Source organism: Flavobacterium sp. GSB-24 (assembly GCF_027924665.1).
Lineage (GTDB): Bacteria > Bacteroidota > Bacteroidia > Flavobacteriales > Flavobacteriaceae > Flavobacterium.
This window is the reverse complement of sequence record NZ_AP027043.1, coordinates 1,960,211-2,017,881: the sequence shown is the minus strand read 5'-3', so window position 1 is coordinate 2,017,881 and position 57,671 is coordinate 1,960,211. Positions and strand designations below refer to the sequence as shown.

General features: G+C 32.7%; 46 protein-coding genes and 3 tRNA genes (2 of these 49 running past the window's edge). 14 read left to right on the top strand and 35 right to left on the bottom strand.

The window, feature by feature from the left end; all coding sequences use genetic code 11:
* From tuf to QMG60_RS08970, 9 genes are all read right to left on the bottom strand, one after another.
* On the bottom strand, positions 1–274 hold the 5' portion of the coding sequence (tuf, locus tag QMG60_RS09010; RefSeq protein WP_057117058.1) for an elongation factor Tu. 914 nt of this gene lie to the left of the window's left edge; 274 of the gene's 1,188 nt are visible here — the first part of the coding sequence; its start codon is at positions 272–274; the stop codon falls past the left edge of the window.
* A gap of 55 nt (positions 275–329) precedes the next feature.
* Positions 330–401, bottom strand: a tRNA-Thr gene (locus QMG60_RS09005).
* Positions 402–482: 81 nt separating this feature from the next.
* Positions 483–563, bottom strand: a tRNA-Tyr gene (locus QMG60_RS09000).
* A gap of 60 nt (positions 564–623) precedes the next feature.
* Positions 624–697 (bottom strand) — tRNA-Thr (locus QMG60_RS08995).
* A 90-nt stretch (positions 698–787) separates the two neighbouring features.
* Entirely contained in the window at positions 788–1,090 is a 303-nt protein-coding gene (gene raiA / locus QMG60_RS08990; RefSeq protein WP_057117059.1) for a ribosome-associated translation inhibitor RaiA, read from the bottom strand.
* A 33-nt stretch (positions 1,091–1,123) separates the two neighbouring features.
* Positions 1,124–2,017: a tyrosine-type recombinase/integrase gene (locus tag QMG60_RS08985; protein WP_281867550.1), complete on the bottom strand. Its 894-nt coding sequence runs from the start codon at positions 2,015–2,017 to the stop codon at positions 1,124–1,126.
* Between the two features lie 96 nt (positions 2,018–2,113).
* Entirely contained in the window at positions 2,114–2,308 is a 195-nt protein-coding gene (gene rpsU, locus QMG60_RS08980; protein WP_026730435.1) for a 30S ribosomal protein S21, read from the bottom strand.
* A gap of 213 nt (positions 2,309–2,521) precedes the next feature.
* A complete protein-coding gene (locus tag QMG60_RS08975) occupies positions 2,522–3,664 on the bottom strand; it encodes an acyl-CoA dehydrogenase family protein (RefSeq protein ID WP_281867548.1) in 1,143 nt (380 codons plus the stop codon).
* 13 nt (positions 3,665–3,677) lie between these two features.
* Positions 3,678–4,568, bottom strand: a complete 891-nt coding sequence (locus tag QMG60_RS08970) for a helix-hairpin-helix domain-containing protein (protein ID WP_281867547.1) — start codon at positions 4,566–4,568, stop codon at positions 3,678–3,680.
* Positions 4,569–4,841: 273 nt separating this feature from the next.
* On the opposite strand from QMG60_RS08970, the gene QMG60_RS08965 reads away from it, so the two are divergent.
* A complete protein-coding gene (locus QMG60_RS08965; protein WP_281867545.1) occupies positions 4,842–6,308 on the top strand; it encodes an amino acid permease in 1,467 nt (488 codons plus the stop codon).
* 49 nt (positions 6,309–6,357) lie between these two features.
* Here the strand turns inward: QMG60_RS08965 and QMG60_RS08960 are convergent, their stop codons facing one another.
* From QMG60_RS08960 to QMG60_RS08930, 7 genes are all read right to left on the bottom strand, one after another.
* Positions 6,358–6,585 carry a PspC family transcriptional regulator gene (locus QMG60_RS08960; protein ID WP_008466940.1) on the bottom strand — a complete coding sequence of 76 codons (228 nt, stop codon included), beginning with the start codon at positions 6,583–6,585 and terminating at the stop codon, positions 6,358–6,360.
* A gap of 84 nt (positions 6,586–6,669) precedes the next feature.
* A complete protein-coding gene (locus QMG60_RS08955) occupies positions 6,670–7,941 on the bottom strand; it encodes a DUF2851 family protein (protein ID WP_281867543.1) in 1,272 nt (423 codons plus the stop codon).
* Positions 7,942–8,017: 76 nt separating this feature from the next.
* Complete coding sequence (locus QMG60_RS08950) at positions 8,018–8,500, bottom strand: 3'-5' exonuclease (RefSeq protein ID WP_281867541.1); 483 nt, start codon at positions 8,498–8,500, stop codon at positions 8,018–8,020.
* A gap of 80 nt (positions 8,501–8,580) precedes the next feature.
* Positions 8,581–9,942: a pyridoxal-phosphate dependent enzyme gene (locus tag QMG60_RS08945; RefSeq protein ID WP_057117065.1), complete on the bottom strand. Its 1,362-nt coding sequence runs from the start codon at positions 9,940–9,942 to the stop codon at positions 8,581–8,583.
* Between the two features lie 47 nt (positions 9,943–9,989).
* The gene (locus tag QMG60_RS08940; RefSeq protein WP_281867539.1) at positions 9,990–11,975 is read right to left on the bottom strand and encodes a putative porin; all 1,986 of its coding nucleotides are present in this window, start codon (positions 11,973–11,975) and stop codon (positions 9,990–9,992) included.
* Between the two features lie 250 nt (positions 11,976–12,225).
* The gene (locus tag QMG60_RS08935; protein ID WP_243839310.1) at positions 12,226–13,740 is read right to left on the bottom strand and encodes a SusD/RagB family nutrient-binding outer membrane lipoprotein; all 1,515 of its coding nucleotides are present in this window, start codon (positions 13,738–13,740) and stop codon (positions 12,226–12,228) included.
* Positions 13,741–13,743: 3 nt separating this feature from the next.
* Entirely contained in the window at positions 13,744–17,031 is a 3,288-nt protein-coding gene (locus tag QMG60_RS08930) for a SusC/RagA family TonB-linked outer membrane protein (RefSeq protein ID WP_134139585.1), read from the bottom strand.
* A 441-nt stretch (positions 17,032–17,472) separates the two neighbouring features.
* Between QMG60_RS08930 and QMG60_RS08925 the strand changes: the two genes are divergently transcribed.
* Positions 17,473–18,138 carry a ribonuclease HII gene (locus QMG60_RS08925; RefSeq protein WP_281867538.1) on the top strand — a complete coding sequence of 222 codons (666 nt, stop codon included), beginning with the start codon at positions 17,473–17,475 and terminating at the stop codon, positions 18,136–18,138.
* 43 nt (positions 18,139–18,181) lie between these two features.
* Here the strand turns inward: QMG60_RS08925 and QMG60_RS08920 are convergent, their stop codons facing one another.
* From QMG60_RS08920 to QMG60_RS08905, 4 genes are all read right to left on the bottom strand, one after another.
* The gene (locus QMG60_RS08920) at positions 18,182–18,772 is read right to left on the bottom strand and encodes an NAD(P)H-dependent oxidoreductase (protein ID WP_134139582.1); all 591 of its coding nucleotides are present in this window, start codon (positions 18,770–18,772) and stop codon (positions 18,182–18,184) included.
* A gap of 77 nt (positions 18,773–18,849) precedes the next feature.
* Positions 18,850–19,668 (bottom strand): AraC family transcriptional regulator, encoded by an 819-nt coding sequence (locus QMG60_RS08915; RefSeq protein WP_281867535.1) that lies wholly within the window; start codon positions 19,666–19,668, stop codon positions 18,850–18,852.
* A gap of 18 nt (positions 19,669–19,686) precedes the next feature.
* Positions 19,687–20,388 (bottom strand): lipoyl(octanoyl) transferase LipB, encoded by a 702-nt coding sequence (gene lipB, locus QMG60_RS08910; protein ID WP_281867534.1) that lies wholly within the window; start codon positions 20,386–20,388, stop codon positions 19,687–19,689.
* Between the two features lie 5 nt (positions 20,389–20,393).
* Entirely contained in the window at positions 20,394–21,146 is a 753-nt protein-coding gene (locus QMG60_RS08905) for a hypothetical protein (RefSeq protein WP_281867533.1), read from the bottom strand.
* A gap of 333 nt (positions 21,147–21,479) precedes the next feature.
* On the opposite strand from QMG60_RS08905, the gene lysS reads away from it, so the two are divergent.
* Complete coding sequence (lysS, locus tag QMG60_RS08900; protein WP_281867531.1) at positions 21,480–23,183, top strand: lysine--tRNA ligase; 1,704 nt, start codon at positions 21,480–21,482, stop codon at positions 23,181–23,183.
* Positions 23,184–23,292: 109 nt separating this feature from the next.
* Here lysS and QMG60_RS08895 read toward each other — a convergent pair whose 3' ends face one another.
* The 3 genes from QMG60_RS08895 to QMG60_RS08885 all read right to left on the bottom strand — a co-directional run bounded on the left by QMG60_RS08895 (position 23,293) and on the right by QMG60_RS08885 (position 25,949).
* Positions 23,293–23,895 (bottom strand): hypothetical protein, encoded by a 603-nt coding sequence (locus QMG60_RS08895; protein WP_281867530.1) that lies wholly within the window; start codon positions 23,893–23,895, stop codon positions 23,293–23,295.
* 35 nt (positions 23,896–23,930) lie between these two features.
* Positions 23,931–24,953 (bottom strand): 2-hydroxyacid dehydrogenase, encoded by a 1,023-nt coding sequence (locus tag QMG60_RS08890; RefSeq protein WP_281867529.1) that lies wholly within the window; start codon positions 24,951–24,953, stop codon positions 23,931–23,933.
* 72 nt (positions 24,954–25,025) lie between these two features.
* Positions 25,026–25,949 carry a DUF4274 domain-containing protein gene (locus QMG60_RS08885; RefSeq protein ID WP_281867527.1) on the bottom strand — a complete coding sequence of 308 codons (924 nt, stop codon included), beginning with the start codon at positions 25,947–25,949 and terminating at the stop codon, positions 25,026–25,028.
* Between the two features lie 217 nt (positions 25,950–26,166).
* Between QMG60_RS08885 and QMG60_RS08880 the strand changes: the two genes are divergently transcribed.
* Complete coding sequence (locus QMG60_RS08880) at positions 26,167–26,598, top strand: hypothetical protein (RefSeq protein ID WP_134139574.1); 432 nt, start codon at positions 26,167–26,169, stop codon at positions 26,596–26,598.
* 160 nt (positions 26,599–26,758) lie between these two features.
* Complete coding sequence (locus QMG60_RS08875) at positions 26,759–27,496, top strand: hypothetical protein (protein ID WP_281867525.1); 738 nt, start codon at positions 26,759–26,761, stop codon at positions 27,494–27,496.
* A 44-nt stretch (positions 27,497–27,540) separates the two neighbouring features.
* Here QMG60_RS08875 and QMG60_RS08870 read toward each other — a convergent pair whose 3' ends face one another.
* From QMG60_RS08870 to QMG60_RS08850, 5 genes are all read right to left on the bottom strand, one after another.
* Positions 27,541–30,015 carry a zinc-dependent metalloprotease gene (locus QMG60_RS08870; RefSeq protein WP_281867524.1) on the bottom strand — a complete coding sequence of 825 codons (2,475 nt, stop codon included), beginning with the start codon at positions 30,013–30,015 and terminating at the stop codon, positions 27,541–27,543.
* A 164-nt stretch (positions 30,016–30,179) separates the two neighbouring features.
* Positions 30,180–31,466: a glutamate-1-semialdehyde 2,1-aminomutase gene (gene hemL, locus QMG60_RS08865; RefSeq protein ID WP_281867523.1), complete on the bottom strand. Its 1,287-nt coding sequence runs from the start codon at positions 31,464–31,466 to the stop codon at positions 30,180–30,182.
* A gap of 149 nt (positions 31,467–31,615) precedes the next feature.
* Positions 31,616–32,515: a glucosaminidase domain-containing protein gene (locus QMG60_RS08860; RefSeq protein ID WP_281867522.1), complete on the bottom strand. Its 900-nt coding sequence runs from the start codon at positions 32,513–32,515 to the stop codon at positions 31,616–31,618.
* Positions 32,508–33,416: a pyridoxal-phosphate dependent enzyme gene (locus tag QMG60_RS08855; protein WP_281867520.1), complete on the bottom strand. Its 909-nt coding sequence runs from the start codon at positions 33,414–33,416 to the stop codon at positions 32,508–32,510. Before QMG60_RS08855 ends, QMG60_RS08860 begins: the two co-directional genes overlap by 8 nt.
* The gene (locus tag QMG60_RS08850; RefSeq protein WP_134139569.1) at positions 33,413–33,748 is read right to left on the bottom strand and encodes a hypothetical protein; all 336 of its coding nucleotides are present in this window, start codon (positions 33,746–33,748) and stop codon (positions 33,413–33,415) included. Before QMG60_RS08850 ends, QMG60_RS08855 begins: the two co-directional genes overlap by 4 nt.
* A gap of 113 nt (positions 33,749–33,861) precedes the next feature.
* Here QMG60_RS08850 and QMG60_RS08845 point away from each other — a divergent pair, with 113 nt between their 5' ends.
* The 8 genes from QMG60_RS08845 to QMG60_RS08810 all read left to right on the top strand — a co-directional run bounded on the left by QMG60_RS08845 (position 33,862) and on the right by QMG60_RS08810 (position 42,824).
* Complete coding sequence (locus tag QMG60_RS08845) at positions 33,862–34,038, top strand: DUF5522 domain-containing protein (RefSeq protein ID WP_157848510.1); 177 nt, start codon at positions 33,862–33,864, stop codon at positions 34,036–34,038.
* 150 nt (positions 34,039–34,188) lie between these two features.
* Complete coding sequence (locus tag QMG60_RS08840) at positions 34,189–35,163, top strand: D-glycerate dehydrogenase (RefSeq protein WP_281867519.1); 975 nt, start codon at positions 34,189–34,191, stop codon at positions 35,161–35,163.
* 469 nt (positions 35,164–35,632) lie between these two features.
* The gene (locus QMG60_RS08835; protein ID WP_281867518.1) at positions 35,633–37,609 is read left to right on the top strand and encodes a urocanate hydratase; all 1,977 of its coding nucleotides are present in this window, start codon (positions 35,633–35,635) and stop codon (positions 37,607–37,609) included.
* A gap of 152 nt (positions 37,610–37,761) precedes the next feature.
* The gene (locus QMG60_RS08830; protein ID WP_057117086.1) at positions 37,762–38,301 is read left to right on the top strand and encodes a DUF4136 domain-containing protein; all 540 of its coding nucleotides are present in this window, start codon (positions 37,762–37,764) and stop codon (positions 38,299–38,301) included.
* Positions 38,302–38,652: 351 nt separating this feature from the next.
* Positions 38,653–39,897, top strand: coding sequence for a threonine ammonia-lyase IlvA (gene ilvA, locus QMG60_RS08825; protein ID WP_134139670.1), 1,245 nt, complete (start codon positions 38,653–38,655; stop codon positions 39,895–39,897).
* 76 nt (positions 39,898–39,973) lie between these two features.
* On the top strand, positions 39,974–40,384 hold the full coding sequence (locus QMG60_RS08820; protein ID WP_281867517.1) for a group III truncated hemoglobin: 411 nt from the start codon (positions 39,974–39,976) through the stop codon (positions 40,382–40,384).
* Positions 40,385–40,464: 80 nt separating this feature from the next.
* Positions 40,465–40,911 (top strand): hypothetical protein, encoded by a 447-nt coding sequence (locus QMG60_RS08815; protein WP_281867515.1) that lies wholly within the window; start codon positions 40,465–40,467, stop codon positions 40,909–40,911.
* Positions 40,912–41,048: 137 nt separating this feature from the next.
* On the top strand, positions 41,049–42,824 hold the full coding sequence (locus tag QMG60_RS08810; RefSeq protein WP_281867514.1) for an aromatic amino acid hydroxylase: 1,776 nt from the start codon (positions 41,049–41,051) through the stop codon (positions 42,822–42,824).
* Positions 42,825–43,059: 235 nt separating this feature from the next.
* On the opposite strand, the gene QMG60_RS08805 is transcribed toward QMG60_RS08810, so the two are convergent.
* The 6 genes from QMG60_RS08805 to QMG60_RS08780 form a co-directional block, all read right to left on the bottom strand.
* The gene (locus QMG60_RS08805) at positions 43,060–43,689 is read right to left on the bottom strand and encodes a DUF4230 domain-containing protein (protein ID WP_134139557.1); all 630 of its coding nucleotides are present in this window, start codon (positions 43,687–43,689) and stop codon (positions 43,060–43,062) included.
* Between the two features lie 177 nt (positions 43,690–43,866).
* Positions 43,867–46,185 (bottom strand): BamA/TamA family outer membrane protein, encoded by a 2,319-nt coding sequence (locus QMG60_RS08800; RefSeq protein ID WP_057117092.1) that lies wholly within the window; start codon positions 46,183–46,185, stop codon positions 43,867–43,869.
* The gene (locus tag QMG60_RS08795) at positions 46,169–51,277 is read right to left on the bottom strand and encodes a translocation/assembly module TamB (RefSeq protein WP_281867513.1); all 5,109 of its coding nucleotides are present in this window, start codon (positions 51,275–51,277) and stop codon (positions 46,169–46,171) included. The genes QMG60_RS08800 and QMG60_RS08795 overlap by 17 nt, the downstream gene beginning before the upstream one ends.
* Positions 51,278–51,435: 158 nt before the next feature.
* Positions 51,436–52,401 carry a GSCFA domain-containing protein gene (locus QMG60_RS08790; RefSeq protein WP_281867512.1) on the bottom strand — a complete coding sequence of 322 codons (966 nt, stop codon included), beginning with the start codon at positions 52,399–52,401 and terminating at the stop codon, positions 51,436–51,438.
* Between the two features lie 94 nt (positions 52,402–52,495).
* Entirely contained in the window at positions 52,496–53,296 is an 801-nt protein-coding gene (locus tag QMG60_RS08785; protein ID WP_281867511.1) for a hypothetical protein, read from the bottom strand.
* 206 nt (positions 53,297–53,502) lie between these two features.
* The gene (locus QMG60_RS08780; protein ID WP_281867510.1) at positions 53,503–54,228 is read right to left on the bottom strand and encodes a hypothetical protein; all 726 of its coding nucleotides are present in this window, start codon (positions 54,226–54,228) and stop codon (positions 53,503–53,505) included.
* Between the two features lie 323 nt (positions 54,229–54,551).
* Between QMG60_RS08780 and QMG60_RS08775 the strand changes: the two genes are divergently transcribed.
* The gene (locus QMG60_RS08775; protein WP_057117097.1) at positions 54,552–56,297 is read left to right on the top strand and encodes an ABC transporter ATP-binding protein; all 1,746 of its coding nucleotides are present in this window, start codon (positions 54,552–54,554) and stop codon (positions 56,295–56,297) included.
* Positions 56,298–56,729: 432 nt separating this feature from the next.
* Here the strand turns inward: QMG60_RS08775 and alaS are convergent, their stop codons facing one another.
* A protein-coding gene (alaS, locus tag QMG60_RS08770; protein WP_281867508.1) for an alanine--tRNA ligase crosses the window boundary here: on the bottom strand, positions 56,730–57,671 show its 3' end. 1,695 nt of this gene lie beyond the right edge of the window; the window shows 942 of its 2,637 coding nt (coding positions 1,696–2,637); the start codon falls outside the window, past its right edge; it ends in the stop codon at positions 56,730–56,732.

The following is a 57,671-nucleotide window of genomic DNA, read 5'->3' as shown; positions in this document are numbered from 1 at the left end:
TGTTCTTTACGTAATCCGCGTGACCTGGACAGTCAACGTGAGCGTAGTGACGGTTAGCTGTTTCATACTCTACGTGTGATGTATTAATAGTAATACCTCTTTCTTTCTCCTCTGGAGCGTTATCGATTTGATCAAACGATTTTGCTTGACAGTAACCAGCATCTGACAATACTTTAGTAATTGCAGCAGTTAATGTAGTTTTTCCGTGATCCACGTGTCCAATTGTACCTATGTTTAAGTGCGGTTTGGAACGATTAAAATTCTCCTTTGCCATTTTACTTAATTTTTAATCTTAGTTATATATTAATTTTCAATTTCCTACTTACTTGAGCCAATGTCGGGATTTGAACCCGAGACCTCTTCCTTACCAAGGAAGCACTCTACCCCTGAGCTACACCGGCAGAGAGTTCTGATTTTAGATTTCCGAATTTAGATTTCAGATTTTCAAAATCTAAAACCCAAAATCTCACCTTCTTTTTTTGTGGGGAGAGCAGGATTCGAACCTGCGAAGTTCACACAGCAGATTTACAGTCTGCCCTCGTTGGCCGCTTGAGTATCTCCCCTAATTTTTTAATTCCATTATTTTAAGAACGAATTTCAAATCGCATTTGAAACTTTTTTTGAGCCGATAGAGGGACTCGAACCCACGACCTGCTGATTACAAATCAGCTGCTCTAGCCAGCTGAGCTACATCGGCGAATGCATTAAAAAAGTCCGCTATTTCTAACGGACTGCAAATGTAGGTATTTTATCTTTTAATCAAAACATTTTTTAAAAAAAATTTCAATTAAATATGTGCTCTTATTTTTTCTTTCCTTTTTACAAGCAAACGTTCTAAAGATTCTGCAGAAAGCTCAACCGCCTCCTCAAATGTCTTACACTGTTTTTTTACCAAAAAATCATCACCAGGAACATTAATCTTTATCTCTACCACCTTATTTTCTTTATCACTTGTTCTTTCAACTTTTAAAAAAACATCTGAAGAAACCACTCGATCGTAGTATTTTTCTAACTTATCCATTCTTTCCTGAATAAAATCGACCAATTTTCTGTCGACAGTAAAATTAACTGCATGAACATCTACCTTCATAATACAAATTTTAGGATTTAACATTTAGAATTATCACTTATTTCTAGGATGCGCACCTTTATATACTTTTTTAAGCTCCGCCAAACTATTATGAGTATAAACTTGCGTAGACGCCAAACTAGAATGCCCTAATAATTCTTTAACTGAATTCAAATCTGCCCCATTATTCAATAAGTGAGTTGCAAAAGTATGACGAAGCACATGCGGACTTTTCTTCACCTTTTCTGAGACCCTACTAAAGTATGAATTTATTAATCGATAAACAAAAGATTCACTCAATTTTAACCCTTTTTTCGAAATAAAAAAATAGTCTGAATCTACAATATTATCCAAACCATCTCTCTCCTTTATATAAGAATCAATTTGATCTACTATAATTGGTAAAATAGGAATAATACGTTCTTTATTTCTTTTTCCTAAAACTTTTATAACACCAGCCGAACGATCAACATTTTTAATCATTAAATGAATTAATTCAGCACGACGCATTCCTGTAACATAAAACATTTCAACAACAAGCTTATCACGAACTTCTTCAAAACCTACCGGGACTTCAATTTGACTTAATAAATCCTTCAATTCTTTTTCAGAAAAAGGAACCTGAACAACTTTTGGCGTTTTTAAAGCCTTATGTTTCAACATCGGATTAATCTCAATCTGTTTTGTTTTTAAAAGGAATTTATAAAATGCTTTTAAAGAAGCCATCTTTCTATTAACAGAAACATTAGAAATATTTTGATCAACCAAAAAAACAATCCAGCTCCTAACCTGACTATAATTTACAGCATCAATATTATCCTGATCAAAAGATTCAACAACAAAAGACTCAAAAGAAACAATATCATTTAGATACGCCCCAACCGTATGAGGAGAATATTTTTTCTCTAACAAAAGATAATCCCTAAAAGCTTCTTTATTTGTTTTCATCAAAATTGAATCTAAAAATTAAGCACAAAAAAAACCGTTAGCATCAAAATTAAAACATTTTGACCACTAACGGTAATTATTTTTGAAAAGCTAATACTAACTCTCTAAACTATCTTTCAAGCCTTGGATGTAAGCAGCTTTTTGAATTTGAGCTCTTTTGATAACAGAAGGCTTAATAAAAGCAGTACGTGCTCTTAATTGACGAACAGTTCCTGTTTTATCAAATTTTCTTTTATAGCGCTTTAATGCTCTATCGATATTTTCTCCGTCTTTAATTGGTATAATTAACATAATATAGACACCTCCTCTCGTTAAGGCTGCAAATGTAAATATTAATTATGAATTATGAGTTATAAATTACGAATTATTTTTAAAAAGAGAGAAAAGATGATAGAACAAAGAAAATAGACATAATATTCTTTATTCTTTATTCTTTATTCTTTATTCTTTATTCTTTATTCTTTATTCTTTATTCTTTATTCTTTATTCTTTATTCTTTATTCTTTATTCTTTCAATAAATTTCTTGAAATAACTAATTTTTGAATTTCAGTTGTTCCTTCTCCTATAGTACATAATTTTGAATCTCTATAAAATTTTTCTACAGGAAAATCTTTTGTATAGCCATATCCTCCATGAATCTGAACTGCATCATTCGCTATTTTAACACAAGCTTCTGAAGCATACATCTTTGCCATAGCTCCGGATGTAGTTACTGGTTTATGCTGTTGTTTTAAGAAAGCTGCTTTGTGCAGTAATAACTCCGAAGCTTCAATCTCAGTTGCCATGTCTGCCAATTTAAAAGAAATACCTTGAAAGTTACTTATCGGCTGACCAAACTGATGTCTTTCTTTTGAATATTTTAATGCTGCTTCATAAGCTCCTTTTGCTATTCCTAAAGATAAAGCTCCGATGGAAATTCTTCCACCATCCAAGATTTTCATAGCCTGAACAAAACCTTGTCCCACTTCACCTAATCTATTTTCATCCGGTACTCGGCAATTATCAAAAACTAACTCTGCAGTTTCGCTTGCTCGCATCCCTAATTTATTTTCTTTTTTTCCTGACGAAAAACCAGCCATCCCTTTTTCAAAAACAAAAGCGGTCATTCCTTTAGAATCACCTTTTTCTCCAGTACGTACTATAACAACTGCTATGTCGCCAGAAATTGCATGAGTTATGAAATTTTTTGCTCCATTTACAATCCAATGATCTCCGTCTCTAACGGCTGTTGTATTCATTCCTCCTGCATCAGAACCTGTATTATGTTCTGTTAACCCCCATGCTCCTATATATTCTGCCGTAGCTAATTTTGGAAGCCATTTTTTCTTGTGTTGTTCATTTCCGAAGGTTAAAATGTGGTTAGTACATAAGGAATTATGTGCCGCAACTGATAATCCTATTGAAGGATCTACTTTTGAAATTTCTTCAATTACAGTAACATATTCGTGATACCCCAAACCTGAACCACCATATTCTTCGGGTACTAGAACTCCCATAAAGCCCATTTCGCCAAGTTGTTTGAACAATGGGATTGGAAAAATCTGCGATTCATCCCATTCCATTATATAAGGTTTTATATTTTTTTCAGCAAAGTCTTTTATCGACTGCGCTATCATCTGCTGTGTTTCGTTGTAATCAAAATTCATTAGTTACTTTCTTTTAGAACTCCAAATATAAACTAATTATTTTTGCTTTTTCAACAGGAAAATCTTTAATTTTTGCTAAATCCTCAATATTATTAAAATTTCCATTCATGCTTCTGTACGTGACAATCTGTTTTGCCAGTGTATATCTGAAATATGGAAACTGGGATAATTCTTTTAAAGAAGCATTATTTACATCTATTTTTTTTATAGTTGAGGGAATAACAACTTTAAAATGGCTCTTTAGCTCAGTTATAACCTCTGGCGAAAGCCCCCAAACTTCTTGCATTTGGTCCATTGACACAAAACATCCTAGAATTTCTTTCTGCTTTAGTATTCTAGACGATAAGCCTTCTCCAATTCCATAAATTTTTATTAGATCTTCTTGTGTTGCTTTATTGATATCTAATACTTCAAACTTCTCAACTTTTTTTGAAAAGCTCTTCGCAGTATATTCTGTTTTTTCTGTTTGGAAACGTGTTTTATTCTGAACCCAATCTGGGAATTTAAATAAAGGAGAAATCTTATTTAATAATGAATCTGAAACTCCCGTAACCTTTTGAAATTCTTCTGCTGAATTTACATATTTATTTTCTTTACGAAATGCTATCAGGCGATCAATTTGTTCAACTGACATTCCAAGTTTATATCCTTTATAATCCGAAATAAAATTTGGATTAAATAGATAATTTACTGGCTTACTATTTTGTTTAATAGATTTTTGTTCATCAATATCTGATTGATAAGCCATCCATTCTTCTTTATTAGGGCTTTTGGTTTCTGAAGTACTAAAATCTGAAAACAAGTAGAATAATTGCAATGATATTATAATTATAAACAGGATTAAGATTCCTGTTCGTTGATGCTTTGTAAAATGCAAATACTTATTTAAATGTGTGAAATTCATAAACAAAAAAGAGTTTCAAATTTATTCAAAATTAAAAATCAGAAAAATCTTTCAAATTTATTAAGAAAATTAGTAAGAAAATAGTTTTTAAAAAAATTATCAAATCTGCTACAAAAGAGCAATTAATTTAATGAATATCAATACTTAAAGAAGCATCCTTGAGAGTCCTTTAAAAAAAATCAATAATTTATAACTTAAAACATGATATTTGTTTTTATTTTTTACAAAAAACAATACATTTGGAGCTTAATAACAATAAACCAATATAATAGTATGTCAATTTGGAGAGTTAAACCAATATCTGCCTTTGAGGCCGATATAAAAAAAAGTAATTTAAAGAGAGTCCTTGGAAAATGGAGTCTTACTGCGATTGGAGTTGGTGCCATTATCGGTGGAGGAATTTTTGTACTTACCGGTACTGGAGCTTATTATCATGCAGGTCCAGCATTAGCTGTTTCGTTTATTATTGCAGGTATTGCCTGCGTTTTTGCAGCTCTTTGCTATTCTGAATTTGCGTCAATTTTACCTGTAGAGGGATCTGCTTATGCATATGCTTATGGTACAATTGGTGAAATTTTTGCCTGGATAATTGGCTGGGGGCTTATTCTCGAATATGCAATGGGATCCATGACGGTCGCCGTTTCCTGGTCGGGATATTTTAATAAATTGCTCAAAATGTTTCACATCAAACTTCCTGACTGGCTTACAACAGATCCAGCAAGCTACACTGGAGAAGGTTTCTCTATGAATCTTCCAGCTTTTTTGATCGTTATTTTAGTTATTTCATTACTTATTAAAGGTACAAAAAGTGCTGCTAAAGCCAATAATGCAATTGTTATTCTTAAAGTTTCTGCTGTAATCTTTGTAATTATTGCGGGTCTTTTCTTTATTAATACTGCAAATTGGCACCCATTTATTCCTGAAGCTACTCAAATTGTTGAAAAAGAAACTACTCATAATGCTTACGGAATTGGAGGTATTGTTTCCGGAGCTGCGGCGATTTTCTTTGCTTATGTTGGTTTTGATGCTGTTTCTACGCAGGCTGGAGAAGCTATTAATCCTAAAAAAGATGTTCCGTTTGCGATCATTGCTTCTTTATTAATCTGTACAACTTTATATATTCTTGTTTCTTTAGTTTTAACAGGAATGATGAATTACCAAGATTTTAATCCGCTAGGAAAATATCCAGAAGCTATTAAAGCACCAGTTGCTTATGCTTTTGATATCGCCGGACAAGGATGGGCAGGCTTTATTATTACTGTTGCTGCTACTATCGGTTTAGTTTCTGTATTGATGGTAATGATTATGGGACAATCTAGAATTTTCCTTGGAATGTCTAAAGACGGCTTAATTCCTTCTGTTTTTTCTAAAGTAAATCCGATTTCTGGAACACCAAAAACCAATTTAATGATCTTAGGAGGTATTATTGCAACAGTTGCTGCTTTTACACCAATCAATAAATTAGCAGATATGACTAGTTTTGGTACTTTATTTGCCTTTACAATGGTTTGTATCGCTGTTTGGATTTTAAGAGTTAAACAACCTGAATTAAACAGAACTTTTAAAGTTCCTGCTTTACCTGTTATCGCAGTATTAGGAATCTCAATTAATACTTACCTAATTATCAATTTGAGTTTAGACGCTCAATTATTATCATTAGGATGGCTTGTTATTGGTATTCTAGTTTACTTTGGATACAGTAAGAAAAGATCGAAACTTAACAACGGAATCGAAGAATAAAAAATACTATTTCAATAAAAAAGCTCCAAATGAAAATTTGGAGCTTTTTTTATAAATCAAATACTGATGTTCTTTTTGAGCGAATTAAATCTTTTAATCTAATCCAAAAAGCGAGAGTCAGGTAAACTCCAAATCCTAAACCTGCTGTCACAAAAGATATATAAATAAAAAATAGTCTTACGCTTGTTACACGCATTCCTAGTTTATCTGCCAATCTTGAAGAAACATGAAAACCATATTTTTCAAAAAAGAATTTAAGTTTTAAAATAGCTGACATTTTTTATTTCAGATTTTAGAATCATTTACCTCTAAGAGGAATTACAAATGTACAAATTATCTCATTATCCTATTATCTTATTTTCTAATTGCTTTTAAGTAATTCTAAACCTAGTCCGCATTTTAAACATGCTTTCTTATTACAATATTCATTTTTAAGCTCTAATAAGATCTGGCTTTCAAACGCATTTTTCGACTTTATTCCAAAAGAATCAAACTTATCTATTATTGCATTTTTTTCGGAACCTACTTCATTCATAAAATCAATCAAATCTTCTGCTATAGATTCTCCCATTATATTAGAATAAGCAAATTGAATTGGTATTATTGTATTTATAACTATCAAATCTAAAAATGATTTTGATACTATTTTTGCTTTCTTCGGACTTTCTTTATCAAATTGATAATGGTCTTGCCAATAAGGACTTACTGAAACATTCAATAATTCGTACACGTTCTTCAACGATTTTAATTCAATTATTTTAGAAAACAAATTTTGATGTTTATGATATAAACCTCCCAATTGTGAAAGTCGAATCGTAGGGAAATTATCAGGGCGAAGTTTAAAAAATTGAACAGGATCAATGAATGTTTTCTCTAATTGATATTTATGGAGTAAATAAAAATACCTAAATTTTAGATCCTTATAATAAACATCTTCTTTTTCTGAATCTAATAATCCTGCAGTTCCAAAAAGCAATGCTTCTAAATTTTCTATTTCAAAACTCTCCTTTCGGATAATTGAAAATGGAATTGCTTTTGATATTTGTAAAAATGAAGTTCCGTTTGTATTCAAACCAAAATTCTTTGCTAAAAGGCAAAATAAAACTGCTTCCCAATCTTGATTTGTCTGCTCTAATAGATCATAAACAAACTTTGATTTTCGTTCTAAACGTTCAAAAAATAATCTTTCCTGCCAGCTTTTAAAAACAAAATCATCGATATTTTTTATTTGTTTCTCGCATGAAATCCAAGTTTTTGGAGAAAGCAATTCCCTATAATTGTTTACTACATCTTTTGAAACATAATCTTTTAAAACCAAAACAGGAATCTCGGTATTATTTTCTCTAAAAATTGGAGTATCATTTTCCCAAACTACATGAAGAATTACATTTTTATAAGCTGGATCTTTTTCGTGATTGTGCAGATACCAATCAGAAGATTTTAAATGTATTTCTACATTGCCTGCCCATTTTTGATTTCCAATTTTAATTTGGGCATTAAAAAAGTCAGGTCCAGAAAGTTCTAAATAATCTCCCGTTTTAATAATGGTAATTAACTCACCTTGAGCAGTTTTTAAATCCAAGAGATCAAATTTCTTGAATTTCCAGAGATAATGAAGGAAGTCTTCTTTCATTTTAGATTTTAAAGTATAATTATAAAATCTAAAAATAATAAAATTTTAATATTATTCTTACAAAATGTATTTTATTTTAGCGAAGCAAATATAATTTAGCACATGCCCTTGCATCAGATAAAGCTTCGTGATGATTTAGCTGAATATTCATTTCACGACAGCAATCACTTAATTTTGTTGGCTTTAAACCTTTAGCTTTATAAATTTTAACTGTACATTCCCACTTTGGCGCAATGCTTAAATCTTCGTAGTTTAAACCGTGAAGCAGCATTGATTTCATTAAAACATTTCGGTCAAAACTTTCATTGTGAGCTACTACAACTCTATTTTTTAATCTTCTTTCAATTTCAGGATAGACTTGATAAAAAGATTTTGAATTAACTGTATCTTTCGGATAAATTCCGTGAACGCGAATTGTAAAAGGATTATACTCGTTATTCGGCGGTTTTATCAATGTCACAAATTCGTCCACAATAATTCCGTTTTGGACTGTAACAATACCCACTGAGCAGGGATGATATCCCGTTGCAGTTTCAAAATCAATAGCTGTAAAATTCATTTTATATTTTTAAAAAGACAAATCCACAAATCTAATTGCCAAAACAATAAGATTTATGGATCAGTTTTATTAGTAACGGCTTATTTTATAGAGCCGATAATATCATATTTTGTAATAATGTGATGGTGACCGTTTCCTAAATCAATTAAAACAGCATCGTTTTCTTTGGTGAAAAGTTTAGAAACTTCTTCGATTGGCGTTCCTAATTTTACAATTGGAAAAGGTTTCCCCATTACATCTTTAATTGGTTTTTCGGCCACATTTTTATCTGCAACATAACTTCTAAACAAGTCAGTTTCATCAACAGAACCTACAAAACCATTTATGTCTACAACTGGAATTTGAGAGATTTTATATTTACGCATACGCTCAATAGCATGCGAAACCAATTCTTCTGTACGAACAACAATTAATTCCTTGTCAATATGATCTTTAATCACATCTTCTGCCTTCGTGATATTTTCTTCTAAGAATCCACGCTCGCGCATCCAGTCGTCGTTAAACATTTTACCTACATAACGGCTCCCTGAATCGTGAAATAGAACTACTACAACATCATCCGGCTTAAATTGATCTTTTAACTGTAATAGTCCTTTAATACAAGCTCCCGCTGAGTTTCCAACAAAGATTGCTTCTTCTAGGGCAATTTTTCTTGTATAAACTGCAGCATCTTTGTCTGTTACTTTTGTAAAGCCATCGATTAAAGAAAAGTCAACATTTTTAGGTAAAATATCTTCTCCAATTCCCTCTGTTATATAAGAATAGATTTCGTTTTCATCAAAAATACCTGTTTCATGGTATTTTTTAAAAACAGAACCGTAAGTATCAATTCCCCAAATTTTAATGTTTGGATTTTTCTCTTTTAAGTACTTTCCAACACCTGAAATTGTTCCTCCTGTTCCTACACCTACAACAAAATGCGTAATTTTTCCGTCTGTCTGTTTCCAGATTTCTGGTCCCGTCTGCTCATAATGTGCCAATGAATTTGATAAATTATCATATTGGTTTACATACCAAGAATTTGGTGTTTCTTCTGCCAAACGCTTTGAAACTGAATAATAAGAACGAGGATCTGTAGGCTCAACATCGGTAGGACAAACAACTACTTTTGCTCCAACAGCACGAAGAATATCCATTTTCTCTTTTGACTGTTTATCTGAAATAACACAAATTAATTTATATCCTTTGATAATTGCTACAAGAGCAAGTCCCATTCCTGTATTTCCAGAAGTTCCTTCGATAATAGTCCCTCCAGGTTTTAGTCTGCCGTCAGCCTCTGCATCTTCAATCATTTTTACCGCCATTCTGTCTTTTACAGAATTACCAGGATTAAAGGTTTCGACTTTTGCTAATACTAGCGCATCAATTTCAGCAACAATTTTATTGAGCTTTACCAATGGTGTGTTACCAATTGTTTCTAAAATATTCTTTGAAAAGTCCATTTTTATTTGAGTTTAATATGTGGTTTTAAAATGAAAGTAAGTTTTTCTTATTGGAAGAAATTCCAAACTAAACCAAAACGCAATACAAAATCACGATAAGGATTATTTGGAGTAGCATAATAATTGCTTTGCGAAAAAGCAGCATTAAAATGCTCTGCTTTTAAATAAAATCTTGTCTGGCGTATTCTAGCATTTACGAAAAAATCGAATGTAGCAAAACCGCCAATCTTTTTATCTTGCTGTACAAAAAATTCTGCAATAACAGGATTATAATCATCTCCATAATACTTAGTCTGATAATTAAATACAAGACCTGTTTGCATGTATAAAGCTTTCTTAAAAAAGTAACCTGAATAATAAAATGTATTTCTAGTTACGAAATCTGGAACATTTAAGATTAAATCTGACTGATCTACTTTTTGGTACAAAAATGTATTATCTAATGCAAAAGGTCCAAATTTAAATTCTCTACTCGCTTTTATCTCTAAATAATTAATAGCGTTTCCATATTGAAATGGTTTTACAATTTGAACATTTCCTGCTTTCTGTTCATCGGTTGCGGCATTTGTAAAATACAAGTGATCTTTTAATACTGTATATTGAACTTGTCCTGTTAACCAAGGCGTCTGAATCTCAGCGCTAAGAGAATTTATTTTTTCGTTTTTAAAATTATTAGACCAATTGTATTCTATCCAGCTGCTTTGGTATAAATTATAATTGTTGTTTGGCAGTTTATTGATGTTACGATATCTAAAATCAAATTTAATTTTATCATTTAGATCATATCTTAACTTCGCATCTAAATCAGAAAGAGATTGATTGGTAATTGATCTAGAATATAGAAATCTACCATTCCATTTGTTTTTCTGATATTCATATTGTCCTCCTACATTATTGATCTGCAAAAACAAATTATCTGGAATTGCTTTTCCTGTGCTGTCAATAATAATTCTAGTATACTTATAATTTGATCTATAATCATCAATAAAAAAATTGAACTTTCCTAGAAGGGAATTTTCATAAGCAAGACCTGCTTTATTATAAAGCCGCTCATATTTGGTCTGATCATTTATACTACTTGCCACATACGAATCTCCAAAACGCTGCACTTGAGTACTATTATTATTGCTATCTGTAACTGTAGAAATTACTGTAGGCTGTTTATATTCATACCCTTTATTCTCATAATTAAATTGATGTGTTACATACAAATTATTATTACCGTTTGTTGGATTTACTCTAAAAGCATGATCAAAAAATAATCTTCTTCCTTTCAATAAAGATTCTGCATCGGTTAAATAAACCTGCAATCTTTGGCGGTTTTTATAATCTTTATTATCGCTTTCAAAGTTTTCATCGTTTGTAATTCCGCCATTTTCTTCATTTAATACATCTTGAAAAGTATAGTGAGCATTTATCGCATAACGTCTGCTGGTAGTTGCATAACTAGTTGTAAATCTAAAATTTCCAGCACTAACCAATTGATTAATATAATCTCCTTCAGATCTCAATCCTCGATAAGCAATTGAGAAATTAAGATTTTTAGAAACGTTTAATGTGATAAAAGAATCTACATTTTGTCCTTTATTAATTGTTGTATTAAAAAACAATTCTGTAAAAGGTGTTGCCGCAGAATAATATCGAATCTGATCTGCTTGGATATAATTAAAATGTTTACCGCTAAAACCTATTTCTGGATACGGAGAAAAATTGGTTAAACTATATTGTAAAGTGTTTAAAGGCTGTCCGATGTTTGAAAATTCCTGATATCCGAAAAGATCTTTTCTAAGGTGATTTTGTCTGTAAGCACTTTTAATTGTCAGCGATGTATCTGCATAAATAGTATCGTGCTCCAGCGTAATAATTTTATATTGGTCTATTGTGGCGATTTTAGCTTTTTTCTTTTTTACGGTATCTGTAATACTTGAATATTCCGTATTCATATCTAAATTATTTTTAGAAGCTGGCTTTTTTACTTGAGAAAACAATAACGTAGGTACAACTAATAGATATAGAAAAATGAATATTCTCATTTGATGGCTTTGTATAAATTTAATTCGACAAAATTTGCTAAGCAAAGGTAAGATAAAAACGTATAAACGAAAAAAACATAATATATAATATGAAACCAGAATCGCTTAGGTCTTTTTGGAAACGAAAACCCCGTATACAAAAGTATACGGGGCTCTCAAAAAAAATCAAAATATTTATTATTCTTATTCCCAAAATGGGTATAATTTACTTTGAATATTAACTTAATTGATATAGATTATATTCTAAAGATTAGAATTTATCCCAGAACAATTTAGTATTTAATAAATCTCCACCAATGTCAGAAGCTGCTTTAGTATAATTTGTTTTATTTATACTTGCTTCTACACCCGGATAAGTATATCTAACAGGCACAGTAAAAATAAGTTTGTTTATAGCTGCTTGAGGTGCTTTTAAAACTGGGAAATCCAATCTTCTGTAAGATGTCCATGCTTCGTATCCTCTGTTATAAAGAGCAAACCATGCTTGATTACCAATTTTTTCTTTCCATGTTGCTCCACTTAACGGATTATTATAATCTACTTTTGGACTTGCAATATAAGCATCAATAGCTGCAGTGCTAGTTACTCCCCAATCTGCCATAGAAGCTTTAATACCTGCTTCGTAATATACTTTTGCCTGAGCAGACCCCCCTGGAATTAAATTTTTCTCAGCAGCTTCTGCTAATAAGAAATTCAACTCAGCGAAATCAAAGATAGTTCCTGGGAAAACTGGATTGTTTAATGTCGATGTTATTTGTGAATAAGCTGTATAAACATTTCCTGCACCATAAGTTCCACCTACAAAAGTTCTTCCTGCAGGAATAACTGGAGCTGGAGAAGTTAGATTAGTAAAATATTTAGGCATCCTTGGGTCACCACCAGGAACAACAGCATCCATAGCAGAAACAAAAGGCTCAGCAGGAATAAAATCAAATCGCTGACTAGTTACTAAATCAGCATATAATGGATTTTGATTTCCTGATGTTGTTAAATAAGTCAATTTTGTATTATCAGCATTACCTGCTAAAGCACCAGAAGCAAGAGCTGCCTGAACTTGAGTAGTTGCATAAGCTGGATCAACATCAGACATATTAACTGCCATTCTAATGATCAATGAGTTCGCAAATTTTGCCCATTTTGCATTACTTGCAGCATTTCCTGAATAGATAATATCTGCTGCACCAAAGTTAGCTACTGTACTGTTCGCTTTTAAAACCGCAACATCTGCACTTAATCTTTTAATAAGATCTTGGTAGATAGTTTTTGCATCATCATAAGCTGGTAAAGGATATTTTTGAATATCAATTGCCTGTGAGTAAGGAACATTTCCAAAAGTATCTACTAATACACTATAAGCATAAGCTTCTAAAATATCTATAAGAGCTAATTTATTTTGCTTAACTGCTTCCTCTGCAGGAGTTGCAGGAGTTGTTGCTGAAATCATAACTCTTGAATCGTGAAAATCAGCTAGAACATCTCTGTACAAAACCAAAAAGTGTGTATCAGGAATTTTTCTGTTTGTAATGTTGTACTGACTTTCATCAGGATAAGTTGTCTCTGTCCATTGTTGTGCAAATAATCTAAAAACATTATTATTCACACTAGTACTAACCATTTGATCGACTAATTTTTTCTCAGCATTTGTAAATAAATATTCCGATTTGGTAGTTGTTGGTCTTTTCGGATCAACATTCATATCTGTAATGTCCTGGCTGCACGAAACCATCATACCTACCACAGACATTAATAAAAGTACTTTTTTCATGATTTAAAATTTTAATGTTAGGTTACAACCGATATTTCTTGTTGTAGGAAGTGAACCTCCTGAATAACCTGATGATAAGTTACCTGAACTTAGACCACTTTCTGGATCTGCATCTGGAAGATTTTTGCTGATGATCCATAAGTTAGAACCTACTAAAGAAAGACGTAAATCATTCAAACCTGCTTTAGTTATAAATTGTTTAGGAAAACTATAAGTAATACTTACCTCTCTTAATTTTACATAACTTGCATCGTAAACAAATGCTTTTTGTGGATTATTATTGTACCCATAGATACTTCCAGCAACTTCAGGACTTGGTGTTCTTGTAGTATTAGGAGTTCCATCTTCATTTACTCCAGGTAAAATAACACCACCACCATTAGCAAGTGTATTTCTTACAGGATTTCCAAGCTCATTGTTTCCTGCTGTAGAAGTATATAAACCAGAACTTTGACCGTAATATTGATCAAGAGAGAAGATATCTCCTCCTTTTTGAACATCAATTAAGAAACCTAAAGAAACTTGTTTGTAAGTAAATTTGTTACGGATACCACCAATCCAATCTGGTGTAACATTACCAATTACATTATTAGTAGTTGCAGTTTGTAAATACACTCCATTTTTAGTTACTTTTTGTCCGTCAGCATTGTAGATATAATCTTTACCAAGGATATCTCCATAAGGATGTCCTTTTGTACCAACGATACTAACACCACCTTGGAATGTACCAATTGTTAAAACATCAACACCTGGTGTTAAAGCTACAACTGTATTTTCATTTTTAGACCAGTTTAGGTTAATATCCCACTGAAAATTATTTGTTTTTAAAGGAGTTAGATTGAATATTACCTCAACACCTTTATTTTCTACAGATCCCGCGTTTACATATCTAGAAGAGTTACCAGTTGCAGTAGAATAATCTACTGGGAAAATTTGATCTTCACTTAAACTTTTGTAAACACTTACATCAAAACCTACTCTTCTGTCAAGGAATTGCATCTCTAAACCAAGTTCTTGCGATGTAGTTTTTACAGGGTGCAAATCTGGGTTATTAGCAGTGTTTGGTCTTGAATAAAGTTGGTTTGAACCAAATGGATTAAATTTGGTATATACATCTTGTAATGCATAAAGATCAATACTTCCTTGTGGATTCTCAGCATAACTTGCTCTTAATTTACCGAAAGTTAACCATGGTCTATTAATGTGGTTTGTAAAAACATAACTTCCAGATACTGAGTATGTATTAACATCGTTATCATCTTGTGGCAACATAGAGAATGCATCATTACGCACTGTTCCTTCTACAAAAAAGAAATCTCTGAATCCTACTGAAGCAGATGCATAAACACTGTTTACCGCTGAATTATCTTCAACCTCAACTGGAAATGGAGAAGCATTTACTGAATTTGATAATGCATAGATTTCCGGAATAATAAGTCCTCCATCTGTAGAAGCTAAGGTAGATGTACGTCTGGTTCTTAAAGCATTATATCCAATCAAACCTGTTAGTGAGAAATCCTCAGTAATTTTTTTATTGAAGTTTAAGGTAACCTGATAGTTTTGCTCAGAAAACATACCTGTATATTTTTGGTATCCTGAACCAACAGCTAAACGGTTAATACCAAATGTTCCTGCCAAGGATCCTACTGCTTTTCTCTCTTCACGTAATTCTGAATAACTATCTGTACTTATTTTTCCTGTAGCGTTTAACCAATCTGTAAATTTATAATCTAATTGACCATAACCAATGAAACGATTTCTTTCGTCAGTTTGGTAATTTCTATATCTTGTAAAATATGGGTTATCCCAATATTTAGGATTTGTATTCCCATTAGCAGGATCTGCCATGTTCCATGAAATATTTTGTCCGCCTGAATTTTGGAAAGCTTCTTTTTGAGATTGAATATCTACGTTAGTTCCCCACCATTGACGGAATAAACCTGCAACGTTATCACCACCATAACCAGTAGTATTTCTACCCATTGTAGTTTGGGCTAAATAATTTGCAAAAACACTTGCAGATAATTTATCTGTTAATTTGTGGTTGAATTTAATACTTGCATTATTTTTCTTCAATTCACTATTTGGTAAAATACCAGTCTCTTTATAATTGTTGTAATTGATAACAAAGTTGCTTTTATCTGAACCACCTTCAAAAGAGATTGAGTTATTGAATGTTTGAGCTGTTTGAAAAAATGTAATTGGACCATTTTTAGCAGCTACCCATGGAGATTTTTGTCCAAATTTTGAAGAATATGGAGAATATGATTCCCAAGTATAAACAGAAAGATTTGGATCAAACGCAACACCGTAAGAAGCATCATCTGTAGTACTTACCACTTGGTTACCATTTTTATCGATAACAAAAAAAGCACCTGTTGGCCCAACTGGAGTACCTTTTGGATTTCCAGCTGCATCATAAGTAGGTCCATAACCTTGTCCGTATTTATTTTGGTAAACAGGGAAAGTCTTTTTATCAACTGAGCCAACTCCAAACTCACTAGATACAGTCACTCCCATACCTTTTTGAGCTTTTCCTTTTTTTGTAGTAATCATAATTACACCATTTCCAGCTTGAAACCCATATAAAGCAGATGCGGCAGCACCTTTCAGTATGTTTAATGATTCGATATCATCAGGATTAATATCCATACCAGCATTACCGTAATCATAAGTATTACGTGCTCCAGCAGTTTGTGCTCCATTACTAGAATTCACATTGGAATTGTTAATAGGCATACCATCAATAACAATAAGCATTTGGTTATTTCCAGTAAGGTTTTTAACACCTCTCGAAACTACGTTTGTAGATCCTCCAAAGTTTGTGTTCTTTCTAATTTGTACCCCAGCAGATTTACCAGAAAGATCATTAAGGAAGTTTGCACCTGTTGTTCCACCCACTAAATCTTGTCCTTTTATTTCCTGAGTAGTATATCCAAGAGCTTTTTTCTCTCTTTTAATACCTAAGGCCGTAACAACAACACCTTCTAACTCAGTAGTATTGCTAGCTAATTTTACATTTAATGTTGTAGAACTAGCTGCAACTTCTTGCGTTTTCATTCCAATGTAAGTAAAAGTCAAGACTTCGCTTGACGTAGCTTTGATAGAGAATTTTCCATCAAAATCTGTTTGTGTTCCAGTTTTAGTTCCTTTAACTAATACACTCACACCTGGTAGAGGCAATCCTGCATTATCGGAAACCACACCCGAAACAGTTCTTTCTTGCGCAAAGGTTAGTTGCGTAATCAGCGCCACCAAGAGCACTAAGAATCCATTTAACTTTAGTTTCATTTTTAAAAATTTTGAATTAGTATCTGGCAAACATCTTAATATTTTCTTAAAATAACAACAAGACAAAATAACACTATATCGTTTTCGTTTTAAACTTACTTCAAAACAATTGTCAAAAACTTACTTTTTTATAAACAAACCTCAAGATTATCAGACATATACGTAAAATTAGAATGGTTCTATTTAATTTATTTTTAACAATAATTTAACATTATTTTAGCAAATTTAATTTTTTATTTAACTCATAAATCCATATATCAGATGTATAAACTGACAAAATTTCATTTTTTTTTAATGTATTTCAAACTCTATTTGTTAAAAAATGTTAATTACATCCATTATTAAGAACTTATTTAACATTTTGTTAATGATTTATTATTTACTCAAACATTTGCAAATCAGAAGAAAAAAATACAATCTTTGTGATTCAAAAAAAATTAAATGCTTCAATTAAATTATTCAGGATTTATTTTAGAAACTGGCACTGATGAAGCTGGCCGGGGATGTTTAGCCGGTCCTGTGACAGCGGCTGCAGTAATTTTACCTCATGATTTTAACAATGAGTTTTTGAATGACAGTAAGCAATTGTCTGAAAAAATTAGAAAAGAACTAAAACCTATAATTGAGGATCAGGCTGTTTGCTTTTCAGTAACACATTTACATGCGGCTGAAATAGATGAAATCAACATCTTAAACGCTTCGATGAAAGGAATGCAGGAATGCATCTTAAAATTGAAACATGTTCCTGAATTTATTATTGTTGATGGAAACCGATCTTTAAATGCCAAACTTGGACTTAAAAATGCTTTTGGAAGACAGTTTTCTGAAGATGAAATAACACTTTTAAAATCGATCCCAAATCAAAGTATTATAAAAGGAGATGCGAAATATTTAAGCATCGCCGCTGCTTCAGTTTTAGCTAAAACCTATCGTGACGAATTTATGGATAAGATTCACGAAGAATTCCCCATGTACAACTGGAAACAAAATAAAGGATATCCAACAAAAGAGCATCGCGAAGCCATTAAAGAATTTGGAACAACAAAATACCACAGAATGAGTTTTAGACTTCTTCCTGAACAACTAGAATTGATTTTTTTAGAATAAAAAAAAGACTTAATTGGATAAGTCTTTTTTTATTGCACTAAAATTAATTAGACAATGTCTTTTCTAAAAACAACATTTTGAGCTGATTCTCCCATTCTAATACATTTTCAACAGAAGGTCTATCTGCTTTATCAAAATAAAAATGGTGTTTAATTTCTAAACCACTATAATTAAAAATACCAGTGTCTGAAGTTAATGTCAAGGCTTTATCCATTCCCATTGTTTTATATTCAGCATTCGATTTTCCATGAGAGTTAATAATAATGGTTTGTTTTCCGGTCAATAGTCCTTTTTGAATTCCTTGATCATATCGATATGCAAATCCATAACTAAAAACTCTGTCAATATATCCTTTCATAATAGCTGGCATTCCAGTCCACCAAATTGGATAAATAAAAATAATCTGATCTGCCCACGAAATAAAATCTTGTTCTATTTTAACATCATCAGCAACCTGTCCAATCCTTTGTCCCTGCATATCTTGCAAAGAAAGAACTGGATTGAAATTGATTTCATTTAAATCACGAACAACTATTTGTTGTCCAGATTTTTCTAAAGATTCTATAATGGTATTTTTGAAAAAATGGTTTAAACTTCCTGAATTTGGATGTGCATAAATAATTAAATTTTTCATGTTTCTATTTTTAAAGATTAACATGACAAATGTAAAACGCACATTTGGGTGACAATTGTAAGAAAACGAAATTAGCTTTAATCCATTTTTGAACTGCAAATGTCTGATTGAAATTTCAAATATTTGGTAGGCGAAATATTCATGTAGTATTTAAAATCATGAATAAGCTGGCTTTGATCGTAATATCCACATTTATCTACAATAGTTAACCAATCTGTTTTGCATTCTTCTAGTATATCTTTCTCTATTTGATTAACGGCTTTTAAAAACCTTTCGTAACGATTTGCTTCTTTAATTGTGTAACCAAAAATTTTCTTTTGGTTAAGTTGAATATTTCTTTCTGTTTGGTTGATCTGCGAAGCTATTGCCTTTATAGGATTTATATTCTCGTTTTGAAAATCGTTTAAAAGTGTTGTGATTGCTGTTTGCTCTCTTAAATATGGCTTGCAGAATTCTAAAATATAATCAACACGATCTTTTGTATCTGGAAGTTTAATGAGCTCATCCCATAAAAGTGTGAAACAATTTTCATTAATTAAATCATCTGGATGAATGGGCAGAGAATCAAAAAGAACATTTCCAAAGAACCGATAAAAAGCATCTTCTTTAAAATTGGCAACTAGAATCTCTGAATTAGGTTCTAAAGTATAATCAAAAGCTTGTTTTATCGGACCAAGAAGAACACATTTTTCAACTTCCAAAAAATGATTCTGCTGAGATTTCAAGTATGATTTTGTGCCGAAGTTAAAAACTAAAATAGTCTGAAAACTAGGCAATAAAGTTTTTGTAATAGGAAATGTCGTTTTGTTTTCGGCAAAATAAAAATGAGAGAAAACAGTTTCAAATGCTGAAGGAACTGCAATTCTATAATTGTTATTTTCTTCAGCATTTTTCATACTATAATTATTAGAAATTTATTCAACAAATTCAACCTCAAACAAATGAGCTAAATGCTTAATAATTCTCGATTTTACTTCTTCTTCATCTACTCTTTCCACACCAAGTTCAACTTGTAAAGAAGTAACGCCTTTTCCGCGAATTCCACATGGAATAATATTATCAAAATAACCCAAATCTACATTGACGTTTAATGCAAATCCGTGCATGGTTACCCACCGTGAAGCTCTTACGCCCATTGCGCATATTTTGCGGGCAAACGGAGTTCCAGCTCCTAGCCAGACACCGGTTTCTCCTTCACTTCTACCCGATTCTAAGCCATATTCTGCTAAAGTCAAAATAATTGATTCTTCAAGTAAACGTAAATATTTATGAATATCTGTAAAGAAATTTTCTAAATCCAGAATCGGATAACCCACAATTTGTCCTGGTCCGTGATACGTAATATCGCCGCCGCGGTTAATTTTATAAAAAGTTGCTCCTTTTGCTTCGAGCTGTTTTTCGTTTAATAGTAAGTTTTCTAAATCACCACTTTTTCCTAAAGTATAAACATGCGGATGCTCTACAAACAATAAATAATTTGGTGTTGGCAGATCAAGTTCTTCTCGTCTGTTTTTGATCTTTAAATCGACTATATCTTTAAAAATTTCTTCTTGATATTCCCAAGTCGATTTATAATCTTTGTTTCCCAGATCCTGAAGTTGGATTTTTTTATTCATTTTAATTATTTTTCAAACTCAACATCAAAGTTAAGTTTGTCTGGATTCTCCATATAATCCGTGAAAGAGTATTGAATTGTAATTGATTTTCGATCGTCGCTAAATAATGCATTCGGATTAGAGACTTTCTTAATCTTTTTTGGAAAGTGATATTTTACAATATAGTTAGAAGATGCAAACATCATTTTAGACATATCAGGAGCAGAGTCCTTCGCTTTTGCTGCCAGTTTTTGCTGGTCTATTACTGCTTTTCTTGTAAATTTCTTACCGTCGTATGTATAGCTTAATTTACTATTATTATCTCCAAAACCATTTCCAAGCGGATTTGCATTTGCTCCTCCTTCCAACTTTTGAAATGTACTCAGTGTTTGCAAAATGTCTTGCAGCTCGTTTACATTTTTAAAGTCAGTAGCCATTGTCATTAGAAATTGTTTTTTCTCCGAGCTCATTTTTGTGGTAACTACAAAGTTTTCGAGTTTTTTGAGTTCTTTTTGAGTTTCTGGAGACAACTTAGCAATACTGTCTTTTTTCTCTTCGAATAATTGTTTGAAGGTAAAAGTGGAGTCAATATCTTTTTTAGCATCGCTGCCCATTTGACCTGCTAATTGATCTCCCGCCATTTCCATCAAAGCAGAACCATCCATGTCAACAGCAAATTTTCCAGTTCCGTTATCATTGATGTAAATATTTTCAGTAAAAGTACAGCTTGTTAATGTTGCTATTAAAAAAGAAAAACTAAGTAGTTTGTATAATTTCATCGTAGTACAATTTTTTATCAAATATACGAAGACTATTTTATTTTTTAAGATTCTGAGATATTCAGATATTAAGGTACCAAGATAATAGCTTTTAAATTCAGTAAAATACTTCTCAAAGCATATTTTGAAAATAAAAATATCTAACATATTTCCGATAGAAGCGGTATCGTTTTCTGCTTTTTCTGCAAAAAAGATACAATTGCCCCCAAGCTTCGGAAGCAAGACAAAAGGTAATTGAAACCCAATAAATTGCTGCTACAAAAAATCTAAAATCTGCATTCTAAAATCTACATTCTTTTCTTTATCTTTGCACACTTAAAAAAAGAGCACAAAATGGCATTATCAGAACAAGAAATCATCAGAAGAGAAAAACTTCAAAACTTACGCAGTCTGGGAATCAATCCTTATCCAGCTAATCTTTTTCCTGTAAATCATACTTCTAAGCAAATTAAGGAGTCTTTTGAAGAAGGTAAGAAGGTTATCGTTGCGGGTCGTTTGATGAGCGTGAGAGATCAAGGAAAAGCTTGTTTTGCTGAATTGCAGGATAGCGAAGGACGTATTCAATTGTACGTGAATCGCGATGTTTTGTGTGAAGGTGACGATAAAACTTTATATAACCAAGTATTTAAAAAATTAACCGATTTAGGTGACTTTATTGGTATTGAGGGTGAATTGTTCACTACAAAAGTGGGTGCACAATGCGTTCGCGTTGACGGTTTTACTTTCTTGAGCAAAACGTTACGTCCGCTTCCTTTACCAAAAGTTGATGAAGAAGGAAACGTTCACGATGCATTTAATGATGCTGAATTGCGTTACAGAATGCGTTATGTAGATTTAACTGTAAATCCGCATGTTAAAGAAACTTTCATCAAACGTACAAAGTTATTCAGCGCAATGCGTGGTTATTTTAACGATGCTGGATATCTTGAGGTTGATACTCCGGTTTTGCAGTCAATTCCTGGTGGTGCTGCGGCAAGACCTTTTATTACACACCATAATTCGCTTGATATTCCGCTTTATATGCGTATCGCAAACGAATTGTATTTAAAAAGATTAATTGTTGGTGGATTTGAAGGTGTTTATGAGTTCTCAAGAAACTTTCGTAATGAAGGAATGGACAGAACACATAATCCTGAATTTACTGCAATGGAAATATATGTAGCCTACAAAGACTACAACTGGATGATGGAATTTGCTGAAGGTTTATTGGAACATTGCGCAATTGCTGTAAATGGTACAAGCGAAGTGACTTTTGGTGAACATACAATCAACTTTAAAGCTCCTTATGCACGTGTTACAATGACAGATTCTATCAAACATTTTACTGGTTTTGATATCTCTGGAAAAACAGAGCAAGAATTGTTTGAAGCTGCAAGAGGAATGGGAATCGAAGTTGATGAAACAATGGGTAAAGGAAAATTAATTGATGAAATTTTTGGAGCGAAATGTGAAGGAAATTATATTCAGCCAACTTTCATTACAGATTATCCAAAAGAAATGTCTCCGCTTTGTAAAGAGCATAGAGATAATCCAGATCTTACAGAGCGTTTTGAATTAATGGTTTGTGGTAAAGAAATCGCAAATGCATATTCTGAATTAAATGACCCAATTGACCAGCGTGAGCGTTTTGAAGATCAAATGCGTTTGGCAGCAAAAGGTGATGATGAAGCTAACGGAATTATCGACGAGGATTTCTTAAGAGCGCTTGAATATGGTATGCCTCCAACTTCTGGAATGGGAATTGGAATGGATCGTTTGATTATGTATTTGACAAATAATGCTTCGATTCAAGAGGTTTTATTGTTCCCACAAATGCGTCCGGAGAAAAAACAAGCTCAAGTTGAATTATCTGATGAAGAAAAATTTATCGTAGATTTATTGAAAGGAAACGAAAGTAAAATGGATCTTCAACAATTAAAAATCACTGCGAATTTAAGTGGTAAAAAATGGGATGCTTCTATGAAAAATTTATCTAAACATGGTTTGACTAAAGTTGTCGTTGACGGCGAGTTTAAAATGGTGGAATTGGTGGGATAAATTTTTTAAAATTCCAATTTTAGAAAATTTCAAATTCCAATTTGGGATTATAATATTCAAACCCGACAGGTTTTAAAAAACTGTCGGGTTTTGTATTTAAAAGATCTGATTAAAACGAATATTTCTCTAAGTTCTTTCCTTGAATATCTAAAACCTTTGTACTTTCTTTTGGAATATCGCCTTTTAATTTTTCCTGAACCGAAGGATTTGACGGATATTTTCCGTTTTTCATTTTTACAAGATGAGAAATTCCGCCGCTTTTCACGATCAGATCATAAAATTTATCGGTTGAGGAAGTCGCTACATAAATTGGAAAATCGGTCACTGTGAAACGATTAATTACGCTTCCGTCATTATTTAAAATATACCCCGAACATCCTCCACTTCCGCAGAAATATGAATTGGAGAAACCAACAAAATATTCATTTTTTTGATCGTTATTCAAATCAAAAGCTTCATAATAAAAATAACGGTCGTCTTTTGTCATTGCAGGAAGATCTGCTTTTAACAACACATTCAATTGTTTTCGAATCAAGTCAACTGTTTTATCTTCTTTTGCTGGAGCGTCACTTACGTCGGCAGTTCCCGCAGCAGTTTTTGACAAAGTGTCTTCAGCAATTGTTTTGATTATACTTTTGTTGTCGGTTTTATCTTTATTTTGACATGAAATCATTCCCAGAATCATAACTGCCGCTAAAATTGTATTTCTCATAATTTCTTTATTTTAAATTCTCAACATTACGTTTGTTAAACCAACAAAGCGGCTTTGTTTTCAATATCATTTTGACTTACCAGTGATTTTATATTATTGAACGTTACCAAAGCAATCTGCGTTAAAGCTTCATTGGTAAAAAATGCTTGATGCGCTGTTACCAAAACATTCGGAAAACTCATTAAACGCTGAATAGCATCATCTTGAATAATATCTGCTGAAAGATCTCTAAAGAACAGTTTTTCTTCCTGTTCGTAAACATCAATTCCTAAATAACCAATTTTACCTTCTTTTAAACCTTCGATAACGCAGGCCGTTTCTATTAATCCGCCACGGCTTGTATTGATAATCATAACGCTGTCTTTCATCAAAGCAATTGAGTCTTTATTAATGACATGCTTCGTTTGATCGTTTAGCGGACAATGAAGCGAAATGATATCACTCGATTTAAAAATCTCTTCTAAACTAACAAAAGAAACGCCGTCTTTTATCATTTCTTCATTGGTAACAATATCATACGCCAAGACTTTACAGCCAAAACCTAGAGCAATTTTCGCGAAAGCTTTACCTATATTTCCTGTTCCGATAATTCCAATTGTTTTGCCAAATAAATCAAAACCTAATAATCCATTTAAGGAAAAATTCTGTTCGCGAACTCTGTTGTAAGCTTTGTGTGTTTTTCGGTTTAAGGTTAAAATCATTGCCATTGCATGTTCTGCAACTGCCTGCGGAGAATAAGCTGGAACACGGCAGACTTTTATATTGTATTTTTTAGCAGCTTCTAAATCAACATTATTAAATCCGGCGCATCGTAAGGCTATAATTTTTACATTCTTTTCTGCTAATTGTTTAATAACCGCTTCGTTCACAATATCATTTACAAAAACGCAGACAATCGAAGCGTTTTCGATTAAAATTACGGTTTGCGGATTTAACTGCGTTTCAAAGAAATCCAGTTCAAAACCAAAATCAGTATTATATTTATTAAAGAATGCTTTATCGTAAGGCTGTGTTGAGAAAAAAGCAATTTTGTTGTTCTTTACATTTTCTAAACTCATAATACATCGTTTTTGGTTCTTAATTTCTAGTTTTACTAAATTAAGCAATTAATTCTGACGAAAGCATATAAATTACTCTTCTCTGAATTTTAAATGATCTGTACTAAAAAGCAAACCAATTCCACTGTAAGGATCTTTTTTTAAATCGAAAAAACTATTTACTCCTGACAGATCTTTATATAAATCAGCAATTATAGAAGAATTTTGAAATCCATCAATTGTATGATTTATAATTGTATCAGCAAGACAGGTTAATTCTTTTGAAGCATTTGTAACACCAATGTTATTTCCTGTTTCCCAATCCCAAATAATCCAATCCCAATTGTGTTTGCGTCTCACACAATCAAGCCATAAATAAGAAAGATTCGTGATTTTTAGTTGATTAAAATCTTTTTCTTTCCAATATTCCACACTTTCTATTATTGCTTCTACAGCTTCATCTGTTTGATCGTATATAAAATCAGGATTAGAGATCTGAATAATCTTTAGAGCATTATTTATTTTTGTATTGATTGATTTTAATTCTTTTTCAGTTGGTTTTCTTAAAAAGGCAAAATCAATATCTTGTTTTTCAAAAACGTCTCCTGCTGATTTTACAAGCATTACATAAGGAATACATTTTACATTAGCATTTAGGTCCAAAAACTCTTCATTTGGATCAAAAGAAAAGTTAGCAGCAGTATAAAAACCTGAGACATATTTCTCCTCAATTTCTTTTATCAGCTGATAATTATGATAATTTAAATCTTCCTTTATTTCATCTTCATTCTTAAAGTTACAAAAATAATCTGGCTGAAGCATCCAATACAAACAGAGAGCCGTTCCCTTATCAAGGTATTTTTGTTTTATAATCCATTTAAAAGGTTCAATACCATCATCATAATTCCAATGTTGAACAAATTGATGAAGCTCTGGAGCAGTTAGTTTTTGATAAGACAGCTCTCCTTCTAATGCTTTAAGGACTCTATTCTTGTTATTTTTAGTAAATAGTTTCATTTTAGTTTTGATAGTGTCAATTTTTGAAAAACATGCAATAATTAAACAAATTTAATAGTTTATAAAAGGAGAACTAAAATAATTGGCTTCATTAATTTATTAGTATTTATTTTTTGATTATTATTTTATGTTAAAAAAAAGATAAACCAAAAGATTACTTTAAACCTATTACATCGATTAAAGTCTAACGAGTATAACAATTAAAAAAACTTAAAAAATGAAAAAATTATTAATCGCAGCTATGTTATTTGTTGGAATAGCAAGTTTTGCACAAGACACAGATCAAAAACCTCAACGCGAGCAAAGAGAAAGAATGACTCCAGAACAGCGTAATGAGAAACAATTACAAAAATTAACAACAGAATTAAGTCTTGACGCTAGTCAGCAAGCACAGGTTAAACAACTTTTGGCTGACAGAAGTGCTAAAGCTGAAAAATTTAGAGAAGCAAGAAAAGACAATACTACAAAACCTACTGCTGAAGAAAAAGCTGCTTTCAAAAAACAAATGGAAGATGAAGTTGCAGCAAACGATGCTAAAATGAAATCGATCTTAAAAGCTGACCAATACACAAAATGGAAATCTTTGCAAGAAGAGAAAAAAGATAAAATGAGAGAAAAGGTAAAAGAGTATAAAAAAGAAAACAACTAAAAGTAGTTTATAAAAGAGGTCTAAATGGCCTCTTTTTTATTTCCATTATTATTTATGCTTTCATTAATACTTTCTGTTAAATAAAAGACAAACTTAATATTTGGATTAAACTTAATAAAATCGTGGCAGTCTAATTGCTATAATCTTAAAAAAACGAATTATGAAAAAATTATTTATCGCAGCTTTATTATTCGTTGGAGTAGTAAGTTTTGCACAAGACATCAATCAGAAACCGGCACGTGATCAAAAAGAAAAATTAACTCCGGAACAGCGTAACGAAAAACATTTACAAAAACTGACTTCTGAATTGAATTTAGATAAGAAACAACAAGAACAAGTAAAACAGCTTATAGCTGAAAAGAGTGCCAAAGCAGAAAAATTTAAGGAGTCTAGAAAAGACAGCAAAACAAAACCTACTGATACCGAAAGAGAAGCTTTAAAAAAACAAATAACAGCCGAAAAAGAAGCTACAGATGCTAAAATGAAAGCAATTCTAAACGCTGATCAATACACAAAATGGACGGCTCTTAAAAAAGATCACAAAGATCATAAAGGAAGAGGAGATCATAAAGGAGATCACAAAACGCCGCAAGAACGCGATCAAGCACATTTGCAAAAATTAACTACTGATCTAAGCTTAAATGCTGACCAGCAAAAACAAGTCAGCCAGCTTTTATCTGACAGAAGTACAAAAATGGAAACGCTGAAAAAAAGCCGAGGTGACGCAAAACCAACTGACACTGAAAGAAAAGCCATGAAAAAACAAATGGAAGAGGATCACAAAGCTTTTGATGCAAAAATGAAATCTATTTTGAATGCAGATCAATATAAAAAATGGACAACGATTCAAAAAGAACACAAAGATAAAATGAAAGATCACCGAAAAGATAAAATGTAATTGAGATCAAAAAAAGAGGCTGTTAAAGCCTCTTTTTGTTTGTATTATTTTATCGGATTTAATATCAAATCAATTCTTTTGATACAATCTTCATAATGATATTTGGTTTCGGTATTAACTGCTCCTGCTTTTGCTGCAACGAGTGATTTTCGTAGTGCACTTAATTCTCCTCTTACTAACGCTCTTAAATCAGATTGAGTTACGTTATAATAAATAGTAGATCTATCTGTTGGTTTAATTTCCTCAGTCATTAAATATCCCATTCTGTCAATATATGCACGCTGTAAGTTCCTGCGATAAACAGTTACATTTGAAGCCGCCGCAGCTTCTTTCCAAATTCCTCTTCGGATGTGTTTGAAGAAATCTAAAGCTTTGTAATTATCACCGCTCAAAATTTCGTTGTCCATTAGTCTTCCAACTCTTCCTAAAGTCATTAAATTATTAAGCTGTCTTACTTGCAGACTTCTAAACTTTTCTGTGTAACCCGCAAACTCTGTATTTTGGAGCGTTTTTACATTTACAATCCAGGTTGGCGATTCAAAAGCATTTTTTTGAAGCCAATTCATCGCTTCAATTTGTTTTGCTTTTGGCACTACTTCATAAACACTTCCTGCTTGATTTGGCTTTTTAGTATTTTCATAAATTCCTCCAACATTGGTTACAACATGACCAACATAACGACTCCAGCAATCTAATAACTCTTTGTATAATTCGTCTAAATCTTCGTAATTATTAGTAACATTACTGGTCCATTCGTTTAAATGACTCGCTACATATTCTAAATTTTTAAGTCCGTAAGAACTTGCTTTCATCGAATTATTTCCAATGTCTTCTGTTTGAGAAGAAGGATCAAAAGCACTACTTTGTTTTCCGAATTTATAAATCGGATTTCCTGCTTTATCCAAAATCCATTTATCTAAAATTGGTACTTCGTCTTGTGGAGATTTCGCATTCGGAATCACTCTGTATCCCCAATTTACAGCATATTGATCGTAGGCACCCATTTTACGAACAAAACGTATATTTTTATCTCCAGGCTGTGCGATGTAATTAAAACGGGCATAATCCATTATACTGGCTGAGATTCCGTTTTGCTGTGTAAAATCCCCATTTCTATAACTCTCCACATCATAAGCACAACTTGCGCCCATATTATGAGGAAAACCTAATGCATGCCCAACCTCGTGTGCAATAACCATTCGCATCATTTCTCCCATTTCTTCGTCGCTCGTCTGTAAAGTTCTCGCTGACGGATTTGCTGCTCCAGTTTCTAATAAATATCTATTTCTATAAGAACGCAAATGATTGTGATACCAAATTACATCACTCTCTATAATTTCTCCCGTTCTCGGATCTGAAACACTTGGTCCAACTGCATTTCGTGTTGTACTGGCGACATATCGAATCACAGAGTAACGAACATCTTCTGGGCTAAAATCTGGATCTTCTTCTTTAGTTGGGGCATCTTTGGCAATAATGGCATTTTTAAATCCAGCGGATTCAAACGGTTTCTGCCATTCTTCGATTCCTTGTTTGATGTACTTTTTTAATTTTTCAGGCGTTGCAGGATCTAGATAGTATACAATTGGTTTTATTGGCTCTACCAATTCTCCTCTGTTGTAAGCTTCTGGATCTTTTGGTTCTAATCTCCAACGTCTGATATAAGTTTTCAAATCCGATTTTAATTCGTTACTGCCATAATCGTATTGACTTACAGTAAACCAGCCCACACGCGGATCTGCTAATCTTGGTTTCATTGGAACTTCTGGAAGCAAAATCATAGATTGATTCATTTGAATACTTATAGATTCTGATTCTTCTAACATCGAAGGCTTCGAAGCGTTGTATGTAAAGTCTTGAATTACTTCGATATTCATCGGAAAACTTTTCATTGCATTAATGAAACTTCTCGAATCATCTAAACCTTTTACTTTATAGGTTTCTCTCATTTCTGCTGAAATTCCGCTGATTGCTTTTACATCTGTGCTGTAGAATTTAGTAACATCAATAACTATATTTGCCGAATCTTTACTAAAAGCAGCGATATCAAAAGCATATAAAGTAGGCTCATAATTATTTGATTTTACCGAAATACTAATTGGTAATGTATCATTGGCAACAGCATTGTAGGATTTTGATTTGATTAAGATTTTATCTTGAAAACGCTGCCAGACAATTAACTGTTCATTGGTTTCAGAACCTGCGTTTACGTAACCGCCACCTAAATTAGAAGGCAGTTTTGCAAGTCTGCTCACTAAAAGCATGTCTTTGTTTAAATATTTATTCGGAATCTCGAAGTAGTATTTTTTATCAACTTTATGAACTGTAAAAAGTCCTTCGTCTGAAACGGCATCTTTGGTAATTACTTTATTGTAATCTTTAATTGATGATTCTGGTTTCTTTTCTGGCTGAGGTGCTGGAACTTCTTTTTGATCTTTTTTCTTTTTATTCTGGGAAAATGTTTTGGAAGGAAACAGCGCAAAAATGGCTATTAAAGATAAAATGAAAAATTTCTTCATTTAATGTTGGTTTAGTGGTTAATTGACAAACAAAAATAATTTTTACTTACAATATCACAACAAATCACATATACATTAACTTTTTATTAACTAATAAAATTCTAGCATAAAAAAAGGCTCAACTTTTAGTAAAGCGAGCCTTAAATATTATTTTTTTCTATAAATTAGAATGTTTTCGAAACTTTATCAATTGCATTTATTGTAAAATCTAAATCTTCATAAGTCAAAGCATCTGTAATAAACCAAGTTTCATAAGCAGATGGTGCAATGTAAACACCTTCCTGCAATAATCCGTGGAAGAATTTCTTAAACGTTTCATTATCCCCTTTAGCAGCCGTTTGAAAATCAACTACCGGATTTGGATCAAAATGAACAGAAATCATCGAGCCAACTCTATTGATCGTAAAAGCAACATTATTTGCTTTTAAAACTTTATCAATTCCTGCTTCTAAATAGGCTGTTTTTTCTTCTAAACGAGTGAAAATTTCGCGGTCATTATCTAAAGCTTTTAGCATTGCTAATCCAGCCGCCATTGCTAATGGATTTCCAGATAATGTTCCTGCTTGATAAACTGGTCCAAGAGGCGCTAAATAATTCATAATTTCTTCGCGCGCAGCAAAAGCTCCAACTGGAAGTCCGCCCCCAATTACTTTTCCGAAAGTTACAATATCAGCATCAATACCATACAATTCTTGAACTCCACCACGAGCCAAACGGAAACCTGTCATTACCTCATCAAAAATCAATAAGATTCCGTTTGCTGTACATAATTCTCTTAAACCTTCTAAGAAACCTTTTGCTGGCGGAATACACCCCATATTACCTGCAACTGCTTCGATAATAATCGCAGCGATCTCTCCTTTATTAGCTTCAACTAAAGTTTTTACATTTTCTAAATCATTGTATTTGGCTAACAAAGTATCTTTTGCAGTTCCTTCTGTCACTCCTGGACTATTTGGAGATCCAAAAGTTACGGCACCACTTCCTGCCTGAATCAAAAATGAATCAGAATGTCCATGGTAGCAGCCTGCGAATTTTACTATTTTATCTCTTTTTGTAAATCCGCGAGCCAGACGAATCGCACTCATACACGCTTCTGTCCCTGAATTTACAAATCTAATTTTATCAATATTCGGAACCATAGAAACGGCAAGAGCTGCGATTTCTGTTTCCAATTCTGTCGGCATTCCAAATGAAGTTCCTAGTTTTGCTTTTTCGATCACGGCATCAACAACCGGCTGATAAGCATGACCCAAAACCATTGGTCCCCAAGAGTTAATATAATCAATTAATTTATTTCCGTCTTCATCATATAAATAAGCACCTTTAGCACTTTTTACAAAAATTGGAGTTCCGCCAACAGCTTTAAACGCTCTTACTGGTGAATTTACTCCTCCTGGAATTACTTTTTCTGCTTCAGCAAAAAGCTGACTACTTCTTTTATATAGCATTCTTATTTTAGATTTTAGAGTTCAGATTTTAGATTTTTTAGATTAAAAACTGAAAAACTTATTTTTGGATTTTATATTAACTTCAAACTGAAAACTGAAAACTGTGACTGAACACTGTGACTAAACACTGTGACTGAGACTGCAAACTTTTACTTCACCTTCAATCTCTGCCCAATTGAAATCGCATTATCAGTCAGGTTATTTTTTCTCTTCAAATCATCAACTAATAAATTGAATTTCTTTGAAATGGAATACAAAGTATCACCTTTTTGAACTTCATATGAATTTGGATCATACGTATTCATATTGATCTTTGGATCAGATGCGACATCATAAGATGTTTTTTTTGCTGGAGCAGAAGTATTGATTGGCACGTAGTTTCTACCTGTAACTTGACAATCGTATTGATGCAGATTGTAACGTTCAATATAACTAATTAACTTATCTGGATATTTCGGATCGGTTGCATAACCTGCCGCTCTCAAACCTTTTGCCCAAGATTTGTAATCGTCTTTTTCGTATGTAAATAAGGTAGCATATCGTTTTTTTCCAACCAAAAATAAAGCGTGATCCCTGTAAGATTCTGAAGCTTGAGGATATTTTCTAAAACATTCCTGAGCCGAATCATCGTCGTGGCGAACACTTTCTCCTAACCAATCATTATGACATTTAATCCCGAAATGATTATTCGCTTCAAGCGCTAGATCTCCTCTTCCCGCACCCGATTCCAAAATTCCCTGTGCTAAAATAATACTGGCTGGAATTCCATAAGTTTTCATGTTTCCCATCGCAATCTCTTTGTACTGCAAAACGTAATTATTAATCAAATCGCTGGTTACAACTGTTTTTGAAGTAGATTGAATAACCTCAGTCGTATTATTTGTAGAAGGATAATTTTTACCAATTGGTTTAACGGGAGTAGTTCTTTTTGCCGATGCTGTCCTCGTTTGAACTGCTGCAGCCTTTTTAGTCGTCGCGATGGCAGACTTACTAGAAGAGCAGCTTGCTAAAGCTAATATTACGAGAAGTAATACAATTTTTTTAATCATTGGTTTTGAGTATTGGTAATTTTTTCTGCTTCAATTTTATATTCATTCCATCAATTCCCTGTAATCCACCAGTGTGAATGAGTAAAATTTTTGAATGTGCAGGAAAATAATTTTTGCTGATTAAATCTATAACGCCAAAAACCATCTTTCCTGTATAAATTGGATCTAAAGGCACTTTATTTTCTTCAAAAAAAGCATTTATAAATTCGATTAATTCTAAATTTATCTTGCCATAACCTCCAAAATGATAGTCAGAAATTAAATTCCAGTTATCTTTTTTTGCAAAAATACGAATTTCATCGGTTAAAAAGTCACCTTTTAACGCTGGAAACCCTAAAATTTTCTGATTTGGCAATGCACTATTTATTAATCCAGAAATCGTGCCGCCAGTTCCAACCGCACAGCAAACGTAGTTAAAAGCCGCATCTTCATCGGTTAAAATCTCTTCACAGCCTTTTACAGCAAGTTCATTTGTACCGCCTTCGGGAACTAAATAAAAGTCTCCAAATTTATCTTTTAGCTTTTCAATAAAAGAACTTTCGTTTTTTAAACGGTAATCTTCACGAGAAACAAACTCAAATTCCATTCCGTTTTCCTGAGCAAATTTTAAAGTTGGATTTTCCTCAATTTTATCCAAAAGTTCATCGCCTCGAATAATCCCTATCGTTTTAAAACCCTGCTCCTTTCCCGCATACGCCACTGCTGCAACATGATTGGAAAATGCGCCGCCAAAAGTCAATAGCGTTTTTTTATTTTCGGCTTTCGCCTGAAGTAAATTATATTTTAATTTTCGAAATTTATTCCCCGAAACAAAAGGATGAATCAAATCTTCGCGCTTTATCGTCAAAGAAATGTCATTTGGAAAATTGATTGAAATAGGCTGGTTGATAACTGGATTCATTTTAATGTAATATAATGTAGAAACTGAAAAAAAGATCGCTGTTTCAAATAATCCAACTCGGTTTCTTTTGCGTAAGCTTCTCTCTCAAAACTAATATTTCGGTATGCCAAATCCATGTTTTGGTATTGAACTAATCGAATTAAATATTCGAGAACATACCAGACAAAAAACGGAATTACCAAAAGTTCTAACTGCTGTCTCAAATGAATTTTTTCGTGGTTTACAAAAACTCCGTTCGATTTATCAAAATCATATTTTATTAAAATAAACGGAAATACAGCCATTCCGCGATATCCTTTCGGAATTAAATATTTGGCAACAATCAGAAACATTGGCTGTAAAATTTATAAATTTGTAGATATAAAATTATTAGATTTCATTAAAATCATAATCAAATACTTATTTTTGATTTTTAAGAAATGAAAATCCGACCGAAAGCAGTTTTATGAAAGAGCAAAGTAATGAAAATAAATTAATCGAAGGCGAAGATTTTTACTATACACCCGAAGGTTATAAATGCTTTACTGAAAAACACCATTTAAAAAGAGGTTATTGCTGCAAAAGCGGCTGTCGTCATTGTCCGTATGGTTACGATAAAAAGACAGGCACGATTAGGAAATAATCTAATTAGAAAATGTGCCAATTTGATAATTAGATAATTATTGAAAGTGAATTTAAATTAAACTAACCTCATTAAAGATAGATATGATTTTCAACTTCAAAAAAAATCTAAGAAGCCTAACAACCTAACATCTAAAAATCTAAATAAAAAATGAATGTTTTTATAACTAAAAATATACCTGAAGCCGGGATTGCATTATTAAAGGAAAAAGGCATCAACCTAACTATAAATCCAACAGAGCATGTATTATCAAGGGAGGAATTTATAAAAATATGTCAGGAAAATGATGCTCTTCTAAATGTAGGCTCTAGTAATTTAGATGAAGATTTTTTTGAGCAGTGCCCAAATTTAAAAGGTATTGCTTTGTTTTCTGTCGGATTTGATTCTGTTAATATAGAATCGGCAAATAAGAGAAAAATTCCTGTTGGAAATACGCCTGATGTCCTGAGCAGAGCAACATCTGATACTGCTTTTTTATTGATGCAGAGTGCAGCCAGAAAGTCATTTTACCACCACAAAAGAATTATAAGCGGGGAATGGGGAACTTTTGATGCAATGGCCAATTTAGGACAGGAACTTTATGGAAAAACGTTGGGAATATTTGGTTTAGGAAGAATTGGTTTTGAAATGGCGCAAAAGTGTAAAGCAGCTTTCGGAATGAACATTATTTACCACAATCGTTCTCATAATGAAAATGCCGAAAAAGAACTTGATGCGGAATTTGTAGATTTTGAAACTCTACTTTCACAAAGTGATGTTTTGAGTGTTCATGCTAATTATACTTCAGAAAACAACGAACTTTTTAATAAAGATGCTTTTGCTAAAATGAAACCTAATTCGATTTTCATTAATACAGCAAGAGGAAAATTTCATAATGAAGACGACTTGTACCATGCCTTAACCAATAATATAATTTGGGGAGCCGGACTTGACGTTACGAATCCAGAACCTATGAGACAAGACAATCCGTTATTACAGCTGCCAAATTGCTGTGTTTTACCGCATATTGGTTCTGCAACCTACGAAGCTAGAAACGGAATGGCTGTTTGTGCCGCACAAAATATAATAGCCCTTTTTGAAAATAAAAAAATGCCGTTTTGTGTTAATGAGGAAGTTTATATTTAAAATTCCAAATTTTTAAATTCCAAATTCCAATCTAAAATCTGAAATCAACAATCTAAAATTATAAAATGGATATTCGCTCAAGAAAATTTAGGATTAAAATCCACAAATCTTATCATAGGTCGGATATTCGTTATCCTTAGTTTTTTTAATTAGAAAATGTGACAATGTGAAAATTTGAAAATGAGGCAATTAAAAATAAATTCCAATTTCGTCGGCTAATATTTCGCTCCTCTGGAGCTTTTATATTGGGGTTACTGTTTTTCTATAATATTTCGCCTTTCCAAGGCTTTATTTATCAGCTCCAGAGGAGCTAAATATTTATAGAACCAATTAACCGTCAGTCACATTAAGCCCCAGCGGGGTGACATAATTAAAAAAAACAAAAATTAATCTGTTGTTAATCTTGCTAAATTATCTTAGCAACTTAGTCCCGAGGCTTCGGGATAGCAACTTAGCACCTTAAAAAAAAATGACTTTCAAAGAAGAAATACAACAAGGAATTCCAAATATATTACCTCCAAAAAAAGAATACGATTCAACGATTAATCACGCGCCAAAACGAAAAGAAATTCTTTCAGCAGAAGAAAAAAAACTGGCTTTAAAAAATGCATTGCGTTATTTTGATCCTAAACATCACGCCGAATTAATCCCTGAATTTTCAGAAGAATTAGAAAAATACGGACGTATTTATATGTATCGCCTGCGTCCAGATTACAGAATGTACGCAAGACCAATTGACGAATATCCTGGAAAATCATTGCAGGCAAAAGCTATTATGCACATGATTCAAAACAACTTGGATTATGCTGTCGCACAACATCCTCATGAATTGATTACGTATGGAGGAAACGGTGCCGTTTTTCAAAACTGGGCACAATATTTATTGACGATGCAGTATTTGTCTGAAATGACAGATGAGCAGACTTTAACCATGTACTCAGGACATCCGATGGGTTTATTCCCTTCTCATAAAGAAGCACCAAGAGTTGTGGTTACCAACGGAATGGTAATCCCGAATTACTCCAAACCCGACGATTGGGAAAAAATGAATGCTTTGGGCGTTTCGCAATACGGACAAATGACTGCAGGAAGTTATATGTACATTGGCCCGCAGGGAATTGTGCACGGAACGACAATTACGGTTTTGAATGGTTTTAGAAAAATAAAATTAAATCCGGAAGGAAATCTTTTTGTGACATCTGGACTTGGCGGCATGTCTGGCGCACAGCCAAAAGCTGGAAATATTGCCGGATGTATTACGGTCTGCGCCGAAGTAAATCCAAAAATTACTAAAATTCGTCACGAACAAGGATGGATCAATGAAGTTGTAACTTCTACAGATGAATTGGTTGCGAGAGTCAATTCGGCGAAAGCCAATAAAGAAGTAGTTTCGATTGCTTATCTAGGAAATGTGGTTGATATATGGGAACGCTTTGATCAGGAAAATATCAAAATCGATTTAGGTTCAGATCAGACTTCATTGCATAATCCTTGGGCTGGAGGTTATTATCCGGCTGGGATTTCTTTTGAAGAAGCCAATAAAATGATGGCCGAGAATCCCGAATTATTCAAAGAAAAAGTACAGGAATCTTTACGTCGTCAAGCGAAGGCAATTAACAAACATACCGCAAAAGGAACTTACTTTTTCGATTACGGAAATGCCTTTTTACTGGAAGCTTCCCGCGCTGGTGCAGATGTTATGGCAGAAAATAATATCGATTTTAAATATCCAAGTTACGTTCAGGATATTATGGGACCAATGTGCTTTGATTACGGATTTGGCCCTTTCCGTTGGGTTTGTACTTCTGGAAAACCTGAAGATTTACAAAAAACAGATTTAATTGCCAGTCAGGTTTTGGAAGAAATGTCTAAAACTGCTCCAGATGAAATTCAGCAGCAAATGCAGGACAACATCAAATGGATTAAAGGTGCGCAGGAAAACAAACTGGTTGTAGGTTCTCAAGCCCGAATTTTATACGCTGATGCGGAAGGAAGAGTTAAAATTGCTGAAGCTTTTAACCAAGCGATTGCTAAAGGCGAAATTGGAGCTGTGGTTTTAGGACGCGATCATCATGACGTTTCTGGAACTGACTCGCCTTATAGAGAGACATCTAATATTTATGACGGATCTCGTTTTACAGCCGATATGGCCATTCAAAACGTAATTGGCGACAGTTTTAGAGGAGCAACTTGGGTATCAATTCATAACGGCGGAGGAGTTGGCTGGGGAGAGGTTATAAACGGCGGATTTGGTATGGTTCTTGATGGTTCTAAAGAGGCTTCAAAGCGTTTAGCATCAATGCTTTTCTGGGATGTTAACAACGGAATTTCAAGAAGAAGCTGGGCTCGAAATGAAGGTGCTGTTTTTGCCATAAAAAGAGCAATGGAAATTGAGCCTTTATTAAAAGTAACTTTACCTAATATGGTAGATGAAAGTCTGCTTTAGTTAAAGATATTTAAAAAAGATTTTATCATAAACATAGTGTCATCCTGAGTGAAGTCGAAGGCTGAAACCGAATGAAATCAGTCTGACAGAAAAAATAAAGTTGTTTTTTAGGATAAACTAATTACAAACAAGAACATTAAATTTCTAATAATATGAAAACACTTAAGTTAATTCCATTTTTCCTGCTGTTGATACTTTCTTCCTGCAGCAGTGTTACTGTTTATTCTGATTACGACAAAACTGTCGATTTTACGCCTTATAAAACATACGCTTACTTTAAGCCCGGAATTGACAAGGTCGAAATATCAGATTTAGATAAAAGAAGAATTCTTCGCGCTATCGATGATCAAATGCAGGCTAAAGGTTTTACAAAAAGCGATAATCCTGATTTACTTGTAAATATATTTACAAAATCAAGAGAACAAGTAGATGTAAATCAATTTAGTGCTGGCTGGGGTTACGGCTGGGGCTGGGGCTGGAATCCTTGGATGATGTATGGCGGTAACCAAACTACTGTTTCTACTTCTACCGAAGGAACTTTGTACATTGATTTAATTGATGCTAAAAAGAAAGAAATGATCTGGCAAGGTGAAGGTGTTGGAACTCTAACTCGAGACATCGATAAAAAAGATGAAAGAATTGCTGAGTTTGTTGGTAAAATTTTAGCACAATATCCTCCAGTTAAGAAATAGTATTCAGTTTCAGGTTACAGTGGAAATTTTCAGTTTATTTCATAAAACTTAAAATATTTCATGAGTACTTCGCAAAATAATTAATACATTTGCTATTCAAATAACAAAAAAATGACAAACTTTAGTAACATTATTATCGCTATTATTAGCATTATTGCAATTCAGCAGTAATGGCGAGGTGTTATATAAGTTTGTAAAAATATAATTTATAGAAACCTCCCAATTGGGAGGTTTTTTATTTTAAAAAGATTTTAAATAGCCAAGAATTGCACCAATTAGCACGAATTATTTTTTCTAAGAGAATAAAATTAGTGTCAATTCATGGAATTCGTGGCAAAAAAACAAAACATGATGAGTTTATTTAACGAAGTACTTAATGCAAAAAAGCAGCTCGCAGATGTAGTTGCCGCAACTCCTTTGACACAAAATTTGAACCTTTCAGACGAATTTAAAGCTACCGTTTTATTAAAAAGAGAAGATTTACAAATCGTTCGGTCGTATAAAATTAGAGGTGCTTACAATAAGATTTCTTCGTTAAACGAAAAAGAAAAAGCAAACGGAATTGTTTGCGCCAGTGCAGGAAATCATGCGCAGGGCGTTGCTTATTCTTGTAATCTTCTCCAAATAAACGGCAAAATTTATATGCCAAAAACCACTCCAAAACAAAAAGTAAAGCAAGTACAATTGTTCGGAAAATCTTTTGTTGAAATTGTTCTTACAGGGGATACTTTTGATGATGCCTACGCATCTGCAACTGCTGATGCGATCAAAAACCACAAAACATTTATCCATCCTTTTGACGATGAAAAAGTAATTGCCGGACAAGGAACTGTTGGTTTAGAAATCTTAGAAAGTTTTAAAGAACCTATTGATTACGTATTTGTGCCAATTGGCGGCGGCGGACTGGCTTCTGGTTTATCTGAAGTTTTTAGACATCTAAGTCCGAATACAAAAATAATCGGCGTTGAACCAAAAGGAGCGCCTTCGATGAAAACATCGATTGAAGAAAATAAAAATACGCCGCTAAAAACGATCGATAAATTTGTAGACGGAGCTGCTGTTAAACAAGTTGGCGATAAAACTTTTGAAATCTGCCGTTACAACCTAGAAGATATTATTCTGGTTCCCGAAGGAAAAGTTTGCACAACAATTTTACGATTGTATAATGAAGAAGCTATGGTTGTTGAACCTGCGGGTGCGCTAACAATTGCTGCTTTAGACTTTTATAAAGATAAAATTAAAGACAAAAATGTGGTTTGCATTGTAAGCGGCAGTAATAATGATATCGAAAGAACTGCCGAAATAAAAGAACGTTCTTTACTTTACGAAGGTTTAATGCATTATTTTATGATTCAGTTTCCACAGCGTCCAGGAGCTTTAAAAGAATTTGTAAATAATATTTTAGGTCCAGACGACGATATTACTTATTTCCAATTTGCCAAGAAAAACAGCCGCGAAGTGGGCTCTGTTGTTGTTGGTTTAGAATTGAAAAACAAAAATGATATTATGCCAATCAAATTGAAAATGACTGAAAATGGTTTTGAATTTCAATATTTAAATGACAACCAAGATTTGTTTACGCAACTTATTGGATAATTTTTAAATGATAAATGTCATTAAATAAAAACGATCTTATCGCGTATTTTCGCATTCTACTTTTAAACACAAAAAAATGTCAACATTAAAAGATATTTCGACTAGAGAAGACATCCAGCAAATGGTAAACAGTTTTTATGCTAATGTGACAAAAGACGATCTTATCGGTCCAATTTTTAATGATAAGCTGCAAGATCGCTGGGAACCGCATTTGCAAAAAATGTATAATTTCTGGAAGACTATTTTATTTGATGTCCGCGCTTATTCTGGAACTCCATTTCCACCACACAAACAACTGCCTGTTGATAAAACTCATTTTGACCGCTGGATTCAGATTTTCAATTCTACTATTGACTCACAATTTGCGGGTATAATTACTGAAGAAGCTAAAATGCGTGCCGCAAATATGGCATTTATGTTCAGTCATAAAATTGAATATTTTAGAAATGCCGAAAACGAGTTACGAAATTCCCGTAAAAAATCTTAAAAACTAATTGGTCAATAAAAAACAGATTCCTTAATTCGATATATTTGAATGAATTAATCTCAAATCTATATTTCTTATTTATGAAAAAAGTAATCTTGTTTTTTATAATTTGTTTTTCTTTTATAAATCATTCAAACGCACAATCTCAAGCTCCAGTTTCTAATTTATACAAAGGAACAATTGACGGAAAAACTCCTATAACTCTTTACATCAAAACAGAAGAAAATCCTTGTACTGCCGATTTAATGTTTACTTCAATGTATCGTTACAATAAATCAAATAATTGGATTCAGCTTGATATTACTCAAAACAGAAAAAAAGAGAATGAATTTGTCTTAGTCGAACATGGTTTCAGCGGTGTGTTAATCTTAAAGAAAACCGGCAATACGTTTACTGGTTTATGGATTAGCCCAGATACTCAAAAACAGCTAAAAGTTGATTTAAAAGAAGCTTCAATGACTAAAAAGGAAATTGAAAACTTTGAAAAAACAATGGAAAAAGTCAATTATGAGAATAATGACTGCTAAAATTTTAACTATTACTCATTTCTCAAAATCTATAAAAACGCAATAAAAATCACTTTAGAATAAAAATATTGTGGTAAACAGCAAAAATTAGCGGTCAAAATTCGTAATTTTACATTCTAATCTACAACGTTTGCGAAATGAACCCAAATATTGAAACCAATCCGTTATTAGAGCGATTGCCTAAACATTTACAGCAATTTATTAAGCCTCAAGATTATAGTGATTATACTCCTATTAATCAAGCGGTTTGGAGATATGTTATGCGTAAAAACGTAGATTATCTTTCTAAAGTTGCCCATCATTCGTATTTAGAAGGTTTACGCAAAACTGGAATTGAGATCGATTCCATTCCGAGTATGTACGGAATGAATCGTATTTTGAGCGAAATTGGCTGGGCGGCAGTTGCCGTTGATGGATTTATTCCGCCAAATGCCTTTATGGAATTTCAGGCTTATAATGTTTTGGTTATTGCTTCGGATATCAGGCAGTTAGAACATATTGAATATACTCCCGCACCAGACATCATTCACGAAGGTGCCGGTCACGCTCCTATTATTGCCAATCCAGAATATGCAGAATATTTACGACGTTTTGGCGAAATTGGGTGCAAAGCCATTTCTTCTCATAAAGATTATCAAATGTACGAAGCGATTCGTCTGCTTTCTATTTTAAAGGAAGCCGAAGACACGCCGCAAGAAAAAATAGACGAAGCCGAAAAAGCTGTTGCCGATTTACAAAACAATATGGGCGAATTGTCTGAAATGGCGCAAATTAGAAACCTGCATTGGTGGACAGTTGAATATGGCTTAATAGGGACGGTTGAAGATCCTAAAATATATGGTGCCGGATTACTTTCTTCTATTGGTGAAAGTGCTTGGTGTATGACAGATAACGTGAAGAAGATTCCGTATGATATTTCAGCGGCGAATCAGAATTTTGATATTACGCAGTTGCAGCCACAACTTTATGTAACGCCGACATTTTCTTATTTGAGTCTGATTTTAGAAGAATTTGCGAATAAAATGGCTTTGCGAACTGGAGGTCTTTCGGGAATTCAGAAATTGATTCAGTCTAATGCTTTAGGAACAATTGAATTGAGTACAGGTTTACAAATTTCAGGAGTTTTTACCAATGTAATTGAAGATGAAGGAAAACCTGTTTACATTCAAACAACTGGAAAAACAGCATTGGCTTACCGCGAAAAAGAATTAGTCGGCCACGGAACTTTGACACATCCGCATGGATTTGGAAGCCCGATTGGAAAACTGAAAGGTTTTAATCTGGCTATTGAAGACATGAGTCCGAAAGATTTGCAGGCTTACAGCATTGTAGAAAACGAGACTGTAAAACTGGAATTTGAAGGTAATATCATTGTTGAAGGTGAAATCATTACGGGTTCTAGAAATTTGCATGGAGAAATTATCCTGATCAGTTTTAGAAATTGTACAGTTACGCATGGAGAAATGATTTTGTTTCAGCCTGATTGGGGAAATTACGATATGGCGATTGGTAAAAAAGTTATATCTGCATTTTCTGGCCCTGCTGATGTAAATAGTTTTGATTTGATCAATATTGTTCCGACAAGTAAAACTATAAAAGCAAAACATACTGATGAACGTAATGAATTAGAAATTCTATACGCAACAGTTCGTAACATTCGAAATAATAAAGACTCTAAAACCGAATTAAAGTCTGTTTTTGAAAAATTAAAAAATAATCATTCTAACGATTGGTTGTTATCAATTGAAATAGCAGAGCTTCTAAAAGATTCAGACGAAAAGCAGCTTTTACAAGAAGTATTGGTTTACTTGGATCAATTGAAGGTAAAACGTCCTGAAATTGCACATTTAATTTCCGGCGGATTGGATTTGATTTTTGATAGCTCTTTGCCTAATTTGCCACAAAGGCACTAAGGCGCGAAATTATTCTTCTTTTGCTAATTTTTTAATTTCGCAAGAAGCAGAGTCGTAAATTTTCAATTGCCTCCTGCTTTAGCTGGAGGACATATAAAGCCAAAATCAAGAGGCTTTAGCCAAATCTCATGTTTTTTTTGGCTAAAGCCTTTTTCAATCTTCATGAAATACCTCCAGCTAAAGCAGGAGGCAAGTCAAATAAAAACTTTGCGCCTTAGTGGCATGTAGGCAAACTTCACAGCTTCAAATCTTGATTCAGCTCGGTCTCAGATTCAATAACTTTCCCGTTGTATTGTAATTTCCAGCCCATTGAATTTGTCATAATTAAGATTTTTGACAATTCACTTATTAATCTATTTTGGGCATTTGTTTTTAGAGTAGATTTCTCAATTTTTTTAGCCAGATTGGCTTTTACTGATTTATTGATTTTATTGTAGTCATCTCCCGTAAACGGATTCAGTTTACTTTGTTCAACATCATAAAACTGAATATCTGGATTTATTGTAATTTCTTCTTTTGGGATATTTAATATGGTTATCGTTTTGTTTTTTTCATCGATGTCGTATTTCATTTGATGTAAATCGTAAGCAACAGTGACATTAGCATTTACTACAATTAGTGCTTTCTTTTCAAAAGAAACCAAATCCATTAAATATTTCTGCTGATTTTTATAAGTAACCACCTCAGAGAAATGACCTTCGGTTACGACCAATTTTCCAACATTAAGAATTTGCTGCTGAATTAAATTAGTGTTGTACTGAATATCAGAATCATCTTCTTTTTTAAACTGGCAATATTTAAAAGCCAGAACAATTAATAAAACGATGATACCAATACCTATAATTCTTTTGATTAAGTTTTGCATTCTAATAAAATATTTAGAGCAATTTACTTCTTTTTTTACTATTCTTTGCCACGAATTGCACTAATTACACTAATTTTTTAAAATGTCAAATTTGACGTTCTTAATTTTTAATTTGTGAAATCGATAAAAAACATACAGCTAAGATTAGTGAAAATTCATGAAATTAGACACAAAAAATTAGAACGGATATCCGATCGCAATATTCAAAATCAGGTTGTCTTTTCTCCAAGAACTATCTCCAAAATCAATCTTATCAATCACCCAGCGCTGTCCGTCTGGAAGCGCAGGATTACGGAGTGGAATTGCTAAATCTGTTCTTAAAATCAAAAATGACAAATCAAAACGCAAACCTACTCCGGCACCAACTGCAAGTTCTTTCATAAAATCTTTTGAAATTTCAGCTCCTGGTTTATCTGGGTCGGCATTTAAAAGCCAAATATTTCCTGCATCCAAGAACACTGCTCCTCGAACAATACTAAACAATTTAGCTCGATATTCTGTATTAAATTCCAACTTCAAATCTGCTGATTGATCTGGTGTATAATTATTATTTGTTGTCGGCGGAATCACATAACTACCCGGTCCTAACGTTCTGGCTCTGAAAGCTCTAATACTATTCGTTCCTCCTACGACAAACTGCTTTGAAGTTGGAAGTGTATTTGAGTTTCCATAAGCAAATCCGGCACCGAGAATTAATCGGCTTGCTAATTCGCTTTCTTTTCCGAGTTTTAAATAATGCCTGAAATCTGTTTTGATTTTTACATATTGGCTAAACGGAACATCAAATATAGTCTTTACATTATCTTTCTTATAATTGGCACCTGTAACCAATCCTGTAATATTTCCCGCTAAATCCAATTCACCATTAAAATAGATGGTATTTTTTCGGCGTTTCTGCATGGTATTCGTATAGGTATAATTGTAAGTCGGACCAAAAATCAACTGTTTTTCAATTACTTTTCCAAGCGCAGGATCTTCTTTTATATCTGCCAAATATTCTGGTGTAACATGATTTGGACTCACATACGTAACATCAATAACATTTAATTGATGTTCTTTACGAATATTTTCTTTCCATAAATAACCAAATGAAGTGTTGAATGAATTCAATGCATATAATTGTGTTCTTTTTTGATATTCGTAACGCAAAGTTGCTTTAGTTCTTGGCACAAATTCGCTGTTTCCTTGTATATTAAATGGCGTTATAAATCGTGGCCATGTCAAACTAACTTCCCCTCCCAGTTTATAAATATTTTTTCCTCTATTCACTCCCCCAAGCTGGAAATCAGCTCCTCCAAAGACCGAAGCTGTAAATAATTCTGCTCCTCTAAAAAAGTTTCGATTGTTCCAATTTAAATTTAATTCTGTCCCCGTGTAACTTGCTGAATTGGTTTTACCTATAACTTCAACACGAATAAACTTTTTAGGAAGCAAGGTTAAATAATAGTAGGAATTTAAAGCATTTGGAATCGAATCAGACGGTTTAAATTCGTTTTTCACAAAACTGAATGTTCCCAGATTTACAAATCGGTTTAAAGTTAAATTGTGATCTTTCCTATTATATAAATCTCCTTTTTTAAAGTAAATCGTTCGATCATAAACTCTTGGTTTAAAAGTTTCTGCAGTGTCTATTATTGTAAAATCTTTGTATTGTGTGATATTTCTTTTTCGGTAAACGGCACTATCGTTTGTAAGTGAGTAATTTGGATAAACAAATATTTTATCAATCTTGTAAGAAGTCAGCGCTTTTACTGGCGTATCATCTTTAATTACAAGTCTAATTTTCACTTCATGATTTCCTTTAGTACTGTCTACTTTTGCTAAAATATAATCTGGATTAAAATAAAAATATCCATTTTCTTTTAATCTCGCATCAATACGTTCTCTCTCAGCTTTAATGACATCCAAATCGTAAGGTTTTCCAACTTTAAGAAGACTTCTACGGTGGCTCTTGGCTATAATCTTTGATATTCTTAAAGAGTCATCAGGGAAAGTAACACTTTTTATAATGTATTGCTGTTTCGGAGTAACGGTGTATTCTGCAGTTACTCTTTTATTTCGAACAGTCGAATCGGCGCTTACACGGCTTTTAAAATAACCTCTGTTTTCCGTAAAATTTCGCAAAACCGATGCGTTATAATCCAAATCAACTTTGCTGAATAAAACTGGTGCTTCTCCCACTTTATTTCGAAGCCAATATCGTGTTCCTTTTTGTTTTTTAGGTTCTCCAGCCAAATTATAAATCCATAATTTAGGACGTAAACCGAAAATCTGTTTATTAGGTTTTGGACGCAATAAATCTTTCAATTCAGTTTCCAGCGCCTTACGGTCTTTCTTTTTCATCAGCGAATCTTTTACGGTAACCGAACCGCCGACATAAAGCAAATCGCCTTCTGGAAGATATTTGGTATTACTGCATCCTACAATAAAAAACAAGGAAAACAGTGCCATACACTTGATATAAAATTGTCTTATATGTTTATGTTTTCTGCTCATTTCCTTCAATTTGTTTTTCTTCCTGATTTTGTATTTCTGGTTTTTCTTTTGCTTCTTTTTCTTTCTGTTTTTGCTTTTCTTTTCGAATTTTTTCTTCGCGGATCATTTCTTTTTCCTGCTCACTGCGATGAAACAACTCTCTAAACTTGTTGTAACTCATTGTAATCACAAATGCAACTCCTGTTTCAACAACCTGACCTTCAACAGCAACTTGATATTGGTTTTTTCTATAGGCACGAACCATATATCTTCCGTCTTTTGTTAATTGATAATCTAAAGCAACATCGCCGGCAATATTCGTACTTTCTTCATTGGCACGTTCTTGGCCTTCAACACCAAAACTGCTTCCCACGGTTACTTTCAATCTATCATCCAGCAATCTTTTAGAAACTTCAACATTCAGGTCGGTTCTATTCTGCATAGTTCCAGTCGTATAATCTTCCGTAGATTCTAAGTCAAAATTTACTTCAAATCCCGTGATGAGTTCGCCTGCAAGATTGTTTAACTGCTGCGAAAGTATTTTACTTACACTTTGTCTGGCAAAAGATTCAGCACTTGCGCCGCCGCTTTCGCTCGAAAACGGATTTTCTCCAACAAATCTATTTAATAATAAAAGTGCAAAAACCTGTTTATTTAATTCTGCCGGATCTTGTTCCAGTTGTTTTAATCTTGTCTGCGTAAGTTCAACCACATCTGAAGCAACATTATAATTTCCTTCAGGAAGTGTAATTCCAAAAGAGATTTCTGGTTTCATCAGTTCACCGTTCATTTTCAATAAAGTCTGAAAAGGAAGTTTTTGTTTGTATGTATTTTGCACCGTTTGAGGTTCGCTTTTTAACTGATTACCCAATAAATCAATCGGCGCTGCATCTACTTTATAAATGGCTGTTATATTTAAGTTGGCTAATGTCGGTTCCCCATTCCACGTGATGTAACTTCCTTTCTGAATATCAAATTTTCTTCTGATGCCGTTGAAATTCATTTCATAAGCTCCATCAGAAAACTCATATTTACCAGTCAGAGTCGTTTTACCCGATTGATCGATTCCGCCGACTAATTCTGCTTCACCCTTTAATTTTAGATAATCACCATTTCCTTTATCAATCAGCAAAGTCAATTCTGCTTCTTTATCAATCGTAATGGCAACGTTTACATCCATTCCTTTTAGTTCCGATTGATCGAGTTTATTCTGCATGTCAACGGTTTGTTTCAGATACATATTATCTTCATCAACAAACTCTACAATTCCTTCTCGATCTGCAATTGAAGGATCTGACTGCGGCAATACAACCGTAAATTTGGTTTCTTTATTTATTTTAATCGTTCCGTCGACAACTGGACTATCTAAATTTCCTTTGATATTCAATTTGGTATCCAAAAACAAATCACCATAGAATAAATCATTATCTGCTGCTTTAGAGTTTATGGCTCTAAAATCATTTGCTTCTACCAGAAGATTAAAATTATACTTCACAAAATCAGCCGATTGAATTGTTCCGTTAACATACAATTCGTTGTCATTTTCATCAAAAAGAGAGAACTTATCAAATGAAATCGTTTCATTATTAAACGTGATTTTTTCTTGTCCAATTTTAAAGTACGAGTTCAATTGTGTAACTCTAAAAGCGGCATCATTAAAATTCAATTCGCCATTAATTTTGGGAGCCGAAGTATTTCCTGTCAATTTAAAATTCCCAGAAAGAAAACCTTTCCCTTCTGTTATATTTCCCATGCTAAAACCTTGAACACTTTTGATATTCAACTTATTAATTGCAACATCAAAGTCAAAATTCCCTGCATCCAGTTTATAATCTCCAGTTAATTTTACATCATTTCCTTCGTCGCTTAAAGCAACATTCGCGGCAAGAGTATTAGCGGTTTTATTATCCACTTTTATTTCTAAATCACCTACTTTTTCTGCTTTAAAAGTAAAATCATCAATTTTTAAATCTGATGTAAATGTCGGATTGGTCATAACGTTTTCGACCAAAGCATTTCCGTTTATTAGACCCTGCATCAACAACTCATCTTTTTTAACCATGTTCATAATGGTTTCAATTTTGAAGTTTACAAAATCAACTTGAAGCGGTGCATTATTCTGAGTTCCCTGCGACTGAATTTTTAATTCATTACCAGAGTTATCTAAATAGAATTTGTTGATATAAAGTCTTTTATCTCCAAACTCAATCGAATTTTCAGGATCAACGTTCCATTTATCATAATTTAAAACGAAGTTTTCTGCATCAATTTTAAAGATGTTTTTAGAATTTTCATGGTTAAGATTTCCAGCAATATAATATTGCTGTTTGTCTTTAACATCTTTCACTTCCAGCGCATACGTCAAAATGTTGTTTTCTACTTTTCCAGACAAGCTAGTAAACGGAATTTTAAGTGAACCGCTTTCGATTGTTGCAACAGAAACCAAATATTCTAAAGCATTTTCTTTGGCTTCAATATTAATTCTTCCGTCTGAAATAGTATTATCGGCATAAACAATTCTCGGAATAGTTCCTTTTATGGCTAAAGAATCTGTTTGATTGTTATAATTTCCATTTATGGTAAAAGGTTCTAATCCAGTTAATTTTGGCAATAATTTAAAAAGAACAGGATCATTATCTACTTTTAATTTGAATGCCAATCGCTGTTCGTCAGATTCTGCATTGACTTTCGGATTTTGAAGGTCAATATATTTAGACAATGATTTTTGAATTGAATTTGATAAAGTGGTCAACTTATATTTTCCTACTACTTCGGCTTTTAAAAATTGTGACGAAATTTTAATCGAATTACTGTCTTTATCTGCAAAAGCAAGAACGCGGATCGAATCTAAAACAATTGGTTCGGCATCCTGCAAAATCTGAATGTTCGAAAGAAAAACTTTTCCGTTTAAGAAATCAGGATTGCTGTTTGCGATATCTGCATCGACATTTCCGCGAAGCTTCATTGGCCCGGCATGCAGATTCAGTTTTTCTAGATCGGCTATATCTAGATTTAGTTTTAATTTTATGCTTGGATATTGGTCTTTTGTATCACCTGAAGCTGTTAAATCAAAATTCAGATTTGGATCTTTCATTCCAGATTTTACAGCAAAAGAACCATTTTCGATATTTCCTTTTAGAGCTAAATCTTTGTATGTGTAGCGATTAAAAACAGCTTTTTGCACCAGACCATCAATTGCCGCATTTGCCGTTTTTGGGTCTAAACCATTTCCTTTTACTTTCGCTTTAAGCGTAATTTTTCCGATCGAATCGTTTTTAATTAATCGGCCTACATTAAAATCCAATAAATAAACGGTTGCATCGTATTTTTCTCTTTTTTTAAGACGCTGATCAAATAAAGCATCAACTTTGGCATTTCCGAAACTGCTTTTTAAGGCCAGATTAGTTTTAAAGTTTTGAACCGATCCTTTAAATTTTCCCTGTAGATTTAGTTGAGAAGGCAATTGAATGTTTTTTGGAATTGTCCCAGCTGGCACAAACATATTAATGTCTTTTGCAGTGCTCGAAATGTTTTTAATATTCAAGTCGTAATAAGCTTTTTGCGCATCCGGCAGTCCGGCGATTTTCCCCGAAAGGGAAACTTTTGTAGAACCTATTCCGCTCATTTCGAATTTCGAAATATTCAGATCTTTTACTTTTCCATTTACTCGGCTGTCTACATACAAAATTGCATTTGCATTACTCTTAAACGGATTTGTTTTTTGTAAATCTGGAACAAACAATAAAATGTCTTTGAAACCAATTTTTGATTGTTTCAAATTAGCATCAACAGCCAAATTTCCTAGATCTTTTTGAAGAGATTCCAGTGATTTGTATGCTGCTTTAATTTCATCCTGCACAAGGGTTTGCGGCGTTTTCAAATACAAATTATTCAAATACGCATTTTTTGGTCCGTAGAAGAAATCCGTTTTAAAAGCCTGGATTTGTAAACCGCTTTTTTCGTTTACGGTAAGTGTTTTTATGTTTCCAGAAATCGTATCGTTTGCATAATATAATTTCTCTGCTTTGAAATTGAATTTACTCAAATCTAAATGACTGTAATCTAAACCTTTTGTTTTAGGTTTTGACTGCATATCATCAAATTTAAAAGCTATATTTTCTAGACTGGCATCATTCAGCTTAACTTTCCAGCCTGCTTGTTTGATAGAAGTTGAGTCTAAATCCGGCGCTTGAATTTGTTTATCTTTTGCACCTAATCGTAAATTTCCGCTAAGGTTTTTCACTTCAAAAGTGTCAAAATCTAAAAGCTGTTTATTGAGATCAATTTCGTTTACAGCCAAATTCAAATTCCCTAAACGAATGCCCGAATTTAATTTTGAATCTTTATTGTCGTATAAAATATCAATTTTAGATAAAGTGATTTTATCCAGCGCAAGTTTAAAATCTGGTCTTTTTGAAATCGTATCGACAGTCTTAACTGAAACTTCAGCAATTTTCTCTACAACATCTTGATCTAAAACTACTTTCAAGCCATTTAAATTAATATTCGGAATATTAAAATCCATTTTATCAAGGTCAAATTTCTTGAATTTGGTATCAAAATGGGTCAGATTTACACGAATATCATTTTTCGAAAAATCATCTTTAAAATTGAATTTTACTTGATCGAGATTTACTTTTACTACAGAAATTTTGAAAGGTTTGGCATCTGGATCTTCAACTTTTGGTTCTTTAGATTCAAACGCTTTTATAATATAATCGAAATTAAAAACTCCATCTTTATTTCTTGAAATATTAGCTTTTACATTTTCAAGTGAAACTGAATTGATTTCAAGTTCGCTGCTTACGAGTTTAAAAAGATCAACATCAACCTCTAATCGTTTACCAGCCAGTAACGTATCTTTTTTCTGGTCTTCAAAATAAAAACCTTCCAGCACTACATCTTTTGGAAATTTAATGGAAATATGATCTAAGGAAACCTTGGTTTTAATCTTATTATGAAGATAAGTAATCGCTTTATCCTTAACGAAATTCTGAACCGACGGAACTTGAATTAATATGATAAGAAGAAGTAAAAGTGCCACTATAGAAACCACGCACCATAACAGTACACGAAGTGTTTTTTTTAAATAATGAATGGGTTTCTTATTCATACGTCAATAAAATACATGATTAAATTGCTTCTGAAAAAAGCATAATTAGACATTTTACAAAAATGTAAAATTTAAACTTTAACAATTTACACAATTATCAGGAATTATTCTAAAATTTTACTGTTAAAAAGCTGTCATTGGTTACAACCAAAGGCTTTTTATAATTTAAATTTTATATGAGGCAGTTTATCTCCTATTGCAATTATTTTCTGTTGTAATTTTGCCAGGAATTTTTGATGCTGTTCAGATTCTGGATTGAAGCTTCTGTGGCGCAGACTTTTCTGAATTTCGTCTACTTCCTGCATTAGCGCAAAACTCTCTTGCGAAATATAATTTTCGCTGAAAAGCTTCCAGATATAATCTATAGCTATTTGATTAGGATGAAGCATATCTTCTGAATAAAAACGATAATCGCGAAGTTCATCCATCATTATTTCGTAAGACGGGAAATAATGATGAATTGTCAATTGTGAATTGTCAATTTTTAAAACGTTGTGAAGCGCTGTAAATAAATGTGATTTACTTAACTGGTTTTCTACGAAACCGTCTTTTGTATGACGAACTGGAGAAATCGTAAAAATGAAATTTATCTCTGGATTTACAGTATGAATTAACTCAATTGTACTTTGAATACTTTTTTGAATTACATCAACAGATAATAGTTCTTTTGAAAATTGCTTTTGAGGGACTTTATGACAATTAGCAACTACTTCTTCACTTTCTACATTTCTGTAAATCCAAGAAGTTCCAAAAGTTATAATAATGTGCGTCGCTTCTTTTAGCTGTTTGTACGTTTCTGTAACCGCTTTATTTAGGCTTTCAAGAAGTTCTTGTCTATCAGCATTACTTAAATCAGAATGAACATCAAAACTATGCCAGCGTTCGTTATGAAAGAAAACATCTTTTTCTCCGAAAAGTTCCTGATGGCAAACTCTTTTAAATAGTTTCTCAATTGAAACAGGATTAAATATAATTCCAAAAGGATTTGTTTCATTTTGAAATTTGAAGTAATCGAATTTCTCCGCCATATTTTCTGCAAAACAAGAACCAATAGAAAGTAATTTCGAATTATAATCGATTGGTTGATTACTTTTTAAAATTGGAATTTGGGTTCTGAATTGCATGGAAGTTCTTTTGTGTAAATTTCGATTATTTTTTAGAAATAAAAAAGCCAGATGCAATTTGCTCTGGCTTTTACAAAAAATATATTTTTTATGATTAGTAAGTATAATCAAATACTTCTTTTACAGTTCCATCTTGATTATAAGATGTTTGCTTAACAGGATATCCATTAGTGTTGTAATCATATTTAGCATTGTAATCTATAGTATTGGTAAATGGCTGAGAATCTATCACTACTGATTGAGTATCTTTTCCAATATTATTAACAGAAGAATAATTTTTTTGACCTAATGATGGTGTTATTGCCTGATCTAATAATAAGTTAAATCCTAAGATATTTTTAAATGCAGTATTTTTAGCATCATAGTCGTAAACATGTGTGCCAATAAAAGCGCCGCTTATAGTAACCAATTTTGTTAAATTGCCATTTACAACTGTAAGCTGCCAGCTTTCTCGCGATTTTGATTCTACTCCTGTATTTTGGTCCGTTGTATAGGCTTCTTTTGTAATAGTACCATCAATATTATAAGTATAAACTTGTCTGAAAGCTGTTCCATACGAGATTCCGTTTACGCTTTGCAATTTACCATTTGCATAAACGTATGATGTTTCTACGATTTTTTCCAACTGACCTTTGCTCATGTAATAATCAACTTTTTTTGTTATTTGATTACCAGTATAAGTAAATTCAGATTTCGCTTTTGGACTACTGATATCTACAATTTTATTCCCTTGATAAGTAAATGTGCTTGTCATATTTTGCGCAGGGTCTTTATCATTAGTAAGCTGAATAGTTTTTGGTAAAACTACATTGTTTACATTATTTGAGTTGTCATCATTTGAGCAAGATGCTGCTGTTAATGCTAAAGCGCCAAAAAGGCATACAATTTTTTTCATTTTTTGTAAATTAAAAGGTTAAATAATTATACCAAAAGTATATTCCTCCAAATGAATTAAATGCCTCTAAAGGTTTTATCAATAATAGAAAACGACAAAATTGTAATTTTAAACTTACAACTATATCTTTCACCTGCACATCATCCCATAAAATTAAAAAGCCAGAAGTAATTACTTCTGGCTTATAAACTAAATTGATATTTTAATTAATAGAAATATTCTATAGTCGCTACTTCTCCTTCTTCGCTTTCAACACTTTTTACAGGATAATTATCTGCATTATATGTAAGTACATACGCAGCCATTACTTCATTGTTATATTTTGAAGAAACAATATTATGCAAAATTCCTGAAGCTTCACCATCCGCAAAAGAGATCTTATCATATCCTAAAACATTTTTCATAGGATTGTTTTTGTCATCATATACATAAGTTCTGCTCGGGCTGTCAGTTGCTGTAATTTCAGTTACTTCACCTGCAGTAAAAATTATTTTTCCAGTTCCGTTTGCTGTAGTTTGTGACAAATGATCACCTCTGTATGTTTTTACAGAAACAGTTCCATCAGTATTGTAAGTATAAACTTCTTTGAAACCTAATTCATCTTGAGGTTCTGCTCTCACAAAACTTACCAAACGATTATTTGAATCATAAGCATATGTGTTAATTTGCTCTACCACACCATCGTATTTGAATTCAATTTTTGTAATTAAATCTCCTGTGTACGTAAAATATAATCCTCCAGTAAAACCTTGTACTGTTATATCTACTAATTTATTTCCGTCATATTTATAATTAGTAGTTACCTTGTCTCCATCAGAGTCAGTTGCAATTTCTTTTTTAAGTAATACAGAAGATGAATCTGAAGAATCATCGCTTGAACAAGAAGTTAATGATAGAGTCAAAGCTCCAAAAAGAAGTAAAAATTTTTTCATAGTTTTTTTGATTAAATTTGTTATTGGTGCAAACGTAATACAACATAAAACTAAAACCTTACGGGATTCCGCATTCAGATAAATAATATAATTCAAACATTATTTAATACACTAATAGCAAGCGATCTAAGAATAATCAACTTAAAAATAAAAATTTAATCATAAAGAAAAAAAGGTGTAAATAGTTAGCTTTTTTCCTGTATTTTTAAACATAGAGGCTAAAAATGGGGTTTAAAAAAAATTTACATTTTTAATAACAGAAATCAACTATACATCCCCAAACAATTCCTTATTTTTGCATCTTCCACTTTTTAAAATCTTATATGAAATTATTATATACTTACATCATCAAACATAAAATGCTTTTATTTTTTGCTTTGATCATGGCTTCTATCAACATTTGTTTCAGTTTATCAGACTCAATAATTACAGGAAAACTAATGCAGGATTGCGGAGTTGGTTTACACAAATACGCAGGAAATCCAACTGGTTTCATCAAATCTTTATCTTTCTGGCTTGGTCTTTCGCTTGGAGCCGCTATGATTTCCAGAATTACCAAAAATTTTCAGGATTACTTTACTAATGTCGTGATCCAGAGAACTGGAGCTCAAATGTATACAGACGGAATTAAAAAATCTTTAGATCTGCCTTATGCTGAATTTGAAGATCAGCGAAGCGGTGAAACTTTGAGTAAATTAACCAAAGTACGTTCTGATTCTGAAAAATTGATTACTCTTTCTATTTCATTGATCTTTCAGACTATAATAGGATTCATATTTGTAATCGTTTATGTTGCTCGAATTGACTTTAGAATTTCTATTATCTTTTTAATTACAGCTCCAATTATTGCTTTGGTAAGTTCTTATTTAGGTAAAAAAATTAAAATTGTTTCTAAAAAAATCGTTAATCAAACGAACGCTTTGGCAGGATCAACAACTGAAAGTTTAAGAAACATTGAATTGGTAAAAAGTCTTGGTTTGACTTATCAAGAAGAGAAACGTCTAAACTTAAACACTTTTAAAATTCTACAGTTAGAATTGGAGAAAATTCGATTTATTAGAAGTTTGAGTTTCATTCAAGGAACAACAGTTCACTTTTTAAGAACTTGTGTTGTTTTTACTTTGTATTATTTCTTATTTGGAGGAAAAATTATTGTTGGTGATTTATTAACGATGGTATTTTTTACTTTCTTTATTTTCGGTCCGCTTCAAGAACTTGGAAACTTCATTATTGCATTGAACGAAACCAAAGTTTCAATGGAAAATTTCAAAGTCTTATTAAGCGCTCCAAAAGAATTCCGTCCAAAAACTCCAAAACATGTTGGTGCAATTCAATCCTTATTATTTTCGAATGTAAGCTTTCAGCATAAAACGGCCAAATTTAAAGCGGTTGAAAATATCAATTTTGAAATTAAACAAGGGCAAACTGTAGCATTTGTGGGTCCGTCTGGTTCCGGAAAAACAACTTTGGTAAAATTATTAGTTGGATTATATACACCTGCTGAAGGTCAAATTTTGTATAACGATATTGATTCAACCGATATTGATTTACTCGATCTAAGAAAACAGTTAGGTTTTGTAACTCAAGATGCCCAATTATTCTCTGGAACAATTCGCGAGAATTTATTATTTGTTAAGCCAAACGCAACCGATGAAGATTTATATGATGCACTAAAAAGAGCAAGCTGTGACAAACTTTTGAGACGTGCCGAAGATGGTTTAAACACGACAATTGGAGAAGGCGGCATCAAAGTTTCGGGTGGAGAAAAACAACGTTTATCTATTGCCAGAGCTATTCTTAGAAATCCAAATCTATTAATTTTTGACGAAGCAACTTCTGCCTTGGATTCTATTACTGAAGAAGAAATTAACGCCACAATCAGAAATATATCTGACAAAAATAGAATTACTGTTTTAATCGCACACCGTTTATCTACTGTAATGCATGCTGATAGGATTTTTGTTTTGGAACAAGGTAAAATCATCGAGCAAGGTAAACATGATGATTTAATTGTTGAAAAAGGATTGTATTATGCCATGTGGCGTCAGCAGATTGGGGAAAGAAAGTAATTTTTTGAGGTTCTAAGTTGCTGAGATACTAAGGTTCTAAGTTTTTTGAATAGCGTCCAGCTTTAGCTGGATGAAAAAATTAAATAAAAGAGAGAGGCTTTAGCCAAAACTATTACGTTTGGCTAAAGCCCTTTTCTTTTAACCTACTATTGAGCTGGTTTTTTATTAAAATATCGATTAAACGCTCTATTTGTCATTTCGACCAAGGAGAAATCTTCGCAAGTAATTCCGCAACAAGAATCAAATCTTTGTCGAGCTTCTCGCGAAGATTTCTCTCCCGAAGCCTCGGGATCGAAATGACATAAAATGAGAAAAATAAGTACTATAAACACAAAACCCGACAGATTTTAAAAATCTGTCGGGTTTAATTATCTATAATTCCAAAATCTCAGAACCTTAGTAACTTAGTCCCGAGGCTTCGGGATAGCACCTTTATTTAACAAACTCACTTGCCTTAGCCAAAGCCTCTGCAATTCCATTTGCATTTTTACCTTTTCCAGATGCGAAGAAAGGCTGTCCTCCTCCGTTTCCTTCAATATATTTACCTAATTCTTTGATTACTGCGTTTGCATTTAAGCTTTTGCTTGCAACCAATTCTTTAGAAATATAGCAATGAATATTTGGCAATCCATCTTCAACAGAAGCTAAAAATACGAATGAATCTGGTTTTGAACTTCCCAATGCTGAAGCTAAATCTTTTGTAGAAGCCATGCTCAAATCTACTTGCTTAGCTAGGAAATTTATACCGTTAACTTCTTGGAAATCTTTCTCTAATTTAGATTTTAATGCTCCTACTTTTTCTTTTAATAACTGCTCAACTTGTTTTTTCAATTTCGCATTATCATCTTGTAAAGAAGAAACTGACTTTAAAATATCCTGTGGATTTTTTAAAGTTTCTTTTATTTCAGATAATGTATTTTCCTGATTTTGATAGAAGTCTTTTACTGCATCACCTGTAATTGCTTCAATACGACGAATTCCAGCTGCAACAGCACCTTCAGAAATGATTTTGAAATGCCAGATTTCGGCAGTGTTTTTCACGTGAATTCCACCACAAAGTTCTTTACTTTCACCAAATTCAATCATACGAACATTATCGCCGTATTTCTCACCAAATAAAGCCATTGCACCTTTATCCAATGCTTCTTTAATCGGTATATTTCTGTGTTCTACCAATTGCAATTGTGCTTCAATTTGTGCATTTACACTTGCTTCAACCTGACGTAATTCTTCATCAGAAACTTTGCTGAAATGAGAAAAGTCAAAACGTAAATAATTTGGATTTACCAACGATCCTTTTTGCTCTACATGTGTTCCTAAAATACTTCTCAAAGCTAAATGCATTAAATGCGTAGCCGAGTGATTTTTTGAAGT

Bases quoted from the DNA above. Each gene is read 5' to 3' on its own strand.
- QMG60_RS08860 (WP_281867522.1), bottom strand. From the start codon at position 32,515: ATGATTAAAAAAATTGTATTACTTCTCGTAATATTAGCTTTAGCAAGC.
- QMG60_RS08970 (WP_281867547.1), bottom strand. From the start codon at position 4,568: ATGAATTTCACACATTTAAATAAGTATTTGCATTTTACAAAGCATCAA.
- QMG60_RS08940 (WP_281867539.1), bottom strand. From the start codon at position 11,975: ATGAGAATATTCATTTTTCTATATCTATTAGTTGTACCTACGTTATTG.
- QMG60_RS08985 (WP_281867550.1), bottom strand. From the start codon at position 2,017: ATGAAAACAAATAAAGAAGCTTTTAGGGATTATCTTTTGTTAGAGAAA.
- QMG60_RS08845 (WP_157848510.1), top strand. From the start codon at position 33,862: ATGAAAGAGCAAAGTAATGAAAATAAATTAATCGAAGGCGAAGATTTT.
- QMG60_RS08850 (WP_134139569.1), bottom strand. From the start codon at position 33,748: ATGTTTCTGATTGTTGCCAAATATTTAATTCCGAAAGGATATCGCGGA.
- QMG60_RS08840 (WP_281867519.1), top strand. From the start codon at position 34,189: ATGAATGTTTTTATAACTAAAAATATACCTGAAGCCGGGATTGCATTA.
- QMG60_RS08915 (WP_281867535.1), bottom strand. From the start codon at position 19,668: ATGAAAAATGCTGAAGAAAATAACAATTATAGAATTGCAGTTCCTTCA.
- QMG60_RS08870 (WP_281867524.1), bottom strand. From the start codon at position 30,015: ATGAAGAAATTTTTCATTTTATCTTTAATAGCCATTTTTGCGCTGTTT.
- QMG60_RS08775 (WP_057117097.1), top strand. From the start codon at position 54,552: ATGAAATTATTATATACTTACATCATCAAACATAAAATGCTTTTATTT.
- QMG60_RS08950 (WP_281867541.1), bottom strand. From the start codon at position 8,500: ATGAATTTTACAGCTATTGATTTTGAAACTGCAACGGGATATCATCCC.
- QMG60_RS08960 (WP_008466940.1), bottom strand. From the start codon at position 6,585: ATGTCAGCTATTTTAAAACTTAAATTCTTTTTTGAAAAATATGGTTTT.
- QMG60_RS08780 (WP_281867510.1), bottom strand. From the start codon at position 54,228: ATGAAAAAATTTTTACTTCTTTTTGGAGCTTTGACTCTATCATTAACT.
- QMG60_RS08890 (WP_281867529.1), bottom strand. From the start codon at position 24,953: ATGAGTTTAGAAAATGTAAAGAACAACAAAATTGCTTTTTTCTCAACA.
- QMG60_RS08805 (WP_134139557.1), bottom strand. From the start codon at position 43,689: ATGCAAAACTTAATCAAAAGAATTATAGGTATTGGTATCATCGTTTTA.
- QMG60_RS08965 (WP_281867545.1), top strand. From the start codon at position 4,842: ATGTCAATTTGGAGAGTTAAACCAATATCTGCCTTTGAGGCCGATATA.
- QMG60_RS08880 (WP_134139574.1), top strand. From the start codon at position 26,167: ATGAAAAAATTATTAATCGCAGCTATGTTATTTGTTGGAATAGCAAGT.
- QMG60_RS08920 (WP_134139582.1), bottom strand. From the start codon at position 18,772: ATGAAAAATTTAATTATTTATGCACATCCAAATTCAGGAAGTTTAAAC.
- QMG60_RS08800 (WP_057117092.1), bottom strand. From the start codon at position 46,185: ATGAGCAGAAAACATAAACATATAAGACAATTTTATATCAAGTGTATG.
- QMG60_RS08975 (WP_281867548.1), bottom strand. From the start codon at position 3,664: ATGAATTTTGATTACAACGAAACACAGCAGATGATAGCGCAGTCGATA.
- QMG60_RS08785 (WP_281867511.1), bottom strand. From the start codon at position 53,296: ATGAAAAAAATTGTATGCCTTTTTGGCGCTTTAGCATTAACAGCAGCA.
- ilvA (WP_134139670.1), top strand. From the start codon at position 38,653: ATGAGTTTATTTAACGAAGTACTTAATGCAAAAAAGCAGCTCGCAGAT.
- QMG60_RS08795 (WP_281867513.1), bottom strand. From the start codon at position 51,277: ATGAATAAGAAACCCATTCATTATTTAAAAAAAACACTTCGTGTACTG.
- QMG60_RS08895 (WP_281867530.1), bottom strand. From the start codon at position 23,895: ATGAGAAATACAATTTTAGCGGCAGTTATGATTCTGGGAATGATTTCA.
- raiA (WP_057117059.1), bottom strand. From the start codon at position 1,090: ATGAAGGTAGATGTTCATGCAGTTAATTTTACTGTCGACAGAAAATTG.
- QMG60_RS08925 (WP_281867538.1), top strand. From the start codon at position 17,473: ATGCTTCAATTAAATTATTCAGGATTTATTTTAGAAACTGGCACTGAT.
- hemL (WP_281867523.1), bottom strand. From the start codon at position 31,466: ATGCTATATAAAAGAAGTAGTCAGCTTTTTGCTGAAGCAGAAAAAGTA.
- QMG60_RS08820 (WP_281867517.1), top strand. From the start codon at position 39,974: ATGTCAACATTAAAAGATATTTCGACTAGAGAAGACATCCAGCAAATG.
- rpsU (WP_026730435.1), bottom strand. From the start codon at position 2,308: ATGTTAATTATACCAATTAAAGACGGAGAAAATATCGATAGAGCATTA.
- QMG60_RS08830 (WP_057117086.1), top strand. From the start codon at position 37,762: ATGAAAACACTTAAGTTAATTCCATTTTTCCTGCTGTTGATACTTTCT.
- QMG60_RS08835 (WP_281867518.1), top strand. From the start codon at position 35,633: ATGACTTTCAAAGAAGAAATACAACAAGGAATTCCAAATATATTACCT.
- lipB (WP_281867534.1), bottom strand. From the start codon at position 20,388: ATGAATAAAAAAATCCAACTTCAGGATCTGGGAAACAAAGATTATAAA.
- QMG60_RS08885 (WP_281867527.1), bottom strand. From the start codon at position 25,949: ATGAAACTATTTACTAAAAATAACAAGAATAGAGTCCTTAAAGCATTA.
- QMG60_RS08790 (WP_281867512.1), bottom strand. From the start codon at position 52,401: ATGCAATTCAGAACCCAAATTCCAATTTTAAAAAGTAATCAACCAATC.
- QMG60_RS08955 (WP_281867543.1), bottom strand. From the start codon at position 7,941: ATGAAAGAAGACTTCCTTCATTATCTCTGGAAATTCAAGAAATTTGAT.
- QMG60_RS08855 (WP_281867520.1), bottom strand. From the start codon at position 33,416: ATGAATCCAGTTATCAACCAGCCTATTTCAATCAATTTTCCAAATGAC.
- QMG60_RS08935 (WP_243839310.1), bottom strand. From the start codon at position 13,740: ATGAAAAAAGTACTTTTATTAATGTCTGTGGTAGGTATGATGGTTTCG.
- QMG60_RS08875 (WP_281867525.1), top strand. From the start codon at position 26,759: ATGAAAAAATTATTTATCGCAGCTTTATTATTCGTTGGAGTAGTAAGT.
- QMG60_RS08905 (WP_281867533.1), bottom strand. From the start codon at position 21,146: ATGAAATTATACAAACTACTTAGTTTTTCTTTTTTAATAGCAACATTA.
- QMG60_RS08810 (WP_281867514.1), top strand. From the start codon at position 41,049: ATGAACCCAAATATTGAAACCAATCCGTTATTAGAGCGATTGCCTAAA.
- QMG60_RS08930 (WP_134139585.1), bottom strand. From the start codon at position 17,031: ATGAAACTAAAGTTAAATGGATTCTTAGTGCTCTTGGTGGCGCTGATT.
- QMG60_RS08815 (WP_281867515.1), top strand. From the start codon at position 40,465: ATGAAAAAAGTAATCTTGTTTTTTATAATTTGTTTTTCTTTTATAAAT.
- lysS (WP_281867531.1), top strand. From the start codon at position 21,480: ATGGCATTATCAGAACAAGAAATCATCAGAAGAGAAAAACTTCAAAAC.
- QMG60_RS08945 (WP_057117065.1), bottom strand. From the start codon at position 9,942: ATGGACTTTTCAAAGAATATTTTAGAAACAATTGGTAACACACCATTG.